Source organism: Ferroacidibacillus organovorans, from assembly GCF_001642725.1.
Lineage (GTDB): Bacteria > Bacillota > Bacilli > Alicyclobacillales > SLC66 > Ferroacidibacillus > Ferroacidibacillus organovorans.
Genome location: NZ_LSUQ01000009.1, coordinates 1 through 57,671, shown reverse-complemented (window position 1 = coordinate 57,671; position 57,671 = coordinate 1). Strand labels below are relative to the sequence as shown.

Here is a 57,671-nt window from a genome sequence, read left to right as displayed (position 1 = left end):
TCGCGTGACCATCCGTCGTCTTAAAGATAAACTTGGCGTGCGCGCTGTAGCGAGCGGAGAATTAGTCTTTGAAGAAGCAATCGGGTACCTGATTGGCGAGGAAACGAAAGGGTTTAAATACATGGCAGAAGCCTTGAATGTTTCCCGTCTCGGAACGGCTTTGTCAGGATTGGCTTCTGCGAGGCGGGCGTTAAGTGAGGCAGCGCTATATACAAGTCAACGAGCAGCGTTTGGTCAAAATGTAATGCAATTTCCGATGGTGCGCGAGACACTCTCTGATCTTGCTGTGGAGATTGAGGCTGGGTGGGCCATTGTGGCGCAGACGATCAAACGTTTTGACGAAGTGCACACCTATGAACGAGATCAAAATAAGAGTGTTCATCTTTTGCGAATTCTTCTATCGCTTGTAAAGCTTCATTGTAGTGAGCTTGGAGTAACGTCGACAAGGCAAGCGATGGAACTCCATGGTGGGAATGGTTATATCGAAGAATACGTAACTGCGCGGCTGCTTCGAGATGCACTTGTCAATCCCATTTGGGAAGGGACAGCCAACATTCAGGCGCTTGAAGTTCTGAAAAATTTACAAAAGGGAGGCGCCGTAGAATTTCTCGGTGATTTAGAAAACACGCTTCAGTTGCTCCATCTTTCTGGCACAGAGCGTCTGCGTGACACGCTTCGTACAGAACTCATGCGATGTGAGAAGTTGATGGGACACGTGCTCCAACAAGCGTATGAAGTTCAATCTGCTATGGCGAAAAGGTTGGCTTTGTTTATGTATGAAGTGTTTGCCGCGATCCACCTGCTTGAAGAGGCTCAGTATGACATGATCCATTTTCACGATAAAAGGCGATTGCTTGTCACGGAGTCTTGGGTAAACAAGTCCTTTTCGATGGATGCCAATAGGGATATTTTAAACAACCGACTGGTTACAGAGAACGATTTGCAAGTCTTCGTGGCTTTCAAGTCGATTCCTCTTGAGGATCTCACGTGAATCTCGATTGAAAGATTTGCTGATGGACATTGTGATTTCACATCAGAGGGTCATGATTTGAAAGGATGAGAGCATTGTCAACGAATCAAGCATTAGAGGCGACGCCAAATCGATTAAAAGACGGGAGTGTGAGTTTTTGGGGAGCTTTAGCCATCTCGTTTGGCAATATGGCTCCCGCAGCCAGTGTGCTTTTTCTTCCACAGGCTATGGCACAGTATACTGGTACAGCCGTACCACTGGCCTTTGTTTTTGCCATGATTGCTTCCTTTTTTACTGCCGTCTCGATTTTGCATTTTACGCGGAGGTACGCTTCTGCGGGCGCGGCGTATACCTTTAACAGCATGGCTTTTCATAAGGTGTTTGGCTTTTTGTCAGGTTGGATGCTATCCCTTGCGTATGGATTGGCACTGCCATCGAATCTCTTAGTGTTTGGTTATTTTGCGCAAGGTTTTATTGCACAAGCATTTGGCATCAATGTGGACTGGATGATCTTTTCGTTCTTCGCTTTAATTGCCGTCACGGTTTTAGTCATCCGGGGGATTCGCGCGTCGGCACGCACGGATCTCGTTTTGATCATTCTGGAAACGAGTGTTATTGTTTTATTGTCTATCATTATCATTGCAAAAGGGGGTGCTGCAGGAAATACTCTCGCCGTTTTTCTCCCTGGCGAGTCTCCCCAATCTTTTATCGGCATCATTTTTGGCATGCTTTATGGCGTTGGCGCATTCGCTGGATTTGAGGCGTCAGCCACCGTCTCTGAAGAAACTAAAGACCGTTTTCGTACGATTCCTGCGGTTATTTTTACAACGCTGGTATTGGGAGGCATTCTCTATGTGCTCGTCTCTTATGCCATTTCCATTGGGTATGGATTGAATCACGGAAAAGAGTTAGCTTCTGCGACGCTGCCCATGAGTACGCTAGCCACTCGCTTCGTAGGGAAGTGGATGGCACTTTTAGTCGATTTTGCAGGAATGACTTCAGCGCTCGGTGTGTCCTTGGCGAGTGCCAATGCGAGTGTGCGAGTGATCTATTCCATGGGGAGAGATGGGGTTCTTCCCTCGTGGTTTTCCGCAGTTCATCATAAATATTTTACACCGCATCACGCAGCGATCGTACTCTCTGTGTTGTCTGCGCTGTTACTCCTTTGTTTGGGACTCGTCGCGTCCCCCTACCCGATGGGGTTTAGTTATCTTGTTGCAGCGGCTGATGTTCTGGGATTGACGCTCTATGTTTCTGTCAATTTGGCGTGGATGCGCATGTGGTGGAAAGATGAGCAACACTACAAAATGAGTTGGTTGATCGGAATAATTCCCTCTCTCTTAGGGGTTATTGTGATGGGGATTCCGCTGCTTACGACGATTTACCCGATTCCGGCGTGGCCGCTAAACCTCGTGCTTTATCTCACGTTTATCTATATCGCGATAGGGATCGTATTGGGTTTTGTTACAAAGAAAAGGGATTCAAATCGTTTAGAACACGTTGATCAAGCTCTGTCTGTAAAAGAGATGTAGAGGGTTGTACCAGGGGGGATCGCCATTGTGTGGCGCGGATGATTGGTGCGCAAAGTTTGAAGAAGCAGTTGTTCAGGAATCGATCTTCGACATGATTGAATCTCTTCAAACACAAGCCACGACACACGCTGGCACGGCGAATGCCGCCGCGAAAAGAATGGCGATTAAAGAGATCGAGCGACATTTTTCACTCGATGCAGAGGGACGTTTTCGTGTTGGACTTGCTCTGTGCCGGAGTGGAAACCATACGGCAGAGGAAGTAGGAGCCTACGTGCTTTCTTCTTGCTATGCGGAGCATCAGGAGGAAGTCGCTAATGTCTTACATAAATTGGCGGATCACACCAATTGGGAAGTTCGCGAGTGGGTAGCAGACGCTTGTGGACGCATTCTGGCAGCTCATTTCGATCGATTCTACCCAACGATGCAAATGTGGACAGCTGACCCTTCGGACAAGGTTCGAAGGGCTGTCGCATTGGCCGCGATGTATGCAGGCCATCGTCGAATCGCTGACCATGCGCCAAAGATACTCGATCTCATCGAGGCGCTTCTGCCTGATCGCGCGGTGTATGTCAGGGAGAATCTTGGTCCCTTCGCGCTAGGCAGTGGACTCATCCGTGACTACCCGATACAAGTTCTTGATCGATTGGATCACTGGATTGAAATAGACGATGAACAGGTGCGCTGGAATCTTGCCATGATTTTTTCCGCGGCGAACGGGGCGAAGTACGCGGTGGCTGCCAAGCATGTTCTTGCGTTGCTTGAGGCCGATTCGCGACCCTATGTTCAAAAGGCTGTAACCAAAGCCATAAAAAATCTCAGGAAGAGATGCAAAGAGTATTTCATCGCTCAAAAGGAGGCCGATTTTTGAACTTCACAACGGATGAAATAAACCGAGAACGCGCGATCGAAATTGCAAACTGGTCGTACGGCTCACCTTATGATTTCTATAACATCGGCGTTTCTGAGGAAGCAATCGCAGAATTAATGAATGGATCCTATCGTGCTGTTTATTCTGAGGATTGGCAGATGATTGGTTTTTATTGCACCGGAGATTCAGCACAGGTGTCAACAGGAAACGCGTTGTTCGCCTATGATCATGGTGGGGATGAGGTCATTGATTTTGGACTTGGCATGCGTCCTGACTGGACGGGAAAGGGGCGGGGTTCTTCTTTCTTGGCGTTTGTGTTGGCGGTAATCGTCGCAAATCATCCGGGTCACGCGCTGCGCCTGACCGTTGCTGTGTTCAATCAACGTGCGATCAGATTGTACCAGAAGTTCGGTTTTCGGACGGTGATTCAGTTTGATCGGAAGGGAACTCTTTTTCAGACGATGAAAATGCGTGATGGAGATTTTGAGAAAATACGAGCGGAACTTCAAATACAACACCCGCAAACCGAAAGGGATCGAATGAAGTTAAGGGAGCTATGGGAAGCGGAGTGGGGTGGCGATCGAATGGTTAGTCGCGGACATGTCTATCGACTTCCCGACCTAATCCAACGGATCGCCAAGGTCGAGGATGCACTGGTAGGTGCTACAACGTATCGACTGGATGACAACGGCGGCTGTGAACTGATGAGTCTAAATGCGTTGAGGCAAGGGATAGGAATCGGCACGGCGCTGCTGCACAGCGTAGAAGATGAGGCAAAAAAAGCGGGGTGCCGCAGGGTGTGGCTCATTACAAGCAATGACAATCTGGAAGCGATCCGCTTTTACCAGCGGCGCGGTTATCGTATCACAGCCGTCTATCCAGGCGCGATTGATCAGGCGCGGAGCATAAAACCTGCGATTCCGCACATTGGAGATCATGGCATTGAGATTCACGATGAAATTGAATTGGCAAAGTCTCTCACAGAGGTGTGATCAAGCCTTTTGTGCATAACCTTCAAAGTTGAGCAGTTTTGTCTTGATATCTAATCCGCCGCTGTAACCTGTGAGCGTTCCGTTTTTGCCGATGACCCGGTGGCAGGGGATGATAATCGGGATAGGGTTTGCCCCATTTGCACCTCCAACAGCTCTTACTGCACGTGGCCGACCGATGTTTGTCGCAATTTCAGAATAGCTTCGCGTCTGACCAAACGGGATGTGCAGAAGTTCGCGCCATACTTGGACTTGAAACGGTGTCCCGCGCAAGTCAAGTGGAGAGAAAAACGCAGTGCGCTGACCCATGAAATACTCCCTAATCTCTTTTGCGTATGGCTGTAACTTGGTTTCGCTATGAATCAGACGCGCGTCAGGAATTGATTTTTTTATCCATCCTTCCAGCGAATCGAAGGGTTCCTTAGGAAGAAGAATGTTACAGAGCCCGACGTCTGTTGCAGCAAGGCGCAACTCCCAGTCTTCGTGCTTTAAGGTTGCAAAATAGACGGTGGATGATGGTTGTAGCATAGCGATTACTCCTCTCATGCATCGATTCAGGCTTTTATCCTAGCAACACTACTATACATGTGATGATCTCAAAACGTAAGCTTATGGAATAAGTCAGCAAGATATCGAATGCTGAAAAAGGGTATTCTTTTCATACGCAGCAAACCTTATTTTACAATTTTCAAGCGATATCTCTGAAAGAAAGGAATCGAACATAATGGATATTTTAACGCCGATTGAACCGTTTGATTTTTCAAAGATGCTAGAGCGACCGCTGTCTCGGCCCTCGAAGGTGACAGTTATTGATGCTGAGACATCTTCTTTTACTAGGGCCATGCGATTGAATGCGAGGGTCATTCCTATTACCATAACGGGTAAGGGTACGGTAGAGCGACCGCTTCTCCAGCTTGTTTATCCGCAAGTGCATGATCACGAGCGAACAGAGATTCATCAGAAAATTAAACATATGTTCTCAACACATGTGAATGTGGTTGATTTTTATGCGTTGGTCACGCCGGATGTCGCGTGGCGCCCTCTCTTGAAACCATTGTACGGGCTGCGTCCGATCCAAGATGCGGATCTGTTTGAATCAATGGTCAAGATTATCATTGGCCAACAATTGAATGTGCAGTTTGCCGCCACCTTGGTCGAACGTTTGGTAGACTTAGGGGAAGAGCGCGTTACGTGGGGTGGCAGATTCTTGCCTGTATTTCCATCTCCAGAACAGGTTGCGAGTTGGTCGTACGATCAACTTCGAGAACGCTCGTTCAGTCAGCGCAAGGCGGAGTATGTGATCGATTTTGCGCGGTCAGTGGTGGATGGAAAGGTGGATCTTGAGTCGTTTCGTCAAATGCCAGATGAGCAAGTGTACGAACAATTGATTCCGCTTCGAGGCATTGGCCGCTGGACCGTAGAATGTTTCCTGCTATTTGGGATAGGGAGACAAGACATTATTCCGGCCGCGGACATTGGTGTGCAAAACGCGCTGCAAAAACTGACGGGGATGGAGTACCGCCCAAGGGAGGAAGAAGTACGACATATCACTGCGAAGTGGGCGCCTTTTCGAAGCTTTGTGACCTATTACTTATGGCAGAGTTTGATTCAAGAGAAACAAAACGCATGATGATCGCATAGAGTGATGTTGAAGGAGGCGTAAGGATGATCACCATCACGCTGTGGTTTCTCATCGTCCTGTTTCTTGTGCCAGCCATTTTTCAGTGGTTATGGAACATGACATGTCCCCAAATTTTTCGCGTATCTTCCATTCGTTATTGGCAGGCATTTCGCTTATTGATCCTCGCGGCACTGTTGTTTGGCGGTTTCCACTTTGGGTTTCGAAATCCTTTCATTCCTTAGCGTCAACCATCATCGCGCTGCTCGCACACTGGCTTGCAATAGTGTAAGAAACCAACGATTCAGGTGTCGCATATGCGACTCTTGTCCCATCCACCGATCATTTTCTGCGCAGGCCTCTCTCATAAAATTGCGCAACTCAGGCATTGGGACGACCACAGGCTTTATGTTGTCTACTTTTTGATGTTGGATGATGTTCCGTAATTTTTCGACTTTGCGCAGATCGCCGTCACGTTGAGCTAAAAGCATTTCTAAAGCAACCTGGGAGAGGAACGCATTCTTTGACATCACGCGAAACCAGGGAAGCATCTCTTGGATAAAGTCAGGGTTATTCATGTGTAGCGCCAGATCCTTTGGGACGTTTTGCAGCGATTGTAATTCACCCCTTACATCGTCTGCTACAAGGTCAAGTTTGCTGTGTTTTCCCGCTCGATAGGCGGAAAGGAATTCAGAAAGTTTATGATCGAGCCTTGAAGGGGCGTCTATACGTGCGATGGGGGATGATCGATTGGCCCAGGCAAATAACCGAAGAGAGGTGTAGGCGCGTCCACCAATGTCACGCAGTGCATTCTCCCAGGCCTGCTTTGCGTTGTAACCGAGTGGATTCCATGTATAATCTGCAATGGTGTGTAACGCAATCTTCGACGCTTCAGCTTCAATCATTGGATTGGAGATCATTCCTACTAATCCTTGATCGCCAAGGTTACCTGCTCTACCTTCTAAGGGTCCAAGAAACAACCGTGAAGGTAGATAGTCGTTGACGGGGTAATTATCCCAGAGTAGGAGGGGGTGACGGAAGATTTTTTTGGCAAGCGTCAGATCCTTAACGCTGACACTTTTTGCAATAACCCCATCCCCAGTCCAGCAGATGCTCACGTGTTTGTTAACTTCTCTTGCGAACTGATCTCGATATGGAGTGTGTCCCGATTGATAATAGTCGGTTGGAACCGTGATAAGTTCCGCCCCAGGATGTGTTTGAATAAATCGTGTATAAAATTGATTCAAAAAATCCGCCTGTGCTCTGGCCAAAGCGCCAGAATCATTCCCAAAGCGCGCGCGATCCACTGGATGCGTGAGATGGTGTCCGATGTCATCGAAAAAGATCGCAAAATCTCTGACTCCTTCATCCCACATCGCTTGATTCTTTTGGATCATCGCCAAAAGATCTGTCTCACTCGTATACGACACGCTGTTCCCGGGGGAGAGAGCGAATACAAATCGCATATGATGTTGTCTGGTGAATGAAATGAGCTGTCCAAGCTCTTTTTGTGTTGCAGGTGAATAGGGAATGCGCCATAAATTTCTGTGAAATGGATCATCCTTCGGGGCATACACATAGGTGTTCATCTTTTGGTGTGAGCAGAATTCAATCAAGTGCATCCTCTTGGCTTGACTCCAAGGTTTCCCATAAAACCCTTCAATGATCCCGCGATACGAAAGTGTGGGCCAGTCCCACAAAAGTGCAGCGGGTATTCGCGTTCGCCGCCGCTCATTGCCGAGGATCTGCGACAAGGTTTGTTCCCCATAGTAGATCCCCGACGGATCGGCGCCGACGATCACGATTTGTTTATGACCATGCACATCGTATCCGATCATAAGAATATACCCCTCTCGCACCGGCACGGCGTGAAAGGACACCCCCATCTCTTTTGTCTCACGATTTACGAGAGAGAGATCTGATACGTGAAGTAGAACCGCCTTGATCTGATCTTTTGAATCGGCACGATCCTTTTTAATAGGGACGAAAGATGGATAGGGAGAGAGAATCTCGCGAAAAAGAGTGGCGTTCTCTGTTGAGACATTGCGCCCAATGACCACGCGAATAGGAATATCGATCGTGAAATCCTTTCCACTAAGATAAATCATCTGGGGTTTAGGGGAGAGGGTGGCAAGTGTAGATTTCTCGGCATGTGCATGTGCATGGCAAGGCGTGATGGAGAGAAATGCTATGGAGCAAATGGTTAAGCGAAGCACCTGTACCCGTATATTCAATCTGCGTGCATTCTTCACCACCAACACCCCGTTCTCTTGGTCAATATCGATCAAGCTGCCGCCCGCCATAGATTGTCCTTAATCAAACGCCCTATGTATAAAAAGGAATGAATTTGAACACGATTGCTTTTGACGCGGTCGTATAGACCTGTGAAAATCGTTTTGTGCATAGGGAGGTATTGGGATGCATTTTTTTACACCAGAGATGTTGATATCAGTTCGACGCGGCCGAAATCGGTGGCAGTTGATGAAGGATCGCATTGCATTTCCTGTTTTATGTCTAATGTCAGCCGAAAAATCGATACAGTTTGGTCTAACTCCGATCGATCAGGAGAGAATTCTGTTTGCACTGAGACATGTTGACGGCAGGGTACTGGATATTGGCTGCGGAGACAACGTCATTGTGCGCGCTCACGGCAACGGGGTGGGGGTGGATGTTTATCCGTGGGATCATGTAGATCGTGTCGTGGAAGACACCGCTCGATTGCCTTTTGGGGATGCAGAGTTTGACTGTGTAACGATTATCGCTGCGTTAAACCATATCCCGAATCGATTGGACGTATTGCGAGAAGCGAGACGAGTGCTCAAACCAAGTGGCAAGATTCTTCTTACGATGATCAATCCCCTGGTTTCGATCATCGTTCACAAAGTGCGGTATCGCTACGATCCAGATCAGTACGAACGCGGGATGAAACAAGGAGAAGTGTGGGGATTCTGGAAAAAGGAAGTATACGAAATGCTCAAGTCCTGCGGATACGAACATGTTGCATGCGAACCCTTTGCATACGGACTGAATCGGGGGTATGTGGCCTATAAACCGCAAGCAGAAGTAAGATTCGATACGTCCGCATTATCTTATAAGACTTCCTGAGTTGTGCTGAACCGAATTCATGTAAAGCATTCGGCATCTTGGCGAAATAATGTGCGTAATATGTGCGCCCCGACTCATTGTTGGGGTTTTTTATTATTCTATTTTTGAAACATGTGACCGTTCGCATGGATAACAAAGGCACTGATCTATGCTAAGTTAGGGCTAACAGAGGGGAAAAACAGTTTTGTGAATCGCAGTGTAACCTTTTCTGATTTGTGGTGTCTAAATTGTCATGAGGGGTGAAGCGGTTTGCCAAATGACGAGGAGACGATGGATGGCCTGTTGCGTGCATACGGGCGAGATATCTTGCATTTTATACGTTTCTACACGAAAAACAACAATGAGGCTGAAGATTTAACACAGGAAGTTTTTATTCGAGCCTACAAAAACATTGCTGCGTTTCGAAGTGATTGCGATGCAAAGACTTGGTTATTAAAAATCGCTGTGAATGTTTGCAGGAACTTCGCCCGGTGGCAACAGCGCCATCCTGCCTTTCCGGTTGATATTTTTCCGATTACGTTGATTTCGCCCTCGGCCGAATCAGAAGTGCTTAGACGCTCGGATGAAATGTCCATCGCATATCAAGTACAGGAGTTACCTGTGAAGTTAAAAGAGGTTGTACTGCTTCACTATTTTGAGGATAAATCAATCAATGAGATCGCTAAAATGCTCGGTATTTTGGAAGGCGCTGTGAAGGTGCGATTATTTCGGGCAAGAAAACTTCTTAAACAAAGAGAGGAAGGACTAGCTCATGAAGAACGTTCAGACCAAAGACAGCTTAAAAAACTTGCGCCACATCGCTGAACGTACGATTGCAAAGGATCTCGATGTATCTCAAGAGTTTAGAGACCAACTTTTGACGAAAGTCCATTCGATTTCAAATGAGAGTCATTCACGTCAAATCCATACGAAGTGGTGGTTAGTCGCAATCATCACTCTGACTGTTGTGTTCATGGGAGTATTAACCATAACTGGAGTTCTTCGATTAAAACAGGGGACACCTAAAATAGAGTCAACGGTAGTGACTGCCGCGTTAGCGTCTCTCCCTATGGCTGCGGCGACCCTTCTCCAAAAAACGCAGTATAAAGATGATAAGCATTTTAATTTAATCGCGGCATTTTCTGGTAAATCGTAGAATACTCTTCTCATCGAATCATGATTTGGCGAACTGAGCCTGTAAGATTTTTATCTGCGGGTCTGTTCACTATGCCCTTTAATGGATTGACGGGGAGCGATGAAGCGTGAAATTTGGCCGGTTGGGTGCTTTTCTCACGATAGCGATCATCATCCTCAGCCTCACGGCAGGCACAGTTTTGAGAGTCTGGAAGGCGATTCCGCTTGGACTAGACTTAAAAGGCGGCATTAGTTTGCTTTATGACATTCAACCTCCAAAGGGTAAAGTTCTCACGCAGGGAGACATTCAAGCGGCGGTTCAGGCGGTCGAGACACGAGTGAATTCTCTAGGCGTTTCATCTCCTATTATTAATGTGGAAAATGGAAATGAAATTAGCGTTCAACTCGCTGGCGTCTCAAACCAACAAAATGCCGAGAAAGTCATTGGTGAGACTGCTCAGTTGGCCATTTATCGTCAAGTGACCGTGGCAAAAGGCGGTCAGATTATACCGATCAAAACTTCTCTGCTTATAACAGGCAGTGACATCGCAAATCATGCATCGGTCGGACAGAATCAGCTTGGCCAAACGGTCGTTGATGTCACGTTTAAAAACAAGGAGAAATGGTCAAATATCACAAAAAGGTATTTAGGAAAGACAATCTATCTTTTTTTGAACGGAAGACTCATCAATTCTGCTCAGATCGATAGTGTCATCGAAGATGGTCAAACATCCATTGGGCCACTAAACAGTTTCCAGGAATCACAAACGCTTGCACGTCAATTGAATGCCGGAGCACTTCCGCTCCCACTCAAACTCGTTTCATCGACAAGTATCGGCCCGCAACTCGGCGCCATTTCACTGAAATCGACGATGGATGCGGGACTCATTTCTATTGGACTTATCTTCATTTTCATGATGGTTATTTATCGCGTAGCTGGGTTGATCGCGACGATTGCTCTTGTCGCGTACGCCTACTTGACACTCCTTGTCTTTGCAGTATTTCCGATTACTCTTACACTGCCAGGACTAGCGGCGCTTATCCTAGGCCTGGGGATCGCGGTGGATGCAAACATTATTGCGTATGAGCGTATCAAAGACGAAATTCAGAATGGACGTAGTTTAAAATCGGCGGTCCTCGCTGGATCAAAGCGGGCATTTCGTACGATTTTTGATTCAAATGCAGCCACCTTTATCGCAGCCATGGTGATGTTTTGGTTAGGGCAAGGGGAGATCCGTGGGTTCGCCGTGGCACTTATGGTCGGTATTCTTGTTTCTTTATTGACCGCGGTTCTCCTCTCGCGCACGATGCTGACGCTGTTTACGCGCGCCAATCTAGTGCGCAGTTCATTCTGGTATGGCGCTCGCAAAGGAGGATTGCCGAAATGAACCTACGGTTTGACATCCTTGGTCACCGTAAGTGGTTTTTCTCTCTATCTTGTGCAATCACGATCACTGGGCTCTTACTCTTCTTGTTGTTTGGATTCAATCTCGGGACTGACTTTAAGGCAGGTTCCCAGATACAATTAGATATTCATAGACCTTTTAGCACAGTGAAAGTCGAACAAGTCATCGGAAATTCGGGTGTGCCCGTTTCGAATGGAGCCGTTACGGTTGCGGGGATGAATGGCGAAATCGCCATGATTCGATTCCCTGAAGTTTTGTCACTGACTCAAGAGTCAGCGATTGCCCATGCAACAAGTGGTGCCTTTCCAAATTCATCTTTACAAGTGGATACAGTTGATCCACTTGTCGCCGAGCAGACCTCTCAAAAGGCCATTTTGGCAGTGCTTATTGCATCACTGTGCATTGCCGTCTTTATCACGTTTCGCTTTGAGTATCGCTTTTCTGTGGCGGCAATTATCGCGCTTTTGCACGATGCATTCATTGTGATGTCTGTCTTTGTGCTTTTGCGTTTAGAGGTCAATCTAACCTTTGTTGCTGCTGTACTCACCATTATCGGGTATTCTATTAATGACACGATTGTTATTTTTGATCGAATACGGGAGAATTTGAAACAGAATCCTCCCAAAACCCATCGCGAACTGCATACGCTTGTAAACGAGAGTCTTTGGCAGACGATGCGCCGCTCATTAAATACGGTTGCCACAGTACTGATCGCCGCGTTCATGCTTTTCTTCTTTGGAGGTCAATCCATTCACAGTTTCACGTTTGCCCTTTCTATCGGTCTCATCAGCGGCGCTTACAGTTCAATTTTCATCGCAGCACCACTGTGGGCGGTATGGTACGGGAGGACATTAAAAAAGGTTGCGGGTGCTGCTCACGCTATAAATCTCACATGATGCTTTTCTCATTTCTTATCAAACAGGCATGAGGGGGCACCAGAATTCGCACGTCAGGAGGAGTTTGAATGAGCTTTAATCCTTCCAGCAAACAGCGTGTTCAACAGCAATTCGGACAAAATGCCGAAAAATATGTGTCGAGTGAGGGACATGCGCAAGGCTCGGATCTCGCACTTGCCATTGAGTTGCTGCACCCCACATCTGCTGATATCATGCTCGACGTTGCAACGGGAGGCGGTCACGTAGCAAAAACATTGGCGCCTTTTGTTCAGAGCGTGACAGTTACTGATCTGACGTCGATGATGCTTGAGACCGCTCGAAATCACTTGACTGAAAGCGGTGTAAAGAACGCACAATACGTGCTTGCAGACGCGGAAGAACTGCCTTTTTTGAAGGATTCATTTGATATTGTTACCTGTCGCATTGCGGCACACCATTTTCCCAATCCAGCCGCGTTTATTCGTGAGGTTGCGCGCGTATTGCGTCCAAACGGACGATTTCTGTTGATTGACAATGTTGCGCCGGATGACCCTGCGTGTTCTGATTTTGTAAATCTTGTCGAGGCCATTCGCGATCCGAGTCATGTAAAGTGTCTGACTGTACTTCAATGGCAGAGCTTGTTGGAAAAACAAGGATTCATTCTTGCACAGAGTACGGCCCGAAAAAAGAAATTTCGCTTTCAATCGTGGCTGGATCGAATGGCTCCTACCGATGCGCACCGTCTGGCGGTATCGTCGATGCTTCTGAATGCGCCCCGAGATTTTAAGTCTTATTTCAACATTGTGATCGAAAATGGGGCTGTTTCAAGCTTTGAAACAGACGAATGGATTGCCCTTGCTGTGAAAGCGTAGATGCAGAAAAAAAGCGGGAAACCGTTGTGGTTTACCGCTTTTTTCTTCGAAATGAGGTGTTCATCTGCGCTCAAGAACTGTGAATCCACTGACACTGGTTGAATGCCTGTGACAAACGACAACAAAACCATGTCTTAACAGGCACTGCTTAGCATGCAAGAGGGTGTTTCCCAGGTGCAGTGAGCTTCTGCAAGGGAATGCGGTCCCTACAACACAAACCTTTTTTATCCGACGGTGGGATCTTGGTCTGAGAGGATTTTTTTCCCAGTAGATAAACACGACATCAGGCTGTTTCGGAATACTTACCACGGTTTTCACCCCCTTGGCAAGTCGAATTGAATCTTCACTTTCGCGATTAATCTATTCTGCTAGAAGTTTGCCTGCGTAGGATATAAGTCTACTTAAATAAAAAATAGGCGAAATGCAAAGAGGGATTCTCGGATAGTGAAATTCCTGCAAAAGGAGCCGGAACTTATCATGTTGATGTTGCGAGCGGCACAGCGAACCGATTTGGAAGACATATTGACGATTTACAATCAGGGGATTGAGGATCGCATTGCAACCCTTGAGGCAGACATGAAAGATAGCGTCTATATAGAAAATTGGTTTGCAAACCACGTCGATCGGTATGCAGTGATCGTCGCTGAAGAAGATGGAGTAACTCTCGGGTGGGCCTCTCTCAATCCGTACTCTCACCGTTGCGCCTATGCGGGGGTAGCCGATTTGTCTGTCTATATTCGCCGAACTGCGCGCGGGAAAGGCGTTGGTTCCGCTCTCCTATTGAAATTGCAGGAAGTGGCTCGCCAGCACGGCTTCCACAAGATCGTCTTGTTCACGTTCCCGTTTAATCAAGCTGGGCAGGGACTGTATCGAAAAATGAGGTATCGTGAGGTTGGCGTGTTTAAGAACCAAGGGATACTGGACGGCCAGTTTATTGACGTGATGGCGATGGAGGTATTGTTGTAAAAGTAAAATTACGTCGAAATTGACGTTTGCGAGAGTTGAAATTCCATCAATCACTTGATTTTCTAGTACGAGTTCGTCTACGATAAGAATAGATTAATTCTGTGAGACTACCGTTTATCAAAATTGAATAATGAGGAAAAGGTGTTTACCTCAGGTGACTCTAAAAGCGTAATTTCTTTTAGATGCCAGAGGTAAGCGTAAGAGGGAAACCGGTGCAAGTCCGGTGCGGTCCCGCCACTGTAAGGGTGAGCCTCGATTGATTGCCACTGAGCGTTTGCTTGGGAAGGAAATCGACGGCTGTGATCCCGAGCCAGGAGACCTGCCTTTTCTCTGAACACCCATGAAGGAAGTTCAAATGATGAAGATATCTTCATTTGAGCAGTCTTCGGCAACCTACGGTCGATAGGGAGGTGTTTGTGGGCGACTCTTGTCGTGTACAAGCACTCTTTTACTATAAAAGAGTGCTTTTATAATGGCTTACCCACAAACAATCCTCCTAGTATGGAAAACTTAGGGGGATAAAAATGAATGAAATAACACTGTTTGTTGGTCACGGAAGTCGGGACTCCGATGGTAATCAGGAGTTTCTGGAATTTGTAAATGAAATCCGTCGACGGGTTCCAACCCAACATTTTGAAGCTTGTTTCCTCGAATTGACGACGCCCACGATTCCAGATGGGTTGAACGCGTGCATACGACAGGATGCAGATCGCATTGTCGTCGTCCCCGTGATTCTTCTCGCAGCCTCGCATGTAAAATTCGAAATCCCTGAGTATCTTGATGCAGCCAGACGCAAATATCCGAATGTCGAGATTGTTTATGGGCGCAACATTGGCCTTCACGAACAAATGATTGATTTGTTGACCGACCGATTTTATGAGCAGGCAGCGATGTTTGCACAGGAAGAGATCCATCAAACCGCGATTGTACTCATGGGCCGTGGCAGCAGTGATCCAGACGCAAACGGAGATTTATACAAGATTGCCCGTCAAGTGTGGGAGCAAACAGGAGTGTTCACCGTCGAGGTATGTTTTACTGGCATCACATTTCCAAGGTTGCCAGACGGCATAAAACGTGCGCTTTCACTCGGCGCAAAGCGCGTGGTTGTTGTTCCTTATTTTTTGTTTACGGGCGTACTTATCAAACGCATGAGAGATGTTTTACAAGAGATGCAAGCTGCCGATCCGACGATTCCGCTGCATATGGCGGAGTATTTTGGCATGCACAGACGGTTGATAGAAATCGTTCTAGAGCGCCGCGAGGAGGCGGTGCGCGGTCAGTCTTTCATGAATTGCGACCTGTGCAAATATCGCAAATTGGCGGCACACGAACATCCCCACAATCACGATCATCATGACCATGCACATTCACATGTCTACCAAAGCGAAGCAGGTTCTCGCGGTTAACTGGAGGGGATGACGTGACAGGTATCGTGTATCTGATCGGCGCGGGTCCTGGTGATCCAGGGTTGTTGACGCTGAAGGCTAAGGATTATTTGGAGCAGTCGGATGTTGTCATTTACGACCGTCTGGTATCGGATGAAATTCTTGCGATGATTCCTCGCTATGCTGAACGAATCTTCGTCGGAAAAGAAGCAAACAACCATGCGTTGCCACAGGCAGAAATCGACGCATTGCTGGTGGAAAAGGCCGCACGCGGTCACACCGTCTCTCGATTAAAAGGTGGTGATCCATTTGTTTTTGGGCGAGGAGGCGAGGAGGCTGAGGCGCTCGCGTTAATGGGTATCCCGTTTGAGATCGTTCCTGGCATCAGTTCGGCGATCGCTGCGCCAGCCTATGCAGGGATTCCGCTCACGCATAGAACGCTTGCTTCGGGGGTTCACGTGGTTACTGGACATGAATGTCTTCATTCCTCAGGAACGCCTTGGGAGGTGCTTGCGCTTTCAAGTCAAACTTTGGTGATTCTCATGGGCATGGGGCACCTGAGAGAGATATCTGAGAAATTGATTGCAAACGGGCGCAATGCAGACACACCTGTTGCTGTCATCCAGTGGGGTACGACTTTGAGACAGGAAGTGGCTGTTGGCAAACTTGGTGAAATTGCGCGTGTTGTTGAAGAGGCTCGGTTGCAATCTCCCGCAGTGATTGTGGTAGGGAATGTCGTTCGACTTCGAAATGCCCTGTGCTGGTTCGAACCGGATAAGGTATTGGCGCGATGAAGAGAGGAAGGTATTCATGGGTGGGAAAATTTTAATCGTTGGTTTTGGGCCAGGAAGCTTCGAACATATCACGGTTCGCGCGCGTGAGGCCATTCAGGAGAGTCAGGTCATCATCGGTTACAACACATATGTCGATTTAATCAGAGATTTGTTGATCGATCAGGACATTGTTCGGACAGGCATGACGGAAGAAGTGAGTAGGGCGCAAAAGGCGGTTGATCTGGCACTCGAAGGTAGGGTGGTCGCTGTTATTTCAAGTGGCGACGCAGGGGTATACGGAATGGCCGGCTTGGTATACGAAGTATTAATTGAACGCGGGTGGCATACCGGGGATCAACCGCGGGTGGAAGTCATTCCGGGCATTTCTGCAATCCATTCATGTGCAGCGCTCTTAGGTGCTCCCATCATGCATGACGCTTGTACGATTAGTTTGTCGGATCATCTGACGCCATGGACAGTGATTGAAAAACGGATTGAAGCCGCAGCCTCGGCAGATTTTGTGATTGCGCTCTATAACCCGAAGAGTGGCCGGCGTACGCGACAAATTGCAGAGACACAGCGGATTCTTCTCAAGTATCGCGATGGAAAAACGCCTGTGGGACTCGTTAAGAGTGCGTACCGAGATCGACAGGTCGTGGTACGAACAACACTGGATGACATGTTAAATCACGACATTGGTATGTTGACGACGGTCATCATTGGGAACACATCAACGTTTTATCACGATGATTTGATGATCACCCCTCGTGGGTATCAGCGAAAATACACCCTTGGCCGTGTGGAGCAGCGACTGCGTCCTGGTGAGCGCCTCAAACCTGAAAATGAACCTTGGTCTCTCAATTCTTATGCGGAGATACAGAATCGATCTTCGCGTGAATGGGCTGCTGAAGCACTGGGTCGCTTGCGAAACTCAGATATGAAGATCATCGATAGGGCTGATGTATCAATCTCAACACAATCTTCTGCACATCAATCAACGATTTTGGAGATTGCCGTCAGTCCTGGTGTGGCGAACAAGAAGTTCAGCCCGTCACAGCTCCTCCTTCTCGCCACGCTGGCAGGAGACCAGGGTGAACTCGAATACACGCCCGCGCACCATTTGATTTTTCGAACAACAACGGATGACGCTGAGAAAATCGTCAAAGAGTTGCGTGAAGGTGGAATGCGCGTATTCCCCGTTGGTGATGTCATCAAGTTGAAGGCTTGCGATTTTTGTGATGGCGAGAAGTTTGAAGGCATCTCCTTTGCAGAGGAGATCGCTGAACGATTGGCGGGCCAGTCTGTCGAAAAGGAGTTGCGCATCGGTTTTAACGGATGTGCAATGGCGTGTTATGGCGCAGTGAATGAAGATATTGGGCTCGTGTTTCGCAAAGGCCGATTTGATCTGTTTCTTGGCGGCAAGACGACTGGGCGAAACGCGGGACCGGGTCAACGTGTCGCAGAAGGTATCCCCGCAGAGCAAATGCCGGATTTGCTTGAACGCATCATCGCCACGTATCAGTCACAAGCGTTTCCGGGTGAGAGGTTCCATAAATTTTTCATGAGGATGGGCCAAATTGAAGGATTTTCTTATCAGGACAAACCTCAAACCATTGCGGTGGACGCCGTATGCGGAACGTAGGAGCAAGGGGGTAAAACGGTGATTTTTTTTATGGCCGGGACGAGTGATGCGCGCGATCTGGCGCTTGCCATTCAAGATGCAGGATATCCTTTGCTGACGAGTGTTGTCACAGAGCACGCTGCCAATGCACTAAAAGCCGTTGAACTACAAGTTCGCGTTGGAAGATTAGACATTGCAGAAATGATGGCATTGTTGAAGGAGAAAGGCGCAACACTTCTTGTCGATGCGAGTCACCCCTTTGCGGAAGAGGCGCACCTCACTGCGATGGCGGCGGCGAATGCGTGCGGTGTGACGTATCTTCGCTATGAACGATCATCACAAACGTTTCGTGATCACGCGTCACTGCTGCATGTCGATACGTATGAAGAAGCGGCACAGCTTGCCGCTCAAAAAAAGGGCAATGTCATGTTAACAACAGGGAGTAAGACACTGCCTATTTTTACTGCAAAACTTGTTGGGGATCCTGAAGTGCGTCTTGTCGCAAGAATGTTGCCACGGGTAGACAACATGGAAAAATGCGTTCAACTCGGCGTTGGTCAGGAAAACATCATCGCCATGCAGGGCCCTTTTTCCAGAGATTTGAATGAGGCGCTTTATCGACACTATGGAACGACGTTGATGATTACAAAAGAAAGTGGCGGACCGGGAGCGGTGGATGAAAAAGTAGAAGCAGCACTTGCGATGGGGATCGAGGTGATCGTCATTGGTCGGCCCAAACTCGATTTTGCAGTGAGTTTTTCAACGGTAGACGCTTTATTGAGTGAAATTGCACGTCGAATTGGCTTGACACATTCAGAGGAGGATGAACGCAGTGAACGTTCGTGACGAATATAAACCGTTGACTGTACAGCCTCAGGAAATTGAGGCAAAAAGTTTTTCCATCATTACGGAAGAATTAGGCACACATACGTTCACGGCTGAACAATTTCCGATTATTCAGCGCGTGATTCACGCGTCGGCAGATTTTGAGCTAGGGCGCAGCCTGGTCTTTCATCCAGACGCAATCAATGCGGGCATCAAGGCCATTCGGGAAGGTCGAGCGATCGTCGCTGATGTGCAAATGGTGCAGTCTGGTATCAGCAAACCGCGAATTGCTCGCTTTGGAGGCGATGTTCACGTATACATCTCTGATCAGGATGTGGCAACAGAAGCGAAAGCCTTGAACACAACACGCGCAATCCTCTCTGTCCGCAAAGCGTGCGATATGCATGCGGGCGCCATTTTTGCAATCGGCAATGCGCCAACAGCTCTTCTAGAATTGATTCGGCTCATAAAAGAAGGGTTGACCAAGCCGAGTCTCATCGTCGGCGTTCCGGTTGGTTTTGTTTCGGCTGCGGAATCGAAGGAGGAGTTGCTAAAGCTTGATATCCCTTACATTACCAATCGAGGGCGAAAGGGTGGCAGTCCAGTCGCTGTGGCGGCTGTGAACGCATTGTCGCTGCTTGCCGATGCGCAAGGTCGGTGATGCCGTGTGGGCGAAATGCTTGATGTTCCTGAAGGTCCACTTCGACACGGATACACAACGGGAGCTTGCGCGACTGCTTGCGCCAAAGCTGCACTCTTGGCGCTCATCGAGCAGCGCGTTGTTGAAGAGACGACCATCTGGATCCCTGCAGGTGAATGGGTTACGTTTCAACACCATGACGTGCGCTACACAGCAAGCGAAGCACAGGCTGCGACCATCAAAGATGGTGGTGATGATCCTGACGCGACACACGGTGCAAAAATCATCGCGACGGTCACCTGGTCGGACAAGCCGGGGGTTGAAATTGACGGCGGTGTTGGCGTAGGTAGGGTGACGAAACCGGGACTTCCCATCCCGGTTGGGATGGCCGCCATTAATCCGGTTCCGCGGCAGATGATCCAATCGACGGTGGGATCTGTGCTCTCAGAGCGTGACATGGAGCGCGGAGTCAACGTCGTCATTTCTGTTCCGGATGGCGAAGAGATCGCCAAAAAAACATTGAATGGGCGACTCGGTATTTTGGGCGGGATCTCCATCCTAGGGACGAGAGGCATCGTTGTTCCATTCTCTACATCCTCTTATAAGGCGAGCATTGCGTATGCCATGAGTGTGGCTAAAGCGCAGGGGATTCAGACAATCGTGCTCACAACAGGCGGACGAAGTGAAAAATATGCGATGAAGTTATTTCCTGAATTGCCTGATGAAGCTTTTATTGAAATGGGTGATTTTGTGGGCTTTTCAGCCAAGCAGGCGAAACGTGTCGGGATGAAGGAGATTCGCTTTGTCGGCATGATGGGGAAGTTCTCAAAGGTGGCGCAAGGCATCATGATGGTTCACGCAAAAAGCGCCCCCATCGATTTTTCTTTTATCGCAAAGATTGCGCGTCATGTCGCGGTTCCGGAGGAAAAGATGGAACAAATTCTGACGGCCAATACGGCCAATCAGGTTGGCGATTGGATGGTTGAGTGGGGATACCCTGAATTCTTTCATCATCTTGCCGTGACTTGCTGTGAACAGGTGCTTGATCATATACGCGGAGAAATGCGCATCGCTACGCACCTAACAAGCTTGAACGGAGAGTATTTGGGAGGTGCAGAGCTTGAATCTTAAAAAGGTTCTGGTCGTGGGAATGGGCGACGACGGGATAAATGGGCTATCTAAAAAGGTGGCAGAACGCGTATACGCAGCTGAAATCCTATACGGTGGGGAGCGTCAACTCAGTTTTTTTCCTGAATTTCAAGGAGAAAGACGAGTGATTAAAACACCTCTGCGCGATACGCTGGTTGAAATTGAACGCGATGCTACGCGGTGTTCTGTTGTTGTATTGGCAAGCGGCGATCCACTTTTTTTTGGTATCGGGGCAACACTTGTCCGCAAATGGGGGAGAAACGCGATCGAGGTTATACCGCATATGAGTTCCATCCAGCTGGCCTTTGCCCGTGCAGGCGAAAGCTGGCAAAACGCAGAGATTGTGAGCCTGCACGGGAAGTCGATTCAGGGTCTCGCGCAAAGATTGCATGGAGTCGCAATCGTAGCGCTCCTGACAGACGATGAGAACACGCCGTCAGCGATTGCAATGTATCTCAAGCGTTTCAGGATGACGGAGTATGAGGCGTTTGTGGGAGAGCGATTGGGGAGTCCGGAAGAGCGCACAGGTTGGTATTCGTTGGACCAACTTTTGGACACGGAGTTTTCTCCGCTGAATGTGGTCATCTTGAAGTGCCGCCATGATGTGAAAGTGCCTATTTTTACGCTTGGTATGGATGACGGAGTGTTTGCCCAGCGAAAACCTGACAGGGGCCTGATTACGAAACGTGAAGTTCGTGTACTCACCCTCTCTGATCTCGCATTAAAACCGGGAGGCGTCCTATGGGACATAGGGGCTTGCACGGGGTCCATCTCGATTGAGGCGATACGATCCACGCCTGGTTTGCAAGTGTTCGCGGTTGAAAAAAATGAGGGCGATTTGGAGAATTTGCGTGCAAATCAGATCAAGTTTCGGGCAGATTTTGTCGCCCTTCACGCGCGCGCGCCAGAAGGATTGGATGATTTTCCAGATCCTGACGCCGTGTTTATTGGGGGGAGTGGGGGTGAACTCAAAGAGGTGATTGCCCTCAGCGCAAAGCGACTGCGAGAAGGCGGGAGAGTGGTAGTAAGCGCTGCTACGATCGAGAATTTGTATGAAGCGCAGCAAACCTTAGGTGATCTTGGATTTTTCGTTTCAATCACACTTGTGCAGACGGCGCGCAGTAAGCCGATCTTAAATCTTACTCGTTTTGAAGGCATGAACCCTGTGTACCTTGTTACAGCTTGGCGTGCCCCAAGAGAGGAGGCGGAAACAGATGTCTGTTAACCATGGCACGCTGTATGGCGTGGGCGTCGGTCCAGGCGATCCTGAATTGGTGACCGTCAAGGCGTATCGCCTCATGCAGACGGCACCTGTGATTGCCTATCCGAATAAACGCATGGGCGGAAAAAGTTATGCGCTGGAGATTGTGGAACGCTATGTGAATCCATCTGAAAAAACGATGCTTGGTCTCGTTTTTCCTATGACAAAGGATGAAGACGTTCTTTTGCGACACTGGGAGGATACGGTCGAAAAGGTGTGGGCCTATCTCCGTCAAGGCCAGGATGTGGTCTTTGTCACGGAAGGTGATCCGATGCTTTATAGCACGTTTATTCACATGAGCCGGCTCATGAGACAGGAGCACCCCGAGGCGGAGGTTGTTTCGATTCCTGGCGTCTCTTCCGTCAATGCAGCCGCAAGTCGGCTCGGGGTGCCGCTTGCAGATGGTGACGAGGTTGTCGCCATCGTACCTGCAAACCGTGATTTGACGAGGATGCGGCAGGCACTTCTTACGCACGACTGTGTCGTTTTTCTGAAGGTCGCCAAGGTTATGGATGACATGATTTTGCTGCTCGGAGAGTTGCAACTCATCGATAACGCAATGGTATGTACGAAAGTGACTTCAGCAGGGGAACATGTGTGGAAAAATGTGCGGGAACTTCAGGGGGCTTCCCTTAACTATTTAACGCTTATGGTGGTGAGAAAATGACGCTTGAAGCGAAGGTCTATATCGTCGGTGCGGGGCCTGGCGATCCTGAGTTGATGACCGTAAAGGGAATGCGCATTTTGAAGCAGGCGGATGTCGTGATTTACACAGACAGTCTGGTTCGTGAGGAACTTGCTGAAATGGGGAGTGCAAACGCAAAAATCTACAAAAGCGCAGGGATGACCCTCGAAGAGATTGTGGGCATCATGGTAGATGCCGTGAGACAGGGAAAGCGTGTAGCCCGCATCCACACGGGTGACCCATCTGTTTTCGGAGCAATCCTTGAGCAGGTTACCTTGCTGCGACGCGCGGGTGTCGCTTACGAAATAGTCCCTGGCGTAAGTTCGGTATTCGCCGCTGCCGCTGCAGTTGGCGCTGAACTTACGGTGCCCGATCTCACGCAAACCGTGATCTTGACGCGCATGGGTGGTCGCACGCCCATGCCTGAAGGCGAACAGCTGAGCGATCTCGCGCGCCACCACAGTACGATTGCCTTGTACCTTAGTGCGACATTGGCTAAAAAAGCGGTGGATGAGTTTCTGAGTGCTGGTTGGACGCCAAATACGCCAGTCGCCGTCGTGCAAAGGGCATCGTGGCCGGATCAAAAAATCATCCGTACAACGCTTGATGGGCTCGTGCGCGCGATGGGTGATGAGCATATTTCAAATCACGCCATGATTCTCGCTGGTTGGGCACTGGACCCTGAGTTGCCGGAAAAAGGGGAAAACAAATCGAAACTATACGACAAGTCGTTTACACACCGCTACCGAAAAGGGGTGACGGCAGTTGACTAACTCCACGGCCGTTGTTGCGATCACGAAACATGGTACGGCGATTGCGCGCAGACTTCAGGAACAATTGCCTGACGTGGATGTCTATTATCCCCAGAAATTTGCTCAAGGCGATGAAGTGGCGCGCGAGATTACTGCGTTTTCAGGGTCGGTTGTCGATCATGTCCCAACGCTCTTTTCTGCGTACAGCGGACTCGTCGGCATCTTTTCGCTGGGCGCCATGGTTCGCCTTGTAGCCCCTCTTCTTCGCGATAAAAAAACGGATCCTGCCATCGTTGTCGTCGATGATCGCGCAGAGCACGCAATCAGTGTACTCTCGGGGCATCTTGGTGGCGCAAATTTACTTACGCAACAAGTTGCAAAGGCACTTGGCGCGCGACCTGTGATCACCACAGCGTCAGATGTGGCGCAGACGGTTGCCGTCGATTTGCTCGGGCGGGAATTTGGCTTTGAGATCGAAAACTTTGAAATGGTGACGGCAGTCAGCGCAGCGGTCGTCAATGAAGAGCGAGTTCACATCATTCAAGAGGCGGGTGAACTTGACTGGTGGCCCTATACCAAACCGTTACCCGCATATTTGAAAGTTTTTAACAGTCTCGAAGCGGCCTGCCAACAGACGTTTGATGCGGCGCTCGTCATCACCCCCCGCCTACTCACAAAGGATGAGACGAGACGGTTTTTGGCGAGGGGTGTGCTTTATCGGCCAAAAGTTATCGTCGTCGGTGTGGGATGCAACCGCGGGACATCTGCAAAGGAGATTGAGCAGGTGATCACACACGCATTGAATACCGTTCAATTGTCCACGAAGAGCGTTCGCAATGTGGCGACGATTGATCTAAAAGCGGATGAACCAGGATTGCTTGAACTGTGTGCCCGACACAAGTGGCCACTCGTCACGTATACCGCGGAGCAACTTAATCAGATCTCCATTCCCAATCCGTCCGAAACCGTCTTTAAGCATGTGGGAGCGTACGGTGTAAGTGAACCTGCGGCTCTTCTCTCTTCAGATGCCAAAGACTTTGTGGTTGAGAAAGTCCGCAGCGGAAACGTAACCGTTTCGGTTTGTATCGTTTCGCACAGCTAGCAGGTGAGGAGTGGAAAAACACACATGTACCGTGATTCTTTGAGATATGGGTTAGGCGTTATCACGTTACACGGATTAGGATTTTTTTTGTTAATCCTTTCTGTCCCTAAGCATCCCATGTTGCTCGGTTTGGCATTATTGGCCTACACCTTTGGCTTGCGTCACGCTTTTGATGTTGATCATATCGCCTTTATCGACAACATGGTTCGCAAGTTTCTTCAACAAGGAAAAAAACCGCACGGAATCGGATTCTTCTTTTCGATGGGTCATTCGACTGTGGTTGTTTTGATTTCGTTGGCAACGGCCGTCACGGTACATTTAGTTCAGAAATTACCCCAATTTCAACGCATAGGCGGAATTGTGAGCACATTTGTGTCAGGTTCATTTCTTCTTGTGCTGGCTTGCATCAACTTGTTCATTTGGCTAAAACTCTTCCAGGTTTTTTTGAGCATGCGCCGCAACCGGGTCACAGAGCACGAGATGGATGAATTGCTCCACAGTCGCGGTTTTTTTTCGCGACTGGTCGCTCCACTCATGAAACTCGTCACCAATAACTGGCATGTGTATCCGATTGGGTTTCTGTTCGGTTTGGGATTTGACACGGCGAGCGAAGTCGCCTTGCTGGCAATTTCGGCTACTGCATCACAACACGCGCTGCCTCTTACAGGAATCATCTCTTTACCAATTGTGTTTGCGGCAGGAATGAGTTTCATGGATACGGCAGATGGAATTTTCATGACCACTGCGTATGGCTTTGCGTTTGCCACACCACTGCGAAAAATCTATTACAACCTTTCAGTAACGGGACTCGGTGTGCTAGCCGCATCCGTGATTGGCGTCATCGAGCTCGTTCAGGTCGTCACTCAGGAGATTGGGCTTTCTTCTGGTTTTTGGGGAAAGCTCCAAGGGCTTAATTTTGGTGTGATGGGGTACATTCTTGTCGCGCTATTCATCGGGGTCTGGGGGATTTCCTTCGGATCGTGGAAGTTATTCAGAATCGAAGAGCGGTGGGCTGCACGCTCTGAACGAATGTAAAGCTTGCAAAACTCGCCTGCATCAGGTTGCACAACAGAAGAATGAAAGAGGAGTGCCGTGAATCCGATGGATGTGATTGAACTTCAGAGTGCCGTGTTGGTTGCAGAAAAAACGACGAAACGCGCTGTGCTTGGACAGGTCTTTGTTTGTTCGGGATGTTGCTGTGGACAAACAGGCAAGGGAAAACCAGGAATTCCGCTAGACTGGCTTAAAAAGTCATGGAAAGAGCGCAAGTTGCTAAAAACGGTGCAACTCACGATCACGGGTTGTCTGGGTCCGTGCGATGTATTAAATGTCGTCAGTATAGCGACAAAAGAGAGGCAGCGCTGGTTTGGCGGAATCACCACAGAGACTCCCTATGAAGTTCTCCTTGCGTGGGCGGAAGAGACAAGAACACGAGGTGAACCAGCACCGATTCCAGACGCATTGCTTCGCTATGAGTTTGAAAGATTTTGCATCCGCGTACATGCCGATTCAATTTGATGTGGATGAATCAGCGTAGATTTGGTGATGTCGATAGAAATGAATCGTACCCATTTGCAATGACAAGATGATATCGTTCGTGTACTGTGATGAGGAAGTGATTGCGCTGTTAAGGAGAACTCCTCATGATCGATTCGCAGTTGAAACGCTCACTTACCTGGGTGCAGGGTACAGCGATCGCAATCGGTGCCGTTCTCGGATCCGGCATCCTCATTCTTCCAGCCATCACGGCAGAGCAGGCAGGTCCGGCGTCACTTATATCGTGGCTTTTGATGTCACTTTTAGCCTTTCCGCTTGCCATTACGCTCGGAAGTCTTGGCGCCAAGTATCCGCATGCCGGAGGCATTGTGGAATATGCGCGATTGGCGTTTGGCGATACCGTGGGACGCATGACCGCTTGGTTGTTTCTTGGCACCATTCCGGTCGGCGTACCCATCGTCGCGCTTGTTGGCGCCAATTATGTTGTCGGAACGTTTTCGCTCCCTTCGATCTTCATACCGATCACGGCGGCGCTCATGCTGCTTTTGTCGCTCATCTTACACTGGCGTGGTGTCGAGATGGCGGCGTGGGCGCAGGTGCTCATCTTGGTGCTGATTGTCGTGCTTATACTAGGCGCCATCATCGCGGCAGGTCCGCATATAAATGAGGAACAGTTTCATCCGCTTGCGCCACACGGATGGCTTCCGGTTGGCACATCGGCTGTGGAGATCTTTTGGTGTTTTGTCGGTTGGGAGATGGTTGGACATCTCGCCGAGGAGTTTCACGACCCGTCAAGAGACTTGCGTCGAATCTTTCTTCTGGCGCCAATGCTCGTCGGCGTGCTTTATGTCGCACTCTCCGTTGTAACTATCGGCACACACGCCTACGGCGGAGCGTATACCGTGACACCTCTCAGTCAACTGGTGGGAATTGGAATGGGCAGGATCGGTTCGACGGTCTCGGGTATCGTGGCGCTATTGATTACATTTGTCGCCATTCACGGCAATGTGGCTGGATTCTCGCGAATGGTTTACAGCCAGGCGCGAGCAGGTGTCTTTCCGGCGGTGCTCTTACGGTTGCATGAACGCCACAAAACACCGATCGGCGCTCTGTCTGCGCTGGGTTTGGATTTTGCCGTGGTGCTGGCGATCTACACCGTATTTCACGTTGATCTTGGCGCGTTTATGACGTGGCCGAGTGCGATGTTTTTAGCTCTTTATATCATCGCAATGGCCTCTGCTTTAAAACTTATGAAAGGTGCCGGGTGGGGTAAACAAGCTTTAGCATGGATTCCCTTTGTAGTCTGCGTGATTTTGTATCCATTCAGTGGGTGGGCCATGGTTTATCCAATCCTTTTTGGTGTCATCGGCTGGCTGATGACTCGAATTTATGCCAAAAACGTGCGCAGACGGAATTCCGTGTTGGGATAGGATTCGCTTTTAAATGATTTGTGACAATCTGTGTGAAAAATCGTATCCTTTAGATGAATTGAAGCGTTTATCGATCATTTGTCTTTGAAGCTGCTGAATTTTTGGAGTGTATGGCACGTGAAATTGAAAGAGTCAGAGGAGGAAGGTCGTGAGCGGCAGCGCACTGATCATCATTGATGTGCAAGTCGGGATGTTTGAAGAAGCGGAAGCGGTGTATCAAGGTGACATGTTGTTGCGCCGGATTGCAGCACTGATCACAAAAGCACGCTCGTCCATGGTTCCGGTGATCTATGTACAACACAACGAGGAACCTGGTGGGGCGCTTGAACCCAATACGCGTGGTTGGGAGATTCATCCCGCTGTTGCACCGATGGCTGGGGATATTCGAATTCAAAAAAATACGCCAGACTCGTTTTACAATACGAGCTTCCACGAAGAACTTGAGAAGGGCGGGATTCGCAAGCTTGTTTTGACGGGCATGCAAACGGAACTTTGTGTCGATACGACATGCCGTCGGGCGTTCACCATGGGATATGACGTCGTTCTTGCCAAGGATTCACACAGTACCTTCAATAAAAAGAATCTCAGCGCGCAACAGATCATTGAACATCACAACGATTTGCTGCGATGGTTTGCAGAAACGCAAGAGTCGGAAAGGATCACATTCTAATGCTGACACCCTTTTCGGTTCATGGTGCGAAGCGCAAGGCTGATCGATAGGAGAGGGCTCTATGCCGATGTCCGATTTTTACCAAAACCTCCGTTCCAAGATTGGAACAGATCTGATTTTCAGCCCATCTGTGGCGGCCATCATACGCGACAAAGAAGGCAAGATTTTATTTCAACGTCCAACTGCCGAAAGTGTGATATGGAGCCTGCCTGCTGGCGCGATTGAGCTTGGAGAAACGCCATCTCAAGCGGTTGTTCGCGAAGTTTGGGAAGAGACAGGGCTGAATGTCACGCCGATGGCACTCGTTGGCGCATTCGGGGGTCAAGAGTTTCGCTTTAGATATGCGGATGGTAACCAGGTGGAGTATGTTGTGTTGGTTTTTGATTGTAAAGTAGATTCTGGCGAACTGGAAGCGATAGACGGAGAATCTTTTGAACTTCGCTATTTTACCGTTGAGCAGATGCCCCCACTGGCTCTCCCGTATCCCAAGCGAATCTTTCAACAAAAACGGATCGATTCTGCGCTATTCAACTAAATGACTTCGATGTAGGGATTTGCCTTGTTAAAAATTAAGAGGAGGAGTAAAAATGGAAAATCTGCATTATCCAATCGGCAAATTCATTCCTCTAGATAAGATTTCTTCTGACCAGCGAAAGGAATGGATTGCACAACTCGCTGACACACCGAATCAGCTGCGATTCGCAATAAAGGATCTAACATCTGCGCAATTGGACACACCCTATCGTCCTGATGGTTGGAGCGTTCGCCAAGTTGTTCATCATCTTCCGGATAGTCATATGAATGCGTATGTTCGTTTTAAACTTGCGCTCACAGAGGATCAACCGACGATTAAAACCTATGAAGAAGATCGCTGGTCACAATTGGTTGACTATCAAGGGACTCCGATCGAGGTGTCACTGACACTTTTAGCGTCGCTTCATCAACGTTTTGATACATTGCTTTCTGAAATGCAAGATGCGGAGTTTGCACGTAGCTATAAGAACCCAGAGTCTGGTGTACTTACACTTGAAACAGCGCTTGGTTTGTATGCATGGCATGGCAGGCACCACATTGCACATATCACATCACTTCGGAACCGAATGGGTTGGTGAAGGAAGCGGAAATAAACGGACTGTGGAGGAATATGGGTGATCATTCGAAAAGCCGATCCGCAAGACGCGGTTTCCATTGCGAAAGTGCATGTGGACAGTTGGAGAACGACATACAAAGGGATGATCCCTGATCGCATTTTGGATCATTTGTCGTACGAACAAAGGGAACGAGTGTGGACGCATGTTTTGATGAATCAACCAGACAATCCAGTGTTTGTAGCGGAAGATGATGAAAACAGGATCGTAGGATTTGCTACTGGCGGCAAAGAGCGATCAGGCAATCCAATCTATCAAGGTGAACTCTATGCTCTCTATGTATTTGAAGAGGTTCAAGGAAATGGAATTGGGCGCGAATTGATCCGTGCAGTTGTAAACCATTTGAAAGAGAAACAATACAAGAACATGCTTGCCTGGGTTTTGAAGAATAATCCAGCTCTTGGTTTTTATGAGCACATGGGTGGAAAGAAATTCAGTGAGAAGATGGAAGAGTTAGAGGGTGAACCGATGATCGAGTATGCAGTGGTGTGGGACGATCTAGCTGAGTGGCATTGACCGACGGAACGTATGTTCTGTATTATGGAAATGTAAACAAATGCGGGACTCAATAAACGTTGATGGTCGATTGATTTTGGTGAGGAGTGAGCCTATCGGTGAGAGATATTTTATCAGAACAGTACGACTTGATTCGTAAGACGCGCGAAACGCTGTTTTCCTTTTTGGAAAGCCTCCCCGTAGATGTGTTGCATAAAAGGGTTCCTGGTTTTGGATTTGACACAATCGCGCATGCACATCTCCACGCAGCCGGGTGCTACATGCATTGGCTGGTGAAGTTTGCCCGGATTCGATCTTATCCGCAGTTTCCGACGTATGAAGAGATCCAATCTGCGGATGTGGCGGTTCTCCGTCACTGGTTTTCTATATCGGATGCGGTGGTGAATGAATTTCTGAGCGTCTACGAAAGCCGACTCTCGGAAGTTATCTATAATCACGCTGAAGATTCAATGGGTGTTACACCCCTTTGGCTGATGACTCACACGATCACACACGAGTTTCATCATAAGGGACAAATTGTCGCGATGGCGCGGTGTCTCGGCTATGCGCCGCCGGATACAGATTTGGTTGTCATGGAAGGCCTATTCGAATAGGGGGTAGATGGCATGAAGATCTTATTTGTGGCTGGATTTGGCTCGATTGTTCGGGATGAGCTGGTCAATGACACGTCCCGTTTTTATCAAGGGGTCTTAGGAATCGATTTTGAGCGCGTCGGTGACTACGTACATACAGGAAACTTGGATGGGGTAAAACACTTTGCGCTGTGGCCGCTGTCTCAAGCTGCCGAGTCGTGTTTCGGCACGCCTCATTGGCCAAGCGATGTACCCGAACCGCGCACTTGGATTGAAATGGACGTCGACGATGTAGCTGAGGCGACAAAGGAACTGGTGGCGCTGGGGTACCACTGCTTAGTGAGCAATCGCGAAGAACCATGGGGGCAAACGGTGACACGCCTTATCTCGCCGGATGGGGCGCTCATGGGATTGACACGCACACCCTGGATGCGAAACGATGGACGCTGATCGAGTCGACTTTGTTGCAATGTAAGTTTTGTAAATCAGGAGACACTTCATACTATTTTATAATTCAAGCGAAATAAAAAGCGAAATATTCATCGAAAATATGAAATGTATATTCTATCCTCGTTCCTGCGAGCAAGTAGGCAAACACCAATGGAACAGCTGTGGCCCCGAGTTTTGAAAATTTGATGATCTGATCGATCAACACTTTTCCTCTACTTTTCGTTTATCAAGTGTACGGTTTCTTACAGTCCATTTTAGCGCCGGCGCGATGGGCATGTCAGAATGACGCGGATGGCTTAGGGGGCGATGAGAAACGGGGATTGAAGATCTCTATCAGGTTCATAAAGTATCACTTGCTCGATTTGCTAGAGGTCTCACACGATCTGAGCGAGACGCTGAAGATCTTGTGCAGGATACATTCGAACGTGCGATGGCGCACATTGTGCAACTTTCGACCATGTTTGAGACGAATCAACGCGCTTGGCTGTACACAGTGGCGAAAAATCTTTGGAGAGATCGACAACGTCGTCGACAATTGGAAAGCCGATGGCTGGAATCTGAGAAGCATCAAATGAGTGGCTCAGTTGACACTACGTTTCGCATGACGCATTTTACGGCTCGACTTGAGTATCAGGATCTTTTGAATCGGCTCCCCGCAAATCTACGCGACATAATCATACTGCGCTATTGGCAGGGATTGAGCAGTCGGGAGATGGCCAAACGGTTGAAAATTCCTGATGCAACAGTTCGCGCTCGATTGCGTGCTGCGATAAAGCGATTGCGTGCAACTTTTCCTTTGCAGATGGATCATGACCACCCTGATCAAAACAAGTGTGTTTTCGAACATCAATTGAAAGGGAGAGATTTTGATGCCTAAGGTTATTCGTAATGTGAACATGCTTGACATGTCAAATGCAACAATAGAGCGTATTGAAGGAATTAAAGCCATTGAAAACATCAATATATTTGTTTATCATGAACGTCTTGCTCCCACATTGGCCAAGACATCGCAGAGAAACGTCAACCTTTCCATCGCGGTGCCGTCTGGCGTCACATTTGTGAATGGAAGTTACGAATTGAGCAAGAGTGTTCTATCGGGTCGTTTGGAACCATTGAGTGTATGTGTGAACGGTCGAACGATTGTACAACCAGACGTTTCTGAAGATCTTTTGCGTGACGGGCTGGCTTTGCTGTTTGTAAACGGTAGAATTTATTGTCCGAAACGTTTGGTTGGAGAAATTTCAAACAAGACACGCTCGCATAACGGCAATGTTATTGCATATATGGATGATGCTGATCTCGTATTGAGAGATGCGCAGTTGAACAACCACTTTCTGCAGTCGCTCCAATCTGGTGCAAAGCTCGTCATCATAGGAACTGTTAAAATGACAGAGAAGATCAATGCAGAACTGTTTTGTGAAAAAATTGATCGCGTTGAGTTTTTGGGTGAAGTCTACATTCGAGAAGAATACTTGGAAGTCTTAAACTCCAAATTGCACAATTCACACCAATGTGCATTGAAAGTGATCCCCACAGGTGCACAGTTCTTCGAAGGTGATCTCGTTCTTGACGAGTTTTCTGTCTTATGTTTCGATGAAGCGGATGTGTACATTTCTGGAGACTTGAGAATCACTGATGACGTTTCAGTTGAAAATGTTGAAAAATCCATTCGGCGATTGCATGTATCTGGTCAGATCATTTGTCGCAAGGCGTTGAAGTTAACGGTTTATCAACGTAGCGACGATGTTAACGTTTCATTTTTGGACTACAGTGGAAAACTGTTCGTGATTGAAGGTGAGTACAAACTCACCAAGTCTGAGTTGATATACACCCAAGAGAAATTGGGTTTAGTCGTGTCGGGTATTCTGAATTTATCGAGCAACATCGATCCAGAACTACTAGCCGGAAAAGTTGAATCTGTCGTCAATACTGGCATCATCAAAGGAACGGAGGAACAATGTGGAGTGATTCGAACAAAGTTGCGCTCAAATACAGGGCTTGTAGAGGATAGTCACGATGGATTAAACAAGGATGCGGCTGAGACTCTACATCACGATCCGGAAACCGAGTACATCGAAAATATGAACATGCTCACATTGTAATTTGGGATGTCATAACAGCAGTGGGACGCGAGCGATGTCACGTGTCTCACTGCTGTTATGAATGCGAGATGAGTTCTTTTAGGATGGCAGATGGGTTGCGTAAGCGAAAGGTAGACACGTGAATTCCTCTGCCTTATGTTTCTCTTTTCTCAGGATGTTGTGTGAGTTTCTCTTCTCAAATGTGCGAGCAAGCGATATGCAGCGAGTGTCGTAAGATAGGTGAACAATGCAAATACGCTGGTTTCTAAAACGAAAGCGGAAAATCGAAAACTGCTTATGGCCCCAATTGCAAAGCCTACGAAAAGGCCGGTCGCGGTTTTCCACGCGTATGTCATGCGCTTCTTATGGCGAATGTCTGCGATGGGTTTGCCGAGTCCGATAAAAAAAGTTGCCAAGGCGATGGGAAACCCAATGACCAGCAAAGGCGTAAAAGCGTTCGTGGCTTGTCCCACCCATAGACCCGTGACGCACCCGCAGGCAATCTGTAGCCAGTACTTTGATATAAACGTGATCCAAGGTTCATTGGGCAACTCGGGCCAAATGAAATCATCCGTAGTATTTTTCCGAAGAGGGAGTCTGTATTCAGACGCGAGTGAACTCGCGATCAAAACAACTCCGAGTAACATGATCATATTACTGTAAAAATTAGGAGCGAATACCTGACTTTCAAACTGCACCCAACCATTTTGATTTGATTCCATAGTCCAGATGGCGAGCATTCTCTCAGAGAGCATGACCGTTGGGATGCTAGCCAAAAAGTAGGACAACATGACTTGCCCGGAAATGAGAAAGGGTCGCCACGTTAACTGATGAATAGACCACACTCTCCTTGTCCAACCAATCACCGCTACGATTCCTGCAATCGTCAAAAAATTAACCTCATTAAAGGAAATCATTGACGGCGCCACAGATGGAGAAACGTTTAGTAAAGGGGCTAAGCCGGCGAAACCTCCGCACATCGCGCCAATCATCCATAGTACTCTTGTGTGTTTGACTGGATATCTGAACGTTTGAAGAGCGGGGAGCCTTGGAGTAAATTTTTCTGCGGCTACGAGTAGGATCACCCCAGGTATGAGTAAAAATAGATCTGGCAGAATGGCGGAATAAGTGTTTCCTTCGCCTGAAGTTGCCAACACAGCGATAAAAAGTCCAATCAGGCTTAGCGATCGAAAAGCATATCGAACGACAAGCTCCGCTGGCGGATCGTTCTTTTCCGCAATAAAATCAGACAATAGGTGTACTGGTTGACAAGGTTCTTCCAACTTGGCAGGGGTAAATGCGGCGCGCAGTTCATTCGAGTCTCCCATACGTATGAGCGCTAAACGTCTCGATTCATTTGCGTCCATTCCTTGGCTCTGTAATTCTTCGGAAGAAAACTTCATGTGGAGATAGAGCTCCCGACGTACGACAGATGCAGTTTCGTTATCTTTAATGCCTTCTGTTACAAACTCCAGAAAATCAAACCACTCCATAGGACGTTGCCTCCTTTCCAAAAAGTACGCGTTGTACCACTTCAGTGCGTAAACTCCACTCCTGACGCTCGTTTTCCAAGTGTCCACTTCCTTTTTCGGTCAGCGTGTACACTTTGACTTTTCGCTCTGACTCGACCGCTTGCCAATCACTCTTTAGGTAACCTTTGCGTTCTAATTGGTGCAAAAGAGGGTACAAAGTTCCCTCTTTCATGATCAAAGTATCGGTTGATTTCTGTTCGATCCAACGCGCGATCTTGTATCCGTGCATGGGACCGCTCTCAAGCGCCCGCAAGACAAGTAATGTCGGCAATGATGGCATTAAAGCGTCCACGCGCTGTACCTCCTGTCGAGATGGACTGTATTTAAGGATTACATAGATATCTATATATAGAATTCTAAGTAACGATTTTGAATCCGTCAAGTGCTATATCTATTGATAAACTGACAATCATGTTTCGTATTAGGGGAAGAGCGGGGATGGCAGGGGTTGCCTGAGTAAATAAGATCATCTTTAAAGCAATGTCTGATTCAATGTGAAAGAAAATCCTGGATGGATTAAATTGACGAGGGGTCTCGGGTACTTTTAAATTTTTATCAGATCTTTTTAATTGCACAAAAAAACACGCAGTAGTATACTTAAAGCACGAACGTCAAATTAATAAACATAATATAATCTATCTTATATTATGTATCATAACACGACGGGAGACGTTTGTCAAATGCTCTTTGGTAAGATTTTTTCGTGAATTGACAAGCATTTTCTATTTGTTGGTGAATGGAGCTGGTATGGATGGATGCAAAGGAATGGCTTGTTGAACAAGATAGGCTGAACCACATCCGTGCGAAGCTCGAGGTGAGAATCGCAGAGTTGGAGCCCGCGATGGCCAACTTTCGCGATCAAGTGACGTCCATTCGCAAACATTTTTGGGAGGACGTAACGGTTAATACTAGCACGCATGAAGATTTTGAAGAAACATTTTACGCGATTAACCAGCAAACGGCAGTTTTATCAGAACGAGAGCGCGGACATAACCTGCTTATTCAGCAGTGGAAGAGTTTAAATCGGTTGCTTCGTAATCCTTATTTTGGACGCATCGATTTTCAAGAGGTGGGTCTGAATGATACTGAACAGATCTATATTGGCGTATCGTCGTTTCTAGACGAAGATGGACTCAATTTTCTGGTCTATGATTGGCGTTCGCCCATCGCGAGCATGTACTACGACCATTCTCCAGGTCCGGCCTTTTATGACGCACCCTATGGGCGAATCACCGGTCTGATGGAATTAAAGCGACAATTTCAGATTCAAGGTGGGCAGATCGTTACGATGTTTGATGCGAACGTAACCATCGGTGATGAATTGTTGCAGCAGGTGCTCAGCAAAGGCGCGGATTCAGAAATGAAGAGTATCGTTGCAACCATTCAGAAAGAACAAAATGCTATGATCCGAGACGATAAAAGTCGGATGCTCATCGTGCAGGGCGCTGCAGGCAGCGGTAAGACCTCCTCTGCATTGCAGCGTGTCGCGTACTTGTTGTACAAAAACCGAGACACGCTCAAAGCGGACCAGATCATTCTTTTCTCTCCTAATCCGATATTTAACAGCTATGTGTCTACCGTTCTTCCAGAACTTGGTGAAGAGAATATGCAGCAGACAACGTTTCAGGAATATCTCGAAGATGGTCTAGGTGCATCGTTTCGTATTGAAGATCTCTTTGATCAGCTCGAATATGAACTGACCGCGCATCAGACGTCAGAGTACGCGGCCCGTCTTCAAGGGATGAAGTATAAGGCGTCTACAGGTTTTTTGAATGCCCTGAACCAATATGTATTGGGGCTAGGAAGCAAAGGGATGATGTTCAACAGCATTTGGTTTCGCGAGCGTGAATTGATTTCAGCAGAGCAAATGAGATCGCAATTTTACAGCACTCCCCCATCTTTGCACTTGAGTGATCGCGTTGAGCTGTTGCAAAAATGGTTGCTCGATGAACTCGTATTGTTGGAACGAAGGGAGATTGATGCGGAATGGGTTCTGGAAGAATTGAATTACCTCGACAATGACCAATATGCGGAAGTCTTTGGCGAATTGCACAAGGATCGAGAAGTTTTTGACATAGCCGAGCAATATGCCGAAATTCAAGAAAAAATTCATAAAAAACTGCGAAAAGACGAAGGTGACTTTACCTTCGCTCATCAGGAGGAAGAACTGCTCCACCATAAAATTGTAAAAGAGAGTTTTAAGCCACTTAGGCGAAGCGTCAAAAAACGGATGTTCATCCATGTCCAAGGGCTGTACGCGCAGATGTTCAGCGATCAAACAACGATTCTTGAGATGACCCACGAATCGGATATGCCCTCACTATGGTCTGAGATATGCGAACAGACGAGAGATAAATTAAATCGACTCGAATTGTTCTATGAAGACGCGACACCGTATTTGTATCTAAAAGAAAGGATTGAAGGTGTTCGGACCAATACACAGATAAAATACGTCTTCGTGGATGAGGGCCAGGATTATTCTCCATTTCAATACGAGTACCTAAAGAAACGATTTCCTCGTGCTCGTATGACGGTACTCGGTGATTTCCGGCAGGCGATTTTCATGCAGTCCACTTCTTTGCACGAATCAGACTCTCCTCTCTTCAAGCTCTTCGGTGAAGCTGGAACAAACATGATTTGCCTTAATCGCAGTTATCGTTCGACCCGTGAAATCGTGATGTTTACGAAAAAATTGCTCTCCGCCGGAGATGAAATTGTTCCCTTTGACAGAAGTGGGAAAAAGCCAGAACTCATTCGTTTAGAAAGTGATGAAATCCGAGACGCGCAAATGCGAAGAGACATCGCGTCACTTAGAGCTGAAGGTTTTGACTCGATCGCCGTCATTACGAAAACCGCAGCCGAAAGTCGCAAGGCATATGAAACATTAGGGATTCAAGGGTGCGAAGGTCTCTTGCTCATTACGAAGAAAACGCTCACCTTTGAGAAAGGAGTGTTGGTGATTCCGGTATATCTCGCCAAAGGTGTCGAGTTTGATGCAGTACTGATCTATGACACTTCTTCTCAAGTTTATCGACAGGAAAATGAACGCAAGCTTCTTTACACAGCTTGTACACGGGCGATGCACCGGCTCATGCTTTACTCCGTAAGTGATTGGTCGCCTTTTGTGGAGGTTTTGGATAGAGATTTATACAATTTGGCGCCGGAGGTGGCCCACGAGATCTAGGATGAAAGTCCGCCCAAGACCTGTAAAACATGGTTTGTCCAACCATGTTGATTCGAACAGGCACGATTTGCAACCCTTTACCACGAGAAATGAGTTGTCGTTCGACACTCGTAGTATTGATGAAAAAAGCCAGAAGAAAATTGCCAAACACGCTGAGTGGCGCAACTATGGCATATTATGCAATGTAGGTTTCGGAGATCTGGCATGTAAGGATGACAAGAAATCCAGTCGATGCTATAATCCAAAACCATAGGTAAGAGTAAATCGTTTGCTAAGCCTGTCGCTGAGTCGCCGTGAACTGGTGAACGGGGGAACCAATTTTTGGGGCTAATCCTGAACTTCAGGTAGGGGTACTGTTCTCTCCGAGCCCGTCAGCTAACCTCGTAAGCGTTGGACATGATTTCAGCATGCAAATTTTTGTATGCTTATTTCTCCCATGTTCACTGTCTTCAAGACGTTGAGGGGATGCGATATTGGCTCCAAAGAGGAGGAAATAGACGTGTCTCTGACTGCACTCGAAGTATTGCGATTTTTACTCGAATTTCTAGTATTGCTTGTCTGCGCGCGTGTCTTAGGAGAACTGGCCCGGCGGTTAAATCAGCCTCAAGTAATCGGTGAACTACTCGCTGGTGTGCTTATAGGACCATCCTTGTTTGGCGCTATCTCACCTAGTCTGTTTGCCAACTTATTTCCCTCAAAAGGGGCTCAAGGACTATTACTCCAGCTCATCGCCCAGATTGGCGTCATTTTTTTGTTGCTTTTAAGTGGGCTCGAAACAAATCTCGAAGTGGTTAAGCGCAAATTAAAACCAGCTCTCACCATCTCAATCGGAAGCATTATTACTCCTTTTTTGGCAGGTTATTGCTTAGCAAGCCTCCTGCCTGCCGCACTGATTGCACATCCCGGAGCAAGGCAAATTTTCATGTTGTTCGTTGCTACTGCCATGTCCATATCGGCAATTCCTGTGATTGTAAAAATCTTGTTGGATATGAACTTGATGAAAAGGGATATTGGGCAGTTGATCCTGGCATCAGGCATTATCAATGACACCATTGGCTGGTTTTTGCTCGCTTTTGTTTCTGGCATGGCAACCTCCCAAAATCTCCAAATTAATTCCTTGATGATTTCCATCTTCGGCACTCTGGCGTTTGCAGTCTTTTGTTTCACCATTGGTTACCGGATGATTCGGGCATTGACAAAATGGGTGGATAATCAATTTGGCGGTGAAAGTCCGGTCTTTACGTTGGTCGTTGTGTTGGGACTTGCAGGCGGTGCTGTTACAGAAGCCCTCCATGTTGAAGCGTTTCTCGGTTCGTTTCTGGTTGGCATCCAAATGGCGCGCGTTCCGCGTATCACACGCGCGACACGTATCAAACTTGAAGGTATGACATTGGCAATATTTGCGCCCATTTTTTTTGCAACGGCTGGGCTCAAAGTGAACATTTTACAAATCTTAAAACCTGAGTTGCTACTCGTTTTACTGCTTGTGATCGTTACTGCTTCTCTGGCGAAACTTGTAGGCACTTATGCAGGTGCCCGTCTAGCGCGTTTAAATCATTGGACTGCAATTAGCCTTGGTTCAGGTATGAACGCCCGGGGAGCCGTGGAAATTATCATAGCCACACTTGGCTTGCAAATCGGCGTTTTAACCACGTCCATGTATACGATTATTGTCATTATGGCGATCGCCACTTCCATGATGGCACCGCCATTGTTGCGGTGGGCGCTTCGTCACGTGGCTCCTGATCCGGAAGAAGCAGAGCGACTACAGCGCCAATCGCTCGAAGAAAAAAGTTTTCTCTATGGTCTGAAACGCATGCTTGTCCCCGTCCGGGATGGAAGGATAGCCTTATTGGCAGCCAATATTATTCAACATTTGTCCGGCCAACGTTCAATTGAGGCAACGCTTTTGCATGTGACGACCGATGGACTGCCGGAATCAGGACGGATCAATCGTGAAGATAACTTTCATGAAAATGAGAAACTCAATGAACTTGTGCTTGCAAAATCACTCTCCTCTATTAAAAATGTCGAATGGGAACAAAAGACACGGAAGCTTAAACAGGATGAACACACTGCCAATGTCATTCTCTCAGAAAGTGAGCGGGGTTATGATTTGCTTGTGGTTGGAGCCAGCAGAAACAAGAGTGGATCGAGCTTGTTTGGGCATGTGGTTGATTATGTTGTAATGGAATCCCCTTGTAACGTATTCGTTCTGTACGCGCCGTGGCGGCTAGAAAGTATTTCTCTTCTGAAACGCATTCTCTTGCCAACGACAGGCACCACAAATGACTTGCGAACTGCGGAATTTGCAGTCGCGCTTGCCAAGGCGCACAACGCTGAGATAACCGCGATATACGTGGTTGAAACCAATCCATTAAAAGCATTGTTTAGCAGTGAATCACTTGACATGCAGGCGATGGAATCCGCTGAAAACATGGGTTGGCATGCAATTTCGGAAGTTACTCGTTTGGGTGAAGCGTCGAATGTACCTGTAAACGGAATTGTCAAAACAGGCACGGGTGGAAATGTCGGTCATGAAATTGTGGAATTTTCTAATGCATCTCAACAGGATATTATTTTGCTCAATGCCGAGCGGCGACCAGCAGGTGGAGACCTCTATTGCGGACACACTGTAGATCGAATTGTTCGGACGGTCAAATGTCCAGTCGGAATTCTTTTCAGCAAATCGAGCGTTTTTCAGAATATCCAATAGTCATAAGGAAGTAGAAATTCAAATTGGGCGACGTCATGTCCTTGAATTTCTATTTAATGCTCACCCTATGCAAGGTTGAATCTTGGAAATTAATGACCTGATTGTTTCAATCGCCAACGCAATCCTTCAAGCATCAATTCTTGTACTTGAAAGGGTGCCTTCATTCAATTTCAGGTTCTTGTCTCGCCCGACGGGAGAGTCAAGGGTTAAAAGTGATAACAAAAATAATCTCACGACGATGGTCATGGAGCGCTCATGGGATGAACCCGAACGCTCTGGATGCGAAACGATTGGCGTTGATGAACCTCTATTTACCAATTCGCCGAGATGATTGCGGCATTCAGCTTTGAGATGCTTGCGAATCCATCAACCCTGATGGGTAGACTGTTCCTAGTCCATTTTTCCAAAAAAGTAGACCAAATGGACTAGGAAAGATGGTGTCAATAGGATAGTCAGGTTTGGTCTGATGCATATCTGCCGTTTGCCTGCATGATGGAAGTAACAAGTGGTTCAACATCGAAATATGAAAAGGCGAAATTCGCCAGAGATCCTTGGTCGTCAGTGATTGCGTGCATTCGCATACAGGAGGTCGCCGCATATGTCAGGACCGGCATTGCAACAGCTTCAATCGCACCGTTCCATTCATGAAGCGGCTTATGGTGAGGCGGAAGAGTTAACTCATATCGCCAAAGCGTTTGCGGACGCAGGCAAAGAGCAAGCGGTGATCTCGACGGCGAGATTGATTATTGAGCATTGGCAAACGCGAACACTTTGCCATGCGACGGAGGAAGAGGAAGGTTTCTATAAAGAAGTTGCGATGGAGCACCCGGAACACGCGGATAAGATCCTTTTTCTTACGCGAGATCACAATGTTATGCGGCAACTTGTGGCGGAGGCGGAGGAACTTTTGGTCAATCAAGGTACAATTCCTGCAATACTTGATCGATTCCAAATGCTTCTTTGGCTCGTTGAAAAACACAGTCGTGACGAGGAGAAGTGGCTGCTTGATATAGAGACGAACGATCACGCCAAACGACGATAGGTTATGCATCACAGAGCAGGTGGCAGCATGCACATCGTAGAAAAGGGGTGGTCGAAGTGGACTGGGACAAGATTCAAGATCAGTGGAAGCAAGATGCTTTGGCGACAGACAAAGATGATCTCATTGGTTTGCTGAACCTTCGATTCGGCACAGTTCCGCAAGAAATCACAGGGCAGATTGAACGCATCACAGATGCAAACGCCCTCGAACGTCTGGTTCTGGTCGCCGCCAATGTGCCGAATTGGAAGACCTTCATCATGGAACTTGAGGGGAGTGAATCCGCATTTCGAATCGTGGGTACACAGTACCAGCCTTTTAAGTGATTTTGTAAACCATTTAAGCCACAACGAGTTCCTGGTTGATTGGATGCTATGAATTGCTGTCGCTGACAAAGCGTCAGTCGCTTGACGCAAATGCGAAAGGAATGACGCTTGTGCCGAAATCAAAGAAATCACTCCTTCAGGGCTTGAATCACCTGCGACGAGGCGAGCGATTCAATCAAAATTGGTCGGAACATAGTCCTCGCTCTCGTGACTGGGAGGATCTATACCGTAACCGTTGGCGTTTTGACAAAGTCGTCCGCTCAACGCACGGGGTGAATTGTACAGGGAGTTGCAGTTGGAAGATTCATGTGAAGGATGGCATCATCGCGTTTGAAACGCAGCAAACAGACTACCCATCCTTGGGCCCCGATGTGCCGGAATACGAACCTCGCGGGTGTCCCCGTGGCGCAAGTTTTTCCTGGTATGAATACAGCCCACTTCGAGTTAAGTACCCTTATGTAAGAGGGGATTTGCTTGATTTGTGGCGACAAGAGCGAGGGACTGGACGTGATCCGATCAGCGCTTGGCGTGCTATCGTAAACGATCCAGTAAAGCGTGCCGCATACCAACAGGCGCGCGGCAAGGGGGGGCTTGTGCGCTCTTCGTGGGAAGAAGTCACGGAAATGATTGCGGCGGCTTCGATTGATACGATTAAAGAGTACGGGCCTGATCGGGTCACAGGCTTTAGCCCGATACCCGCAATGTCGCAAGTGAGTTATGCGGGTGGATCACGGTTTCTATCCCTGATTGGAGGTACGATTCTTAGTTTTTATGACTGGTATGCGGATCTTCCACCGGCATCTCCGCAGATCTGGGGGGATCAAACCGACGTGCCGGAGAGTGCGGATTGGTATAACTCATCTTACTTCATCATTTGGGGCACCAACCTCCCAATGACGCGCACGCCAGATGCACACTTCATGGTGGAGGCTCGCTATAACGGGACAAAGGTAGTCGGTGTCAGCCCGGATTATGCCGAATACGTAAAGTTTGCAGATCAGTGGCTTCCTGCCAAAGCGGGTACGGACGCGGCTCTCGCGATGGCCATGACGCAAGTCATCTTGCAGGAATTCTACGTTGATAAAAAAACAGAATACTTCGATGCCTATGTCAAACAAAACACCGATTTGCCGTTCTTGGTGACGCTAGAAAAGAGAAATGGCGCGTTTGTTTCCGGCGCGTTTTTGCGAGCCTCAGAAGTGGGGTTGGAGAGCGAGGAGCGGCAAGGGGACTGGAAAACCGTGCTGTGGGATGAGCTGACGAATCAGCCGGTCGTTCCAAAAGGCAGCATCGGCTTTCGCTATGACAATTCTGATCAGTGGAATCTTCGCATGGAAACCATTCATGGATCGCCCATCTCGCCGCAACTGAGCTTCCTGAGTGACGCCGATGATACGTTGATGGTTCAATTTCCGTGTTTTGAGGATACAAGAGCTCGAGTGTTGGAGCGAGGCGTGCCTGCCAAGAAACTCGTCAACCGAAAGGGGGAAGACATCTGGGTTACCACCATTTTTGACTTGATGATGGCGCATGTCGGTGTCCGCCGCGGATTGTTGGGTGACTATCCGGCATCTTACGACGACCCGTTGCCGTACACACCTGCCTGGCAGGAAGCGATTACCGGTGTGGATCGAAACCTGGTTCTTCAGGTGGCGCGCGAGTTTGCAGACAACGCGGAGCGCACGCATGGGAAGTCAATGATCGCGCTTGGCGCAGGAACCAACCACTGGTATCACAGTGACATGATTTATCGGTCGATTATTAACCTGGTGCTGCTCACGGGTTGCCAAGGCGTGAACGGGGGTGGATGGGCGCACTATGTGGGACAGGAAAAGGTTCGCCCGCTCGAAGGTTGGTCAACGATTGCGTTTGCAACAGACTGGAATCGACCGCCGCGTCAGCAAAACGGAACCTCTTTCTTTTATTTCACCACCGACCAGTTTCGCTATGAAGAGTTGGAGACAAAGACCCTTGGATCGCCTCTTGGCGGCCGTTTTCAGAATATGCATCCAGCAGATATGAATGTCTTGGCAGCGAGGCTTGGTTGGTTGCCCTCCTTCCCTCAGTGGACACAGAACTCCCTCGAGGTGGTTCGTGACGCAAAGACTGCTGGTGCACAAACGGCCGAAGAGATTGCGGCGCATGTCGGCAAGAAGGTTGCCAACGGCGAAATTGATTTTGCGATTGAAGATCCAGACAATCCGCGGAATTTTCCGCGTGTATTCTTTGTCTGGCGTTCGAACCTGCTTGGTTCAAGCTCAAAAGGCCATGAGTATTTTCTAAAGCATCTTCTGGGGACAGATGGTCATGTACTTGGGGAGGAAGCGAATTGGCAACCGCAGGATATCCGTATGACAGATCAAGCACCGAAAGGAAAGGTAGACCTGCTCATCGATATCGATTTTCGGATGACGGGAACGGGTCTTTACTCGGATATTGTTCTACCTGCCGCAACCTGGTACGAGAAGCATGATCTGAGCAGCACGGATATGCACCCATTCATTCACCCGTTCAATCCGGCAATTTCTCCGCCCTGGGAGACGCGCACAGATTGGGTAGCGTTCCGAAGTATCGCTGAGACGTTTTCCCGACTCGCTAAAGACCACTTACCGGCGCAAGACGACCTGGTGATGGCTCCGCTCAATCATGACTCTCTTGATGAGCTGTCGCAAGTGGGCGGAAAAGTGCGCGACTGGCGCAAGGGGGAAGTCGAAGCGATTCCTGGGAAGACGATGCCAAAATTTGTGCTTGTCCATCGGGATTATCCGCATGTGATCGACATGATGACGACGATGGGCCCGCTCTCAGAGAAAAGCTATGGGGCCAAAGGAATTGCGATCTCCGGTGAACACGCCTATGCAGAGCTCACAAAGCGGGTAGGTGTTTCCAAAACGGAAGGTCCAGGGTTTGGCCGCCCCCTTATCCGCACAGAACGTCAGGTTGCAGAAGCCATTCTCACCCTCTCAGGCGCGACGAACGGCCATCGCGCCGTTGAAGAATGGGAAGCCCTGAGCAAATTTACAGGCCTTGATGTAAAAGATGTTGCAGCGGGTCATCGTGAGACGGCATACACCTTTGAGGATCTCACGGCACAGCCGAGGCTCTCGCTGGCAACGCCCGTCTGGAGTGGACTTGAAGGAGAAGGCCGCCGCTACTCGCCCTTTACGTCGAATGTGGAATATCGAATACCATGGCATACATTGACGGGTCGCCAGCATTTCTATCTTGATCATGAAGTGATGCTTGATTTTGGTGAAGGGTTGCCGCTCTATCGTCCGCCGCTTGGCATTCTGCCATTTCAGGATGGAGACGCACCGGTGGATGATCAAAATGGTCAGACGGTCATGGTTCGTTATCTTACGCCCCATCAGAAATGGGGCATTCATTCCACCTACTCAGATAATCATCGGATGCTGACGCTTTTTCGCGGTGGGCAGACCATCTGGATGAGTGAAGAAGATGCAAAAAAAATCGGCATCAAGGACAACGCATGGGTTGAAGTGTACAACCGTAATGGCGCCATCGCTTGCCGCGCGGTTGTGACGTATCGGCTGCCGCCTGGCATCGCCATGATGTATCATGCGCAAGATCGAACCATAGGCGTTCCAGGCAGCACCATCACGGGTGACAGAGGCGGGACGCACAACAGTGTAACGCGTATCATTCCGAAGCCGACGCACATGATCGGCGGTTACGCACAACTCAGCTATGGATTCAATTACTACGGTCCAACGGGACATCAGCGGGACGTCATGACAGTCATTCGTCCGCTTAAAGAGGTGAACTGGCTTGAGGATTAAAGCGCAAGTTGCCATGGTGATGAATCTTGACAAGTGCATTGGCTGCCACACCTGCAGTGTGACCTGCAAAAATACTTGGACCAACCGTCCAGGGGTAGAGTACGCTTGGTTTAACAATGTGGAAACACGTCCGGGGCCTGGCTACCCCAAGCGCTGGGAAGACCAAGACAAATTTCGCGGCGGATGGACAATGAAGGATGGAAAGCTGCGTTTGCGAGCCGGCGGTGCGATTGCAAAACTAGCCAATATTTTCCACAATCCGGATCAGCCTACCCTAGACGATTACTACGAACCTTGGACTTATGATTATGAAAATCTGACAGACAGCCCCAAGAAAAAACATCAACCTACAGCCCGTCCGCGCTCTCTCCTGACAGGCCAGTTTATCGATCGTCCTGTGTGGGGTCCAAACTTTGATGACGATTTAGCAGGTGGATCTGAAATCGCGAGCCTTGATCCAAACTTGCGCGAGATTGAGGAGCATGTGGCGTTTACTTATCAACAGACGTTTATGATGTACTTGCCCCGCATCTGTGAACATTGTTTGAATCCAGCCTGCGTCGCAGCGTGTCCTTCTGGCGCCATTTACAAGCGCGATGAAGACGGAATTGTGCTTGTTGACCAGGATGCCTGCCGCGGGTGGCGTTTTTGTGTCAGTGCATGCCCATACAAAAAAGTCTATTTTAACTGGAACACCCACAAAGCAGAAAAGTGCCACTTCTGTTATCCGCGCATTGAAGCAGGTCTGCCGACGGTGTGCTCGGAAACCTGTGTAGGGCGCATTCGCTATCTCGGTGTGATGTTTTACGATGCGGACAAGATTCGTGAGGCTGCTTCAGTGAAGAACGAGAAAGATCTGTATCCAGCGCAATTGGATGCATTTCTTGATCCGTACGATCCGGCTGTCATTGTGGCTGCTCGTGAAGCGGGCATCAATGAGGCTTGGATTGAAGCGGCGCAGAATTCACCGGTCTACAAGATGGCCGTTGAATGGAAGGTTGCATTGCCGCTTCATCCGGAATACCGCACCATGCCGATGGTCTGGTATGTACCGCCGCTGAGTCCGATGATGACCCACGTACAGAACGAGGATTCCATGTCTGCCAATGCCTATCTCACGGTGGTAGACGATATGCGAATCCCTGTTGAGTATCTCGCGTCCATCTTGTCTGCAGGCGATACGGATGTCATACGCCGAGCGCTGATTCGCCTTACGGCAATGCGTGCCTTTATGCGCGCATCACGGGTCGGGGATATGGACGGTGAGAAACTGCTCAAAGAGTCAGGTCTGACAGCGGATCAAGTGATGGCGATGGCCCGTTTGTTTGGCGTGGCGAAGTACGACGAACGCTTTGTCATTCCAACCGCCGAGCGCGAGACAAACCCAGACCTCGCTTATGCGCAAGGTGCATGCAGCCTTGAAGGAATAGCGCCGCCGGAAGGCGTTTTGGCGCCAATGAAACGGTGAGGGGGATGCAAAGATGACGCTGCAAGAGCGACTGAAAATCGCCTCTGTCCTTTTAGCATACCCGGAGAAGTATTTTTCGGAGTTTATTGAAGAGATTGACACTTCTTGCAAAGAAACAGAGGATGACCGGGTGCTGGCAGCTGTGGATGCGCTCGCGCGGGTACCGACTTCAGAACTGCTCCGTTGTTACGTTGCTACGTTTGATATGCAAGAATCCACTGCACTGTATCTCACGGCTCATGAACTTGGCGATAGCAGAGAGCGGGGGGATGCTCTGCTTCGGCTACAGGCACTCCTCCAAAGTGCGGCATTTGAGCCACTCGAGGGAGAATTGCCTGATTATCTGCCACTTCTTTTGGAGTTTATTGCAGAAAAACCGATTGGAATGCCGACGGATGATCTGGAATCAAGACTCGCTGTTGTCTGCCAGACGATTTACGAGCAACTCGACGAAAAGCACCCATACCGAAAATTGTTTGAGCTAATTCGTGATTGTTTGCCAAATGTCCTAATTTCATTGCAGGATGACTCGGGTTCAAACCGTTCAAAACCTGTCGTGGAGACAGATTTGGACAATCTGCCATACCCATTGGGTTACGATTGACAGATCGATCGACGACGGAGAGCGAAGGAGGGAAACAGCAATGACTCAATTTTGGTGGTTGATTTATCCATACGTGACACTTACGATACTCGTCGTGGGTACATTGTACCGGTACGTATTCAGTCAACGCAGTTGGGGCTCTAAGTCGAGCGAGATTCTCGAGAAGCGGTGGCTTCGCCCTGGAAGTCTCATGTTTCACTGGGGAATGCTGTTTGTCATTGGCGGACATGTGATGGGGCTGCTTATCCCCATTGGGGTTTATCAGGCACTTGGCGTTTCAACAGAAGCGTATCACCTGATGGCAGATATCGTCGGTGGAATGGCTGGCCTTGCAGCCACGATGGGATGATTCATCTTGATCATGCGGCGGATTGTCAATCCGCGCGTTCGTCGCAATTCTACGCCTTCTGATTTCGTAGCTCTCGGTCTATTGTTTCTGGTGATCGCTCTTGGCGCTTCGCAAACGGTGATTTCCAACAATGTCTTTGGTCCCTACGAGTATCGCTTGACGGTTGGTCCATGGATTCGAGGGCTGATCTTTTTTCATCCCGACATGCAGCTCATGACGCATGTCCCTCTGCTGCTGCAGATTCACATTATACTCAGCTTTGCCTTGTTTGCTGTCTCGCCGTTTACCCGTCTGGTTCACGTGTGGAGCGCGCCGATTCGCTATCCAAGCAGGGCTCCAATTCAGTATCGGTCACGCTTCGGAACGTTCACGAGTCCAAAATCCCGTCGAGCAAATTTTGATTTGAGTGAGAGGGTCAATGGGAGTGAATCGTATCAGGTCGCATCTCGCAGGACAGACATGGATTGAGGTGATATGTGTGAACAAACGTCTGATCGCGCTCGGTATCACTGCTGTTATCGTTTTATCGTTGGTTGGATGCTCGACTGAACAAAATACATCGCAAGTAAAAAATAACACAACAAAGCAAATGACCGTAAAGATCGACAGTTCCTTAGCCATGTTGCAGGATAACTACTTTCAAGCAAATGCAACGGTTGATAAATTTTTGAATGATTGGCTCACGCTTGACGGTAAAGATGGCATCGCACTCTTGAACTCAAAGGCCAAACAAGGTAAATCAGCTGCACAATTAGAGCATTACTTTACATTCGTACCGCCTGGTCATGAGAGCTACGAAGTCGTTGGATACAGGAAAGTCTCAAACAACGAGTACCAATTCTACGTTTGGATGTATGGAACCGCCATGGGATTGTATGGATCAAACGGGCGTCCTCGCACCAATCCCGAATTTATAACCGTTATAAAACAGAATAACAAATGGAGTATCAATAATTTGCCCAATTTTTAACTGAATCGCCGAAACGTTTGATACAAAATTTGATGGCGCATTGTTTATTGGCATCGTGAAGTAGGTATCGTACGGCCATTCAAGAAAGGAAAGTGTAAACTATAATGGACAGGAGTGATGAAGATGGTAAACCGGATGAGAACTGTGCGTGACTCCCTCGGCGAAATCGAAATCCCCATGGACGCCTATTACGGCGCGCAGACCGCACGCGCCATGGCTAACTTTCCGATTAGCGGGCTTCGGCTGCCACCGGCCTTTATCCGAGCGCAGGGCATCGTGAAGTGGGCGGCGGCCCGGGCGCATGCGAATCTTGGAATGCTTGATGCAGCGAAGGCAGATGCCATTTGCCAAGCTTCCGATGAGGTGGCGAAGGGGACGCTTGACGAGTGGTTTCGTGTGGATGTGTATCAGGCCGGCGCCGGAACCTCCCAAAACATGAATGCCAATGAAGTGATCGCCGCGCGGGCGACAGAAATTCTGGGAGGCACGCGCGGCGGCACCCTGCTCGTTCATCCGAACGACGATGTGAACAGGTCGCAATCCACCAACGACACGATTCACATCGCGATGAACATGGCTGGACTGGATCTGCTGACGCATGAACTCGCCCCGGCGCTTGACAGCCTCGAACAGGCTCTCGAGGAGCGCGCTCGGGCTTTTGCGCACATCGTTAAATCAGGGCGGACGCATCTGCAAGACGCGGTGCCGATGCGTCTGGGGGATGAGTTTCGTGCCTATGCACACAATATCCGGCGGCACCGTCGCTGGGTTAAACAAGCGGCCGACGAACTGTTGGCCATTGGATTCGGAGGAAACGCGGTCGGCACAGGCATCAATACGGAGCCCGCATTCGCCAATCTCGCCGTCCGGCATGTGGCCGAAAAAACGGGGCTCGCGTATCGACTGCCGGATAATCCGTTTATGTTCAATCAAAACCCGGACGAGGTCGTGCTGGTCAGCGGCGCTTTGCGGAGCCTCGCACAGGCGCTTGGCCGGATCGCAAACGATCTGCGCCTGCTCTCCTCCGGGCCGCGCACCGGCCTTGCCGAATTAATTTTGCCGGTGGTTCAGCCGGGATCGTCCATCATGCCTGGTAAAGTGAATCCAGTCATCGCAGAGATGCTGAACATGGTAGTCTATCAGGTACTGGGCTGCGATACGACCGTTGCCCAGGCGGGGGCGGCCGGCCAACTCGAACTGAACGTGATGATGCCGGTGATGGCAGCCAATTTTCTGCACGAGATCCATATCTTGGCGCATGCGGTGCAGGTATTTGCGGACGCTTGCGTACGCGGCATCACGGCGGATGAGAGCCGTTGTCGCCAATATGCGGAAAACTCACTATCACTCGCTACGGCGCTGAATCTCGAACTGGGATATGAGCAAGCTGCCAAGGTGGTCAAGCATGCGTTGGCCAATGACATGTCTTTGCGTAGCGCTTGTCAGACGCTCGGCATCCCGGAAAAAATCTATGCGCGCGCTCTCGATGTGGATGCGTTGTCGTTGCCTGTGCGAGAAATGCCCGAGTGATCACAGGCTAGACTCAGGCGAAAGTGAAGACAATACTACACCGTGCTGTCAATTCATTTCGCGAATTAAACACGGCAACGTATGCAGACTTCGCGCAGAATACATTCAGTTCGTAAAATCGATGTTAAATCACACTGGGATAATGGATTGGAGGTCTCGTATGAACATTCGTCTATTGGTCGATGGTGATGCCGAAATGTACAGGGAGGTTCGGTTGCGTGCATTGAAAAATGACCCTGATTCATTTGGTTCAACCTATGAGCAAGAAGCAACCAGACCTTTGGGGAATTTTATAGAGAGGATACGACATACGAGAGATCAATTTACGTTGGGATGTTTTGACGACAGCGACATATTAGTTGGCATTGTCAATTTTGTACGCGAGAACAGGCTTAAGACAGCACACAAAGGGAATATTTATGGCATGTACATAGAGCCTCAACTTCGAGGACGGGGGGTAGGAAAGGCCCTATTGCTAGCCCTTATTGAAAGGGCAACAAAAGAATGTGAAGGGTTGGAACAGATTCATTTAACGGTCGTGTCGAATAACGAATCAGCAAAACGGCTATATACCACACTGGGATTTGAAGTTTACGGTGTAGAACCGCACGCCTTGAAGTTTGATGGACATTATTTTGATGAGGATTTAATGGTTTTAAGATTAGCGATCTCAAACGAAACGACGCTAGAGTGCAGTAACAGCCACGTCTGTGGTGTAGTGTGATGATACGAGCAGGGAGCGCGGCACTATTTGTAGTTTCAAGCAGAATCGACATAGCGATTTCACTGAATTTTCGATACCATTTACCCACAAATGTTTCGATTGGGCAGATTAACGGTAAAACACAGCATGTAAATAGCCTACAACAGCGCGGTTTCTCGTAGATCGCGTTTTTTTTTTTTGCTTTGATTCACTCCATAACGAAAAAAATATATTTTACCTGGGTAATATTGACGCATTATTTTATACGGGTATAATTAGTGCAGGCATTCAGATGGGGAGGTGCAGCATGAGAAATGACCTAACGTACTTTTACTGCACGGCATTTCTTTGTGGTAGAGTCGTCGCTAGTGGTTCGTTACAGTACGTTGTTTCTACAGTGAAGGATGCTCTGGATGACAGAGACCTCACACAGTTGCTTATATTTGACGATTCCACGGGGAAGCAAATCGATGTTGATTTTCGAGGGAAGACAGATGACGCGCTCAAACGATTAGGAGAACGGTTAGGTGACTTGGCCGGTACGGAAATGAATCATCAGCCTGCACGGCGGGCCGGTCGACCTAAGCTAGGGGTTGTATCCGGTGAGGTTACGTTATTGCCACGGCATTGGGAATGGCTCAAGAGTCAACCTGGAGGGGCGTCGGTAACATTACGAAAACTCGTTGATGAGGCTCGCCGTGTAGGAGGAAAACAGAGCAAAATACGAGAGTCACAAGAAGCAACATATCGCTTTATGACGGCTATGGCCGGAAACTTCCATCAATACGAAGAAGCACTGCGGGCACTGTATGCTGGTGATTTGGATCGGTTTTACCACTTCATCGATGACTGGTCACCTGATATTAGAAACCATATCAAAAGATTAGCCGCTAATGCATTCCCTCAAGAAGAAATGAATGAATGAAAGCGTGTGGGGGCGTAGAGGATTTGGAACAAAAAATAAGAACTACGGATGATTGGTCAGGAACAGAAGACCCTGAAAGAACTGATCGGGCATCGGACTGCAGCAATCGAGGATTCACGATTTCTTTCTATGGCAGAACTTCCGATACCGAATTGATTAAAGGAGAACATGACCATGGGCATTCTGAAAGCCAACGGCGTTGATTTGTCTTATGACAGTTTTGGTAATGAAAACGACGAGGTTATTATTCTAATCGCTGGGCTTGGAACCCAGATGATACGATGGACGGTTCCGTTTTGTCGGATATTAGTAGCGAGGGGCTTTCGCGTGATCCGCTTTGACAATCGGGACGCAGGTTGCTCGACGCACTTTAGCCATCATCGTGCGCTGGATTTCAACGAACTGGAGGCCGCTCTTATGTCGGGAAAACGACCGGACATTCCCTATACCCTCGATGACATGTCCGCTGATGCTATCGGACTGCTCGACGCCCTTTCAATTGACCGAGCACATTTCGTTGGCAGGTCGATGGGCGGAATGATCGCCCAGTGTGCGGCCAGTGAGTACCCTGAACGGGGTTTGTCGCTAACTTCCATGATGTCCAGCTCCGGTAATCCCGCTCTTCCGCAATCTGCCCCGGATGTCATGGCGATGATGACTAAACCGGCGCCAAACCCATTCGAGGATGAAGCAGGATTTTTGGCGAACAGCCTCTCTTTTGCCAAACGTATCGCGGGCACCGGCTATCCGTTTGAAGCGGATGCTCATCGGGCGCTCATTCTGGAGGAAGTCAAGCGAACCTACGATCCAGGCAGTGTCGGACGACAAATCGCAGCGATCGCTGTCTCCGGTGACCGTCGTCCGCGGCTGGCAACCCTAAAAGTACCAGTACTTGTCATTCATGGAGTGGACGATCCCCTGTTCGTCCCGGCGTGCGGCGAGGACACGGCTTCTGCCATCCCGGGCGCCGAGTTGATGTTGGTTGACGGCATGGGACACGATTTGCCGCACCAACTGTACAAAGTAATCACTGATGGTATAGAGCGAACGGCTCGTCGCAATTAATACGCGCTGTGGTTGACAACTAAAAAGTTGACCACTCCAAAAATCCAATTCCTGTTACGCTGTAGTTGCTGATGCTACACGTGAACAGGAGGAAAGGACATGTTTGGAATGGTCCATAAGAAGTATATCAGGAAAAGGCATCTTGTGGATGGTTGGTCGATTAGAGAACTGAGTAAACGTTGTAAAATCTCACGTCAGACGATTTGAAAGATGCTTCAGGACGCTGACATACCCAAATTTCAATTGAATGCGCCTCGACCTGGTCGAGTGATGGAGCGCTGGAAGCCGATTATTGAGACTTGGATACGCGATGATGAATTGCCCGGTGTTCCTAAGAAACAGCGACATACAGCAAATCGAATCTATGAACGTTTGTGCCAGATACGGTAGGATACACCGCATTGGTGACAAACGATAATGAATATTGGCAGGAGTGGGAACGGCCAAAAGGTACGAAGGACAAGGCATTTAGGATTCAAGAGGGAGCGGTCCTGAACGACATGTTGAAATGGAAAGAGGATACTGCAAGGAGTACCATTGATTCTTTAGGTGTCACTTTGTATCTCGCAGGTAAGAATGTGATGAATTGGTCGGACTACTCAACACTTCCGTAGACCACTTTTAAGCTGTTGGTGAACCAAGTCACTTCGAAACAATAAACCAGGTCTTGCATGGCGTTCTACGGACAATGCCTGTTTTTCAATCCAGCCAATTTATCAGTGTGGAGGAATTTGTACGAAATACCGCATCGCTTGTGTCGCGGGCTTCTTACAGTTTCGGGCAGCAGTTCGCAATAGCGCGTCTCCGACGAAAGTAAGCTTATTCAATCCGAATATTTTTTGCTTCACTATTCATAAGCCCTTTACACAAAGGGCAATTTGGTTCGACCACATGAACGAACTCTTGTCTTGACCAACAATTGCATTCTGAACACTGCCAAATAACAACGTCCGCATAGACGTGTTCAGAAGCGGGCTTTCTCCTATTATTATAGTAGCTCATTAATTTGCCTCCTTTCCTAAAAAATGGGCGAACGATTGAGTAATACTAAAAGGAACTGCCCTTAAGGTATTTAAGCAACACCTTACGGACAGTTCCTTGATTATTAAAGAAATTAAGCTACGTTTTCAGCTTGTAATCCCTTTGAACCTTGCACAACGTCAAAGTTTACACGCTGTCCTTCTTCCAAAGAACGATAACCATTTCCTTGGATAGCGCTAAAATGTACAAATACATCATCGCCGTTCTCGCGAGAAATGAAGCCAAAGCCCTTTTCCGCATTAAACCACTTTACGATTCCTTGTTCCATATTATTTCCTCCTCATGCCCTTGGCACGAACCAATTTATTCACAAATTACATACAAAATCAAAGGCACAAAAGTCGTTTTTCTTCTGCAATCTGAAGTGAAAGCAGAGAAAAAACGGCACATTAAAACCACACCTTCAATCCGACGCACATCTGAACTATTTAATTTTACTGTTTGAGCAGTGGAAAGTCAATGGAATTTACTTGGAATTTTAAAATATTTCAAGTGATTCCCCATATGTCCTAGATAGAGAGCCATCAGGGCTAATTCCAGGTACCTCCTTCACGCTGCGCTGTGGTAAATACCACGAATAGCCTGTATGAGTTCCGTAGAGGCTAAGGTTCTACACATAACAGTTACAAACACCGAGATAACTTTCTGATAATGCTAAGTAAACTGGTTTCATCAGTTAACAACAGAACAAAAAGCAAACTGCTAGGTGATAAGTTGTGTCCGGTATTATGTGTAAAAATGCGTAGGCTCGAGACTACGTAATAGCTCTATCAAATAAGATGAGCCATTCGATTTGCTCTGGTAGAATGGGTGTGTCAAGTACTCACTCTCAGAAGGAGAATCCAAAGGATTCAATCCCAGCCCATATTGCGCTTGGGTCCCGTCTGGCCAAACAAACCAAACCGCATCCATGCAAGGGTGGGATCGCACGAATCGCGAGATGAACGGAAGAGCTTCAAGTCCTCGGAAGGCGATGAAAGGACAAGAGACCCTTTGGACAGAGGAAAAACGAAATTACACACAATTACGAACTTGACCTGTATATCCGTGTAATGTGAAAGGCGACCCTGATGTTCCAGAATCGCGCCCTTTAGTCTCGTCACGGGGATGTATAACTGGATCTGGACCAAGAGAATACCGATGCGATGGAAAATAGGAGTCCAACAAAGACATAGGGCAACAAGTGATTTAAATTGTACAGGTTTGTGCCGACGAGAGGTCCCACAGCAGTACCAAGTCCCTGTGAAGCACTTATTCGACCAGCGATAGCTCCTTGTTCATTTTGCTTTACGGCTAACGAAGCACCTGATGTCGCTCCTGGTAACACGAATCCAATACCTACACCTAAAAGAATGAACCCAGCGTAAACAGCTACCATGAAAGCGTGGAACATTAGGCTAATGGAACACAAGAGGAGAGTTGGCGTACCGATAAAGAGAAGCATCTTAGAAGACAGCTTCATTTGCCAAACAAAGATTAATTGCGACGTTACCGACACTACGCCAGTAAGCATGAAGAGAAGCCCGACCGTTTCTGCAGTTTGGCTTGCAGTAAGGTGAAAGTGAGATTCAACGAAAAAGCCTGTGGTTACCTGTATTCCAAGGACCGACGCCTGAAGAGAGGCAACCATAAAGAGAAATTTCCAAACACGTCTATCCAAAAACTTGACTTTAACCGCAGGACTATTGATTGAAATCCGTGTCGCTTGTGTATTTGGAAGACCCAGAAAAACCCCTAAAAAACCTACCAAAGGCAGCACAGAACCTATATATAAAGGATTCATTAGATGATGCGATGAGAAAACTCCTATTCCAGGTCCGATGATCGAGCCGAGTCCACTCGCCATCCAGATCAACGACACAGCTACAGTTCTCTCGTTGCCGTGCGTTGTATCAGCGATGTAGGCTTGTGAGGCAATTGGAACTGTTGAGAAAAACAGTCCAGAAATAAGTCTAATAAGCAAAAGAATAGAAAATAACAACATGGGGTTGGGGCGATGTGATAATCCCCAATCCCCAACAAGCCCAAACGATAGGTAAAGAAAGCCGCAACTGCCCAATCCAATGAGCATTACATTCTTTCGTCCGAGTGTTTCACTTTTTCGGCTCCAAAAAGGGCTGGCGACGAGCCACATTAGCGACGAAAGCGTAAAAAATAACCCAGTCTGAACGGTGCTCATCCCAGTTTGCATTGCCAATGGTGCCAACACGGGATTAATTGCGTTACCGCAAGAGTATTGGAAAAGTACGGCGATAAAGATAACAAAGGGCGGTTTAAGAGATCTCATTCATCAATTCTTCTTCCGCACGTTTGTGCTCAGGCACGATACCTAAGCTAATGGCACCCAGCAATTCACTGTCGAATGTACGAACAATCGCAAACGCATAAAGACTGCTTTTCTCGGCGGCTTCATGAGTGCGTTTGATCCACGCCTCGGCGGCATCTTCTGGATATGGATATGGAATGTGCAAGGTCGTTTTCGCTATATCATAGTCGCCAGCAAGTTCGCGTACTCTTTTTGCGTCATCAATAGCAAATGGTCTCAAAATTAAATTGTCGGAGTAGAGATTCACCAGTCAGACACCCTCCTCCACTTGGTAAATTTCCACAATTATAACTGATTATCGGGCTGCTGTGTTCATCTTCGCCCATTGTCACTGGCTGAACTAACCTGCCCGAAATCTGAACAATCCTATCACATTTTCACGATTTGTTTGGGCGTATAACGGGAGTTTCCAATCAGAATCTTACGGTGCCTCGTATCACTCGTCAACGCTCATCCTCGACATTCAATCCCAATTCCTGTGCCAGTTTTTCTCTTCCCATTGTTGTAACGACAATGGATCGTCGGACGGGACCTCTGCGGATCCAGTCCAGTTCCAACAGGCGTTTTGTCACCGCTAGCGCGATAGGTCCCGCCATGTGATGAACCCGTTCGGTCCAATCTACATGCCTAGGAACGGAGGCTCCGTGTTTTTCGACGACCTTTTCCGCGATTCCAAATGTCTCAAACCACTTCGCACCGAGTGGGGTTACGATATACCCGTCTTCTCGGTCCGCCAAGTATCCCTTGTTTCGCAAAGCGTCCGTGAACGCGACGCCAAATCGACCCGCAATGTGGTCGTAACAGGTCCGTGCGAAACAGAGTGCGGTCGCTTCAGTCGATTGGCGCAGGGAGCGTACGGGCGTGGGTGGGGACAGGGACGATATGGACTCGAGTGCCTTCGCTACGTCGGGACCCGCCAGTCGATAATACCGATGACGTCCCCATGCCTCCATGGTGAGGAGTCCTCCGGCCACCAATTTTGCAAGATGATTGCTGGCCGTTTGTGGTGACACGCGGGCCAGTTTCGCGAGTTCTCCTGCAGGAAGAGCCTGCCCGCCAAGGAGCGCCATGAGAATCGTTGTTCTCGTCACATCTCCAATGAGCGACGCTACTGTCGTGACATTGCCGTACAGAGTCATCCAATGAACCTCCCATGCGCTCTTTGATTGCAGTGTACCATCGCAACACTTCGATGCTACGTGAAATTTCCGCATGATACGAT

At 48.4% G+C, this 57,671-nt stretch carries 55 protein-coding genes, 1 pseudogene and 2 riboswitches (1 of these 58 running past the window's edge); of the genes and pseudogenes, 47 read left to right on the top strand and 9 right to left on the bottom strand.

Annotated elements, in window-relative coordinates:
• The 4 genes from AYW79_RS04965 to AYW79_RS16055 all read left to right on the top strand — a co-directional run.
• Positions 1-991: the 3' portion of an acyl-CoA dehydrogenase family protein gene (locus AYW79_RS04965; protein ID WP_067562452.1), read on the top strand. Its footprint begins 737 nt before the window's first position; only the last 991 of its 1,728 coding nucleotides appear in the window; its start codon lies off the left edge, out of view; the stop codon is at positions 989-991.
• 74 nt (positions 992-1,065) lie between these two features.
• Positions 1,066-2,502 (top strand): APC family permease, encoded by a 1,437-nt coding sequence (locus AYW79_RS04960; RefSeq protein ID WP_067562448.1) that lies wholly within the window; start codon positions 1,066-1,068, stop codon positions 2,500-2,502.
• A 25-nt stretch (positions 2,503-2,527) separates the two neighbouring features.
• Positions 2,528-3,370, top strand: a complete 843-nt coding sequence (locus tag AYW79_RS04955) for a HEAT repeat domain-containing protein (protein WP_067562445.1) — start codon at positions 2,528-2,530, stop codon at positions 3,368-3,370.
• Positions 3,367-4,362: a GNAT family N-acetyltransferase gene (locus tag AYW79_RS16055; protein ID WP_231877913.1), complete on the top strand. Its 996-nt coding sequence runs from the start codon at positions 3,367-3,369 to the stop codon at positions 4,360-4,362. The genes AYW79_RS04955 and AYW79_RS16055 overlap by 4 nt, the downstream gene beginning before the upstream one ends.
• Here AYW79_RS16055 and AYW79_RS04945 read toward each other — a convergent pair whose 3' ends face one another.
• The gene (locus AYW79_RS04945) at positions 4,363-4,887 is read right to left on the bottom strand and encodes a methylated-DNA--[protein]-cysteine S-methyltransferase (protein ID WP_067953396.1); all 525 of its coding nucleotides are present in this window, start codon (positions 4,885-4,887) and stop codon (positions 4,363-4,365) included.
• Between the two features lie 196 nt (positions 4,888-5,083).
• On the opposite strand from AYW79_RS04945, the gene AYW79_RS04940 reads away from it, so the two are divergent.
• Positions 5,084-5,989 (top strand): DNA-3-methyladenine glycosylase family protein, encoded by a 906-nt coding sequence (locus tag AYW79_RS04940; protein ID WP_067562438.1) that lies wholly within the window; start codon positions 5,084-5,086, stop codon positions 5,987-5,989.
• 35 nt (positions 5,990-6,024) lie between these two features.
• Positions 6,025-6,222 (top strand): hypothetical protein, encoded by a 198-nt coding sequence (locus AYW79_RS04935; RefSeq protein WP_067562435.1) that lies wholly within the window; start codon positions 6,025-6,027, stop codon positions 6,220-6,222.
• Between the two features lie 9 nt (positions 6,223-6,231).
• Here the strand turns inward: AYW79_RS04935 and AYW79_RS04930 are convergent, their stop codons facing one another.
• The gene (locus AYW79_RS04930) at positions 6,232-8,265 is read right to left on the bottom strand and encodes a beta-N-acetylhexosaminidase family protein (RefSeq protein ID WP_197461041.1); all 2,034 of its coding nucleotides are present in this window, start codon (positions 8,263-8,265) and stop codon (positions 6,232-6,234) included.
• 130 nt (positions 8,266-8,395) lie between these two features.
• Between AYW79_RS04930 and AYW79_RS04925 the strand changes: the two genes are divergently transcribed.
• The 28 genes from AYW79_RS04925 (at position 8,396) to AYW79_RS04790 (ending at position 32,892) form a co-directional block, all read left to right on the top strand.
• On the top strand, positions 8,396-9,082 hold the full coding sequence (locus AYW79_RS04925; RefSeq protein ID WP_067562428.1) for a class I SAM-dependent methyltransferase: 687 nt from the start codon (positions 8,396-8,398) through the stop codon (positions 9,080-9,082).
• Positions 9,083-9,331: 249 nt separating this feature from the next.
• Positions 9,332-9,886 carry a sigma-70 family RNA polymerase sigma factor gene (locus AYW79_RS04920; protein WP_067562425.1) on the top strand — a complete coding sequence of 185 codons (555 nt, stop codon included), beginning with the start codon at positions 9,332-9,334 and terminating at the stop codon, positions 9,884-9,886.
• On the top strand, positions 9,834-10,217 hold the full coding sequence (locus AYW79_RS04915) for a hypothetical protein (protein ID WP_067562421.1): 384 nt from the start codon (positions 9,834-9,836) through the stop codon (positions 10,215-10,217). Before AYW79_RS04920 ends, AYW79_RS04915 begins: the two co-directional genes overlap by 53 nt.
• 106 nt (positions 10,218-10,323) lie before the next feature.
• Entirely contained in the window at positions 10,324-11,583 is a 1,260-nt protein-coding gene (gene secD, locus AYW79_RS04910; protein WP_067562418.1) for a protein translocase subunit SecD, read from the top strand.
• Entirely contained in the window at positions 11,580-12,497 is a 918-nt protein-coding gene (gene secF / locus AYW79_RS04905) for a protein translocase subunit SecF (RefSeq protein ID WP_067562414.1), read from the top strand. The genes secD and secF overlap by 4 nt, the downstream gene beginning before the upstream one ends.
• Before the next feature lie 68 nt (positions 12,498-12,565).
• Entirely contained in the window at positions 12,566-13,348 is a 783-nt protein-coding gene (locus tag AYW79_RS04900) for a class I SAM-dependent methyltransferase (RefSeq protein ID WP_067562412.1), read from the top strand.
• 477 nt (positions 13,349-13,825) lie between these two features.
• The gene (locus AYW79_RS04895) at positions 13,826-14,314 is read left to right on the top strand and encodes an arsinothricin resistance N-acetyltransferase ArsN1 family A (RefSeq protein ID WP_067562554.1); all 489 of its coding nucleotides are present in this window, start codon (positions 13,826-13,828) and stop codon (positions 14,312-14,314) included.
• Positions 14,315-14,449: 135 nt separating this feature from the next.
• Positions 14,450-14,644: riboswitch (cobalamin riboswitch) on the top strand.
• A gap of 194 nt (positions 14,645-14,838) precedes the next feature.
• Positions 14,839-15,720, top strand: coding sequence for a sirohydrochlorin chelatase (locus AYW79_RS04890; RefSeq protein ID WP_067562409.1), 882 nt, complete (start codon positions 14,839-14,841; stop codon positions 15,718-15,720).
• 14 nt (positions 15,721-15,734) lie between these two features.
• Entirely contained in the window at positions 15,735-16,493 is a 759-nt protein-coding gene (cobA, locus tag AYW79_RS04885; RefSeq protein ID WP_067562406.1) for a uroporphyrinogen-III C-methyltransferase, read from the top strand.
• Between the two features lie 16 nt (positions 16,494-16,509).
• Positions 16,510-18,114, top strand: a complete 1,605-nt coding sequence (gene cobJ, locus AYW79_RS04880) for a precorrin-3B C(17)-methyltransferase (protein WP_067562403.1) — start codon at positions 16,510-16,512, stop codon at positions 18,112-18,114.
• Between the two features lie 18 nt (positions 18,115-18,132).
• Positions 18,133-18,939 (top strand): precorrin-6A reductase, encoded by an 807-nt coding sequence (gene cobK / locus AYW79_RS04875; RefSeq protein WP_067562399.1) that lies wholly within the window; start codon positions 18,133-18,135, stop codon positions 18,937-18,939.
• Positions 18,926-19,579 carry a precorrin-8X methylmutase gene (locus AYW79_RS04870; RefSeq protein WP_067562396.1) on the top strand — a complete coding sequence of 218 codons (654 nt, stop codon included), beginning with the start codon at positions 18,926-18,928 and terminating at the stop codon, positions 19,577-19,579. The genes cobK and AYW79_RS04870 overlap by 14 nt, the downstream gene beginning before the upstream one ends.
• A 15-nt stretch (positions 19,580-19,594) precedes the next feature.
• Positions 19,595-20,689, top strand: a complete 1,095-nt coding sequence (locus tag AYW79_RS04865; RefSeq protein ID WP_067562551.1) for a cobalt-precorrin-5B (C(1))-methyltransferase — start codon at positions 19,595-19,597, stop codon at positions 20,687-20,689.
• Positions 20,679-21,932 carry a precorrin-6y C5,15-methyltransferase (decarboxylating) subunit CbiE gene (cbiE, locus tag AYW79_RS04860; RefSeq protein WP_079291049.1) on the top strand — a complete coding sequence of 418 codons (1,254 nt, stop codon included), beginning with the start codon at positions 20,679-20,681 and terminating at the stop codon, positions 21,930-21,932. Before AYW79_RS04865 ends, cbiE begins: the two co-directional genes overlap by 11 nt.
• The gene (gene cobI, locus AYW79_RS04855; RefSeq protein ID WP_067562393.1) at positions 21,922-22,635 is read left to right on the top strand and encodes a precorrin-2 C(20)-methyltransferase; all 714 of its coding nucleotides are present in this window, start codon (positions 21,922-21,924) and stop codon (positions 22,633-22,635) included. The genes cbiE and cobI overlap by 11 nt, the downstream gene beginning before the upstream one ends.
• Complete coding sequence (cobM, locus tag AYW79_RS04850) at positions 22,632-23,426, top strand: precorrin-4 C(11)-methyltransferase (RefSeq protein WP_067562391.1); 795 nt, start codon at positions 22,632-22,634, stop codon at positions 23,424-23,426. The genes cobI and cobM overlap by 4 nt, the downstream gene beginning before the upstream one ends.
• Positions 23,419-24,507: a cobalt-precorrin 5A hydrolase gene (locus tag AYW79_RS04845; protein WP_067562388.1), complete on the top strand. Its 1,089-nt coding sequence runs from the start codon at positions 23,419-23,421 to the stop codon at positions 24,505-24,507. Before cobM ends, AYW79_RS04845 begins: the two co-directional genes overlap by 8 nt.
• Positions 24,508-24,531: 24 nt before the next feature.
• Complete coding sequence (locus AYW79_RS04840; protein ID WP_067562384.1) at positions 24,532-25,542, top strand: HoxN/HupN/NixA family nickel/cobalt transporter; 1,011 nt, start codon at positions 24,532-24,534, stop codon at positions 25,540-25,542.
• 66 nt (positions 25,543-25,608) lie between these two features.
• The gene (locus AYW79_RS04835; protein ID WP_067562381.1) at positions 25,609-26,025 is read left to right on the top strand and encodes a (2Fe-2S) ferredoxin domain-containing protein; all 417 of its coding nucleotides are present in this window, start codon (positions 25,609-25,611) and stop codon (positions 26,023-26,025) included.
• Between the two features lie 125 nt (positions 26,026-26,150).
• On the top strand, positions 26,151-27,434 hold the full coding sequence (locus tag AYW79_RS04830) for an APC family permease (protein WP_067562379.1): 1,284 nt from the start codon (positions 26,151-26,153) through the stop codon (positions 27,432-27,434).
• A 148-nt stretch (positions 27,435-27,582) separates the two neighbouring features.
• A complete protein-coding gene (locus tag AYW79_RS04825; RefSeq protein WP_082806828.1) occupies positions 27,583-28,104 on the top strand; it encodes a cysteine hydrolase family protein in 522 nt (173 codons plus the stop codon).
• A gap of 61 nt (positions 28,105-28,165) precedes the next feature.
• On the top strand, positions 28,166-28,639 hold the full coding sequence (locus tag AYW79_RS04820; protein ID WP_067562376.1) for an NUDIX domain-containing protein: 474 nt from the start codon (positions 28,166-28,168) through the stop codon (positions 28,637-28,639).
• Positions 28,640-28,691: 52 nt separating this feature from the next.
• The gene (locus AYW79_RS04815; protein WP_067562373.1) at positions 28,692-29,216 is read left to right on the top strand and encodes a YfiT family bacillithiol transferase; all 525 of its coding nucleotides are present in this window, start codon (positions 28,692-28,694) and stop codon (positions 29,214-29,216) included.
• A gap of 36 nt (positions 29,217-29,252) precedes the next feature.
• Positions 29,253-29,768, top strand: coding sequence for a GNAT family N-acetyltransferase (locus tag AYW79_RS04810; RefSeq protein WP_067953391.1), 516 nt, complete (start codon positions 29,253-29,255; stop codon positions 29,766-29,768).
• A gap of 98 nt (positions 29,769-29,866) precedes the next feature.
• On the top strand, positions 29,867-30,361 hold the full coding sequence (locus AYW79_RS04805; RefSeq protein ID WP_067562371.1) for a DinB family protein: 495 nt from the start codon (positions 29,867-29,869) through the stop codon (positions 30,359-30,361).
• Positions 30,362-30,373: 12 nt separating this feature from the next.
• Positions 30,374-30,790, top strand: coding sequence for a VOC family protein (locus AYW79_RS04800; RefSeq protein ID WP_067562366.1), 417 nt, complete (start codon positions 30,374-30,376; stop codon positions 30,788-30,790).
• Positions 30,791-31,109: 319 nt separating this feature from the next.
• Complete coding sequence (locus tag AYW79_RS16365) at positions 31,110-31,667, top strand: RNA polymerase sigma factor (RefSeq protein ID WP_082806827.1); 558 nt, start codon at positions 31,110-31,112, stop codon at positions 31,665-31,667.
• A complete protein-coding gene (locus AYW79_RS04790) occupies positions 31,660-32,892 on the top strand; it encodes an OB-fold nucleic acid binding domain-containing protein (RefSeq protein WP_067562360.1) in 1,233 nt (410 codons plus the stop codon). Before AYW79_RS16365 ends, AYW79_RS04790 begins: the two co-directional genes overlap by 8 nt.
• A gap of 149 nt (positions 32,893-33,041) precedes the next feature.
• Here AYW79_RS04790 and AYW79_RS04785 read toward each other — a convergent pair whose 3' ends face one another.
• Positions 33,042-34,364: a hypothetical protein gene (locus AYW79_RS04785; protein ID WP_067562358.1), complete on the bottom strand. Its 1,323-nt coding sequence runs from the start codon at positions 34,362-34,364 to the stop codon at positions 33,042-33,044.
• Positions 34,351-34,695: a PadR family transcriptional regulator gene (locus AYW79_RS04780; RefSeq protein ID WP_197461040.1), complete on the bottom strand. Its 345-nt coding sequence runs from the start codon at positions 34,693-34,695 to the stop codon at positions 34,351-34,353. Before AYW79_RS04780 ends, AYW79_RS04785 begins: the two co-directional genes overlap by 14 nt.
• A 459-nt stretch (positions 34,696-35,154) precedes the next feature.
• Between AYW79_RS04780 and helD the strand changes: the two genes are divergently transcribed.
• The 13 genes and pseudogenes from helD to AYW79_RS04710 all read left to right on the top strand — a co-directional run bounded on the left by helD (position 35,155) and on the right by AYW79_RS04710 (position 53,082).
• A complete protein-coding gene (helD, locus tag AYW79_RS04775; protein WP_082806826.1) occupies positions 35,155-37,587 on the top strand; it encodes an RNA polymerase recycling motor HelD in 2,433 nt (810 codons plus the stop codon).
• Positions 37,588-37,858: 271 nt separating this feature from the next.
• Positions 37,859-37,992, top strand: a riboswitch (cyclic di-AMP (ydaO/yuaA leader).
• A 94-nt stretch (positions 37,993-38,086) separates the two neighbouring features.
• Complete coding sequence (locus tag AYW79_RS04770; RefSeq protein WP_067562350.1) at positions 38,087-40,303, top strand: cation:proton antiporter domain-containing protein; 2,217 nt, start codon at positions 38,087-38,089, stop codon at positions 40,301-40,303.
• A 598-nt stretch (positions 40,304-40,901) separates the two neighbouring features.
• A complete protein-coding gene (locus AYW79_RS04765; protein WP_067562347.1) occupies positions 40,902-41,345 on the top strand; it encodes a hemerythrin domain-containing protein in 444 nt (147 codons plus the stop codon).
• Positions 41,346-41,401: 56 nt separating this feature from the next.
• Positions 41,402-41,668: a hypothetical protein gene (locus AYW79_RS04760; RefSeq protein ID WP_067953389.1), complete on the top strand. Its 267-nt coding sequence runs from the start codon at positions 41,402-41,404 to the stop codon at positions 41,666-41,668.
• A gap of 110 nt (positions 41,669-41,778) precedes the next feature.
• Positions 41,779-45,468: a nitrate reductase subunit alpha gene (locus AYW79_RS04755; RefSeq protein WP_067562531.1), complete on the top strand. Its 3,690-nt coding sequence runs from the start codon at positions 41,779-41,781 to the stop codon at positions 45,466-45,468.
• Entirely contained in the window at positions 45,458-46,936 is a 1,479-nt protein-coding gene (gene narH, locus AYW79_RS04750; RefSeq protein WP_067562344.1) for a nitrate reductase subunit beta, read from the top strand. Before AYW79_RS04755 ends, narH begins: the two co-directional genes overlap by 11 nt.
• A 13-nt stretch (positions 46,937-46,949) precedes the next feature.
• Complete coding sequence (narJ, locus tag AYW79_RS04745) at positions 46,950-47,540, top strand: nitrate reductase molybdenum cofactor assembly chaperone (protein WP_067953386.1); 591 nt, start codon at positions 46,950-46,952, stop codon at positions 47,538-47,540.
• A pseudogene (narI, locus tag AYW79_RS15170) lies at positions 47,461-48,357 on the top strand (respiratory nitrate reductase subunit gamma). The gene narJ and the pseudogene narI overlap by 80 nt, the downstream one beginning before the upstream one ends.
• Positions 48,358-48,367: 10 nt before the next feature.
• Positions 48,368-48,859, top strand: coding sequence for a hypothetical protein (locus AYW79_RS04730; protein ID WP_067562336.1), 492 nt, complete (start codon positions 48,368-48,370; stop codon positions 48,857-48,859).
• A gap of 123 nt (positions 48,860-48,982) precedes the next feature.
• Positions 48,983-50,389, top strand: coding sequence for a class II fumarate hydratase (locus AYW79_RS04725; protein WP_067562332.1), 1,407 nt, complete (start codon positions 48,983-48,985; stop codon positions 50,387-50,389).
• 160 nt (positions 50,390-50,549) lie between these two features.
• Positions 50,550-51,113, top strand: coding sequence for a GNAT family N-acetyltransferase (locus AYW79_RS04720; protein ID WP_067562329.1), 564 nt, complete (start codon positions 50,550-50,552; stop codon positions 51,111-51,113).
• A 286-nt stretch (positions 51,114-51,399) separates the two neighbouring features.
• Positions 51,400-52,017 carry a DUF2239 family protein gene (locus AYW79_RS04715; protein ID WP_067562326.1) on the top strand — a complete coding sequence of 206 codons (618 nt, stop codon included), beginning with the start codon at positions 51,400-51,402 and terminating at the stop codon, positions 52,015-52,017.
• Positions 52,018-52,191: 174 nt separating this feature from the next.
• Complete coding sequence (locus AYW79_RS04710; protein ID WP_067562323.1) at positions 52,192-53,082, top strand: alpha/beta fold hydrolase; 891 nt, start codon at positions 52,192-52,194, stop codon at positions 53,080-53,082.
• Positions 53,083-53,901: 819 nt separating this feature from the next.
• Here AYW79_RS04710 and AYW79_RS15165 read toward each other — a convergent pair.
• The 5 genes from AYW79_RS15165 to AYW79_RS04685 form a co-directional block, all read right to left on the bottom strand.
• Positions 53,902-54,084 (bottom strand): cold-inducible protein YdjO-related protein, encoded by a 183-nt coding sequence (locus AYW79_RS15165; protein WP_079291010.1) that lies wholly within the window; start codon positions 54,082-54,084, stop codon positions 53,902-53,904.
• A gap of 112 nt (positions 54,085-54,196) precedes the next feature.
• Positions 54,197-54,391, bottom strand: coding sequence for a cold-shock protein (locus AYW79_RS04700; RefSeq protein WP_067562317.1), 195 nt, complete (start codon positions 54,389-54,391; stop codon positions 54,197-54,199).
• A gap of 831 nt (positions 54,392-55,222) precedes the next feature.
• The gene (locus AYW79_RS04695) at positions 55,223-56,410 is read right to left on the bottom strand and encodes an MFS transporter (protein WP_067562313.1); all 1,188 of its coding nucleotides are present in this window, start codon (positions 56,408-56,410) and stop codon (positions 55,223-55,225) included.
• A complete protein-coding gene (locus tag AYW79_RS04690) occupies positions 56,397-56,696 on the bottom strand; it encodes a GNAT family N-acetyltransferase (RefSeq protein ID WP_067562311.1) in 300 nt (99 codons plus the stop codon). The genes AYW79_RS04695 and AYW79_RS04690 overlap by 14 nt, the downstream gene beginning before the upstream one ends.
• 196 nt (positions 56,697-56,892) lie before the next feature.
• Complete coding sequence (locus AYW79_RS04685; RefSeq protein WP_067562525.1) at positions 56,893-57,588, bottom strand: ArsR/SmtB family transcription factor; 696 nt, start codon at positions 57,586-57,588, stop codon at positions 56,893-56,895.
• Between the last annotated feature and the right edge of the window lie 83 nt (positions 57,589-57,671).

Bases quoted from the DNA above. Each gene is read 5' to 3' on its own strand.
- AYW79_RS04785 (WP_067562358.1), bottom strand. From the start codon at position 34,364: ATGGAGTGGTTTGATTTTCTGGAGTTTGTAACAGAAGGCATTAAAGAT.
- AYW79_RS04840 (WP_067562384.1), top strand. From the start codon at position 24,532: ATGTACCGTGATTCTTTGAGATATGGGTTAGGCGTTATCACGTTACAC.
- AYW79_RS04865 (WP_067562551.1), top strand. From the start codon at position 19,595: ATGCTTGATGTTCCTGAAGGTCCACTTCGACACGGATACACAACGGGA.
- AYW79_RS04820 (WP_067562376.1), top strand. From the start codon at position 28,166: ATGCCGATGTCCGATTTTTACCAAAACCTCCGTTCCAAGATTGGAACA.
- AYW79_RS04900 (WP_067562412.1), top strand. From the start codon at position 12,566: ATGAGCTTTAATCCTTCCAGCAAACAGCGTGTTCAACAGCAATTCGGA.
- AYW79_RS04935 (WP_067562435.1), top strand. From the start codon at position 6,025: ATGATCACCATCACGCTGTGGTTTCTCATCGTCCTGTTTCTTGTGCCA.
- AYW79_RS04685 (WP_067562525.1), bottom strand. From the start codon at position 57,588: ATGACTCTGTACGGCAATGTCACGACAGTAGCGTCGCTCATTGGAGAT.
- cobI (WP_067562393.1), top strand. From the start codon at position 21,922: ATGTCTGTTAACCATGGCACGCTGTATGGCGTGGGCGTCGGTCCAGGC.
- AYW79_RS04790 (WP_067562360.1), top strand. From the start codon at position 31,660: ATGCCTAAGGTTATTCGTAATGTGAACATGCTTGACATGTCAAATGCA.
- narJ (WP_067953386.1), top strand. From the start codon at position 46,950: ATGACGCTGCAAGAGCGACTGAAAATCGCCTCTGTCCTTTTAGCATAC.
- AYW79_RS04725 (WP_067562332.1), top strand. From the start codon at position 48,983: ATGGTAAACCGGATGAGAACTGTGCGTGACTCCCTCGGCGAAATCGAA.
- cobM (WP_067562391.1), top strand. From the start codon at position 22,632: ATGACGCTTGAAGCGAAGGTCTATATCGTCGGTGCGGGGCCTGGCGAT.
- AYW79_RS04895 (WP_067562554.1), top strand. From the start codon at position 13,826: ATGTTGATGTTGCGAGCGGCACAGCGAACCGATTTGGAAGACATATTG.
- AYW79_RS04835 (WP_067562381.1), top strand. From the start codon at position 25,609: ATGGATGTGATTGAACTTCAGAGTGCCGTGTTGGTTGCAGAAAAAACG.
- AYW79_RS04940 (WP_067562438.1), top strand. From the start codon at position 5,084: ATGGATATTTTAACGCCGATTGAACCGTTTGATTTTTCAAAGATGCTA.
- AYW79_RS04765 (WP_067562347.1), top strand. From the start codon at position 40,902: ATGTCAGGACCGGCATTGCAACAGCTTCAATCGCACCGTTCCATTCAT.
- helD (WP_082806826.1), top strand. From the start codon at position 35,155: ATGGATGCAAAGGAATGGCTTGTTGAACAAGATAGGCTGAACCACATC.
- AYW79_RS15165 (WP_079291010.1), bottom strand. From the start codon at position 54,084: ATGAGCTACTATAATAATAGGAGAAAGCCCGCTTCTGAACACGTCTAT.
- AYW79_RS04915 (WP_067562421.1), top strand. From the start codon at position 9,834: ATGAAGAACGTTCAGACCAAAGACAGCTTAAAAAACTTGCGCCACATC.
- AYW79_RS04830 (WP_067562379.1), top strand. From the start codon at position 26,151: ATGATCGATTCGCAGTTGAAACGCTCACTTACCTGGGTGCAGGGTACA.
- AYW79_RS04945 (WP_067953396.1), bottom strand. From the start codon at position 4,887: ATGCTACAACCATCATCCACCGTCTATTTTGCAACCTTAAAGCACGAA.
- AYW79_RS04710 (WP_067562323.1), top strand. From the start codon at position 52,192: ATGGGCATTCTGAAAGCCAACGGCGTTGATTTGTCTTATGACAGTTTT.
- AYW79_RS04695 (WP_067562313.1), bottom strand. From the start codon at position 56,410: ATGAGATCTCTTAAACCGCCCTTTGTTATCTTTATCGCCGTACTTTTC.
- AYW79_RS04700 (WP_067562317.1), bottom strand. From the start codon at position 54,391: ATGGAACAAGGAATCGTAAAGTGGTTTAATGCGGAAAAGGGCTTTGGC.
- AYW79_RS04800 (WP_067562366.1), top strand. From the start codon at position 30,374: ATGAAGATCTTATTTGTGGCTGGATTTGGCTCGATTGTTCGGGATGAG.
- AYW79_RS04720 (WP_067562329.1), top strand. From the start codon at position 50,550: ATGAACATTCGTCTATTGGTCGATGGTGATGCCGAAATGTACAGGGAG.
- secF (WP_067562414.1), top strand. From the start codon at position 11,580: ATGAACCTACGGTTTGACATCCTTGGTCACCGTAAGTGGTTTTTCTCT.
- cobJ (WP_067562403.1), top strand. From the start codon at position 16,510: ATGGGTGGGAAAATTTTAATCGTTGGTTTTGGGCCAGGAAGCTTCGAA.
- AYW79_RS04715 (WP_067562326.1), top strand. From the start codon at position 51,400: ATGAGAAATGACCTAACGTACTTTTACTGCACGGCATTTCTTTGTGGT.
- AYW79_RS04890 (WP_067562409.1), top strand. From the start codon at position 14,839: ATGAATGAAATAACACTGTTTGTTGGTCACGGAAGTCGGGACTCCGAT.
- AYW79_RS04815 (WP_067562373.1), top strand. From the start codon at position 28,692: ATGGAAAATCTGCATTATCCAATCGGCAAATTCATTCCTCTAGATAAG.
- AYW79_RS04925 (WP_067562428.1), top strand. From the start codon at position 8,396: ATGCATTTTTTTACACCAGAGATGTTGATATCAGTTCGACGCGGCCGA.